This window comes from Cupriavidus sp. BIC8F (assembly GCF_032465815.1).
GTDB classification, from domain to species: Bacteria; Pseudomonadota; Gammaproteobacteria; order Burkholderiales; family Burkholderiaceae; genus Cupriavidus; species Cupriavidus necator.
Map to the genome: position 1 here is coordinate 452488 of NZ_CP136095.1, position 55328 is coordinate 507815.

Here is a 55328-nt window from a genome sequence, read left to right on the forward strand (position 1 = left end):
CCGCGGCGGCTGGCTGCGGCTTGCCGGCATCGGCCTGCGCCGCGGGCTGGCGGGATGCGGGCTGGTCGCGCGCGGCGGCTTCCCTGGCCGGCGGCGCGGGGGCCTTGTTGCTTTCGCGGGCGCGCGACAGCGCGTCGCCGAATCCGCTCGCGGTTGCGTCGGCGGTGGCGCGCCTGGCGCCCTCGACCGCATTGGCGGCGCTGCTGACAATCTGGCTGATATCGATCATGGGGTTGGCTACGGGTGTGGCCCGGGTCAGGCTTCGCTCAGGCGGCTGGCCGTGGTGCGGGCCAGGCGGGCGGCGTATTCGTCGTTGGCGCGCTGTTCGCGGCGCGCGGCAACCTGGTCTTCCTTTGCTTCGGCGCGCGCGATCAGCGTGTCGAACGAGTTCAGGCGGCGCTTCTGGTGCTGCCAGTGGTTGCGCCCTGCCAGCAGGTCGGCTTCGGCCTTGGCCAGCGCCGCGCCCTGCTGGCGGATGGCATGGTCGAGCGAATCGAGAAAGCGCGAGAAATCCTGCCAGCGGCTCGAGGTCATGCCTTCGGCGGCCACCACCTGCATGCGCGCGCGGTACTCATGGCGGTACTCGGTGAGCTGGTTGAGCTGCTGCTCAGCCTGCGTGCGCAGTCCCTGCAGCCTGCCCAGCTCGCGCGCGGCGGCGTCGGTATCGTTCTGGGCGAGGTCAGCCAGCGTATTAAGCGGTGAATGCTTGAGCATGTTCACTCCTGTCGAAGAGGCTGTGAAGCTGGGCGATGGCGTCGTCGTAGCTGGCGCGCTCGTGGATGTCTTGTTGCAGGAAGGCTTCCATGCGCGGGTGCAGGCGCATCGCCAGGTCCAGCTCCGGGTCGTTGCCCGGCACGTAAGCACCCACGCTGATCAGGTCGCGGTTGCGCTGGTAGCGCGACATCAGCTGCTTGAAGCGGCGCACCGAGCCGAACTGCGCGTTCGGGATCAGCGCGGTCATGGCGCGGCTGATCGATGCTTCCACGTCGATGGCCGGGTAGTGGCCGGATTCGGCCAGGCTGCGCGACAGCACGATATGGCCGTCCAGGATGGCGCGCGCGGAATCGGCGATGGGGTCCTGCTGGTCGTCGCCTTCGGTCAGCACCGTGTAGAACGCGGTGATCGAGCCGCCGCCTTCAGGGCCATTGCCGGTGCGCTCGACCAGCGTCGGCAGCTTGGCAAAGACCGAGGGCGGATAGCCCTTGGTGGCCGGCGGCTCGCCGATGGCCAGCGCGATCTCGCGCTGCGCCATGGCGTAGCGCGTCAGCGAGTCCATGATCAGCAGCACATGCTGGCCCTGGTCGCGGAAATACTCGGCCAGCCGCGTCGCATAGGCGGCGCCCTGCATGCGCAGCAGCGGCGAGGTATCGGCCGGCGCGGCCACCACCACCGAACGTGCGCGGCCCTCGGGGCCAAGGATGTTCTCGATGAACTCCTTCACTTCGCGGCCGCGTTCGCCGATCAGGCCGACCACGATCACGTCGGCGCTGGTATAGCGCGCCATCATGCCGAGCAGCACGCTCTTGCCCACGCCGGAGCCCGCAAACAGGCCCATGCGCTGGCCGCGCCCGACAGTCAGCATGCCGTTGATGGCGCGCACGCCTGTATCGAGCACAGTCTCGATGGGCGCGCGCATCAGCGGGTTGATCTGCTCGCCGGCCAGCGGCACTTCCATGGCGGCGGTGATCGGGCCCAGCCCGTCGAGCGGGCGGCCCGCGGCATCCAGCACGCGGCCCAGCAGGCCGGCGCCAACCGGCAGGCGCTTGGAGCCCGGCTCGCGCGGCGTGGTGATGCCGGCCGGCTGCGGCGATGGTTCCAGCGGATAGACGCGCGCGCCCGGCAGCAAGCCCACTACATCCGATTGCGGCATCAGGTAGAGCCGGTCGGCGCCAAAGCCCACCACTTCCGCTTCCGCGGTGCGCGGGGCATTGCTGTCGGTGGTGAACTGCCCGGCGGGCAGCTCGATCAGGCAGTCGCTGCCGACCGGCAGGCGCAGGCCCACGGCTTCCAGCACCAGGCCCGCGGCGCGCGTCAGGCGGCCGCAGCTGCGCTTGCTGTCGAGCCCGGCGATGCCGGCCGCGGCGCTGTCCAGCGCGCCGATCCAGCGTTGCGCATGGGCCTGCGCGGGTTCCGGCGCTGGCGTGGCCTGCTCGGCTGTGTCAGGCATGCGGCGGCTCCCATGGATCGTCGCGGCCCAGCGCCTTGACCACGCGGGTCCAGCGCGTAGGCAGCGTGGCATCGCGCTCGCCGCTGGCGGCACTGGCGATGCAGCCCCCGCGCGCCACCGACGGATCGGCGCGCACGGTCCAGCCGGCGGCCGCCAGTTCGCCATGCAGGTGGGTTTCCACCAGCGCCACGTCGTCGGGATGCAGCAGCAGGCTTGGCGATCCGCACAGCGCGGGTTCGCTGGTCAGCAGCTCGCGCACGGCCGGCAGCAGCACCGCGGGGTCGTTTGCCAGGGCGGTGCGCACCAGCTGGCGCGCCACGTCCAGCGCCAGCGACACCAGCGCGCGCGCAACCTGGTCGTCCACGCCGCCGAGCGCGCTGCGGAAGTTGGTGGCCAGCGCCTGCAGCTGCGTGGCCTCGTTGCGTGCGGCTTCCAGGCCGCGGGCGTAGCCTTCGCGGTGGCCGTCGCCGTAGCCCTGGGTCTGCCCCTGGGTGTAGCCCTGGGCATAGCCTTCCTTGCGCGCGCCTTCGCGCATGGCGTCGAGCGCCTCGAAATCGATCGGCGGCGGTGCGGGTTCGGAAGGCATGGCGGCCAGGGCTTCGGGCGGCTCCATATCCCGGGGATCGAGCGAGCCCATCTGCCAGCGCTGCCAGCCGGCTGCGCCGCCACGCGCGCGGCGCGGGGGCTCGAACGGCGCAAAGCCGCCAGGCTCGGCGGCCGCGCCGTTGCCGGCAAGGGAAGAGAGCGGGTCGCCGCGCGGCGCGCGGCGTGCGGCCTGGCCGCGCTCAGGGTTTGCCTCAGACATAGGCATCGTCGCCTCCGCCGATCTGCACTTCGCCCGCATCCGCCAGGCGTCTTACCACCTGCAGGATGGCCTTCTGCTCGGCCTCGACCTGCGACACGCGCACCGGGCCCAGCGCGTCCAGGTCCTCGCGCAGCATCTCGCCGGCGCGGGTGGACATATTGCGGATGAACTTGTCGCGCAGCTCCTGCGGCGCGCCCTTGAGCGCGACGATGAGCGACTCGGTGGCGATTTCCTTGAGCACGCGCTGGATGCCGCGGTCGTCGACCTCCAGCAAGTTCTCGAACAGGAACATCTCGTCGATGATCTTCTGCGCCAGGTCGCCGTCGTGCAGGCGCACACCGTCGATGACGGCCTCTTCGTGCGCCGTGCTCATCAGGTTGATGATCTCGGCCGCGGTGCGCACGCCGCCCATGCGGCTGCGCTTCAGGCTCTGGCCGGCCAGCAGCTTGGTCAGCACGTCGGTCAGTTCCTGCAGCGCGCCCGGCTGCACGCCGCCGAAGGTGGCGATACGCAGGATCACGTCGTTGCGCAGGCGGTCAGTGAACAGCGCCAGCACCTCGGACGACTTCTGGCGATCCAGGTGGATCAGGATGGTGGCGATGATCTGCGGGTGCTCGTCGCGGATCAGCTCGGCAATGGCCGTGGCGTCCATCCAGTTCAGCGAATCGATGCCGCCGCCCGGATCGCGCGATTCCAGGATGTCTTCGATCACCGACTGGGCGCGTTCCTCGCCCAGCGCCTTGTTCAGCACGCTGCGGATGAAGGCGTTGGAATCGACGTTCAGGGCCAGGTACTGCTCGGTCTCGGTGCGGAACTCGCCCAGCACCTCGGCCATTTCCTCGCGCGTGACCGAGCTGAGCGTGGCCATGGCCGAGCCCAGCTCCTGCACTTCGCGCTGCGACAGGTGCTTGAACACCTCGGCCGCGGCATCCTCGCCGATCGCCATCATCAGGACGGCGCTCTTTTGCAGGCCAGATTCGGACATGCCCTTAGCGGTTGTCATTGGCAATCCAGTTCTTGATCACGCTGGCGACCAGGCGCGGGTCGCGCTGTGCGGCGTCGCGCACCAGCGCGAGGTCGCTTTCATACTTGGCGGCAAGCCGCAGGATTTCCGGGTTTGCGGGCTCGTCCGGCGGCAGCAGCACTGCCTCGGTCTCGTCCCTGGCTTCCGGCGCCGGCAGCGGCGGCGTGGTGTAGCGGCGCAGGATCGGGCGCGCCACCTTGAACCACACGAACAGCGCCAGCACTGCCAGCAGCAGGTAGCCCGCAAGGGTCTTGCCCAGCTCGATCATGTCGGGCTGCTTCCACAGCGGCACCTCGGGCGCGGCCTTCTCGCGCTCGGCGGTGAACGGGCTGTTGACCACGTTGATGGAGTCGCCGCGGTCGGCCGAGAACCCCATCGCTTCCTTGGTCAGGTTCTGGATCTGCGCCAGCAGTGCCGGCGGCAGCGCTTCGGCCACGAGCTTGCCCTTGGCATCGGCCTGCTGGCGGTAGTTGACCACCACCGCCACCGACAGGCGGCGCACGCCGCCCGGTGCCTGCTGCACGTGGCGCACGCTGCGGTCCAGCTCGTAGTTGACGGTGGAGTCGCGGCGATTGCTGCTGGGGCCGCCGGAAGCCGTGGAATTGGCGCCCTGGGCCCCCTGGCCTGGCTGGGCAGCTTGCCCCGGCTGTCCGGGCTGCCCGGCAGCCGGAGCGCCGGCCTGTCCCGGCGCCTGGCCCGCACGCGGCGTCTGCGGCGTGGTCACGGGCGCGGCGGCGGCAGCCGGCGGCTGGTTCGACAGCGCGCCGGGCACGCCGCCCGGCGGCGTGGCACCCTGCTGGGTCGATTCGCTGGTCTGCTGGCTGCGGATGGCCGAGCGGGTCGGGTCCTGGTTCGGCTTGTAGCTCTCGTCGGTGTGCTCGACGATGGAAAAGTCCACGTCGGCCGTCACCTGCGCGCGCACGTTGTCCTTGCCGACGATCGGCGTCAGGATCGCTTCGATGCGCTTCAGGTAGTTCTGCTCCAGCGCCTGGACGTACTTGAGCTGGGTCGCGTCGAGCATGCGCTCGTTGCCGGTGTTCGACAGCAGGTTGCCGTGCTGGTCGACGATCGAGATCGACTTGGGCGTCAGCTCCGGCACGCTCGACGACACCAGGTGGCTGATCGCCGCGACCTGGCCTTCATCGATGGCCCGGCCCGGGTACAGCTGCAGCACGATCGACGCGGTCGGCTTCTGGCGCTCGCGCACGAACAGCGTCGGCTTGGGGATGGCCAGGTGCACGCGGGCGGACTGCACCGCGGCAATGGATTCGATCGAGCGCGCCAGCTCGCCTTCCAGCCCGCGCTGGTAGTTGACCTGCTCGGCAAACTGGCTGATGCCGAACTTCTGGTTGTCCATCAGCTCCATGCCGGCCGTGCCGCTTTTGGGCAGGCCCTGCGATGCCAGGCGCAGGCGGATTTCGTGGACCTTCTCGGACGGCACCATCACCGCACCGCCGCCTTCGGCGAACTTGTACGGCACGTTCATCTGCTGCAGCGACTGCAGCACCGCGCCGCCGTCGCGCTCGGACAGGTTGCTGTACAGCACCTTATAGTCCGGGCTGCGCGACCACAGCACGCCCACCGCGATGGCCGCGGCCAGGGCTGCGCCGGCCAGCATCAGCGGCAGCTTCGGGTTGGCCTTCAGGCGCTCGATCACTTCTGCCGGGCGCCCGGGCAGTGCCACGGCCGCGGTCATGCGCGTGCTCCGGATCCGGCGCCGCGATGCTCGCGACGGCACGGGCGATGCTGACCGCCTTGGTCGTCGGCGCGGCTCACGGCACGGCTCACATTACGCTGCAGAGAAAACACGCGTACTCCCGAATCGATGGTTGTCTGGTGATTTCCGGAGCCAGCACGGGACGACAGCCCGCGCTCTTCCGGCACGGTGGCAATGATCGGCCAGACTTGAGCCTGACAATCCGGTGAACAGACGCGGTTTTTTGTCCGATTTCGGCCCATGGGCGGGCGTTGGCGGCGGGTACTCTGCGGGGGCTGAAACTGGGTGCGAACCGCCTGAGGCCCGCCTGCCGGCAGGCCGCTATGTGATGCAAAGGGCGCGCCACAAGACGAACTTTGCCGGTGGACCGGCATACGACGAGCCAAATGACCACTATCTCTTCCATCGAGGGCATGCTGCAGCAACTGCGCGGGATGTCCCAGGTTGCCTCGGGCAACAGTGCCAGCCAGTCCGCCGCGCCGGTCGGCGGCGGCTTTGCCGGCGAGCTGCAACGCTCGCTGGGCCGCATCAACGCCGCGCAGGAGCGTGCCTACGGCCAGGCCGAGGCGTTCGAGCTGGGCAAGCCCGGCGTGGCGCTCAATGACGTGATGATCGACCTGCAGAAGGCCAATGTGTCGTTCCAGACCGGGGTGCAGGTGCGGAACCGGCTGGTGGCGGCATACCAGGAAATGATGAATATGGCGGTGTAAGCCCGCCGGCCTGCCCCGAAAGCAAAGAGCCCCTGGCGCGCGCAAGCGGCCAGGGGCTTTTGTCGTCCGGGTCAGGCGTGCGCTTCAGCGCCTGCGTCCATGCCCGCTTCAAGGTGGTAGATCCACGCCAGCAGTTCTGCCACGGCCACATAGAGCTGCGGCGGCACGTGGCTGTCCAGGTCGACCTGCATCAGCAGGTTCACCAGGGTGGGCGAATCGTGGATATAGACGCCCGCTTCGCGAGCGCGGGCGATGATGGCTTCGGCCACCACGCCATAGCCCTTGGCGACCACGCGCGGGGCCTTGTCGCTGTGCTGGTAGGACAGCGCGATCGCCGTGCCGCGGTCTTGCGCCGCTTCGCTCATCGCGCCTCTCCTTCCGTCAGGTTGTCCTGGGTCTGCACGCTCAGGCGCTGCAGCACGATGCCCTGGGTCTCCAGCTGGTTGCGCAGCAGCGGCCGTGCCGCGATGAAACGCGCCGCGACATCGGTCTCGGGCGTTGCCACGCGGGCCTCGAGCCCTGCCGGTCCCAGTGTCAGCACCGCTTCGACGATGCCGAGGCTCGGCAATTGCAGCCGCAGGCGGCTGGACCATGGCCGGGCGTTGTCGTCATGGGCCTGCGCCGCGCCATCCGCATCGGGGCGCAGCAACTCCCACTCCATCGGCACGCCGGGCCAGGCTTCGCCGGCAAAGCGGAACTGCTGCGTGGCGAGCAGTTCCAGCTGCTGGCGGACCACGCCCTCGGTCGCCGGATGGATGGCCGGGCCGGCTGCCGCGGCCTGCCGCCCGGCGTCAGCCGAGGCGGTGTCCGGAAGGCCCACGGCGGCGCGCGCCGCGTGGGGGGCGAGGCTGTCCGGCGCAGCAGTGCGCGCGCCAGCCTCCGCGGTGGTCTGGTAGGCCTGCGTAGCCAGCGCCGCGGCGGACTGGCGCTGGGTGCCGGGGTCTACAGCCGCTTCGCGGCTGTAGACCGCCGTGGTGGCGGTGCCTTGCCGCAGCGCCTGTTCCGCCGCCGCATGGCTGTGGGCCACGCGCGGATTGCCAGCCGAAGCCAGCGCTTCAGCCAGCACCTGCGAAGCCGGAATCAGCGGCGGCGCCGAGGGCCGCGCCGGCTCCGCCGCTGCCGCACCGCCCGCATAGGTCAGCAGCGCAGACGGCAGCGTCGTTGCTGCGGCTTGCGCAGTGCCACCTGGGGCAGCCGCTCGGGCCGGCACCGGTACTTGCGCCTGCGGCTCCTGGCGGATGCCGGACAACGCGCGCGCGCCGGCAACCCACTGCGCCAGGTGCGATTCGTAGAACAGGCCGCTCTGCCCGACCGTGTTGGCAAGGGCCGCCGCGGCGGCCTGCGCAGACGCTGGCGTGGGCGCGGCGGCCAGCAGCGGGCCGGCGCTGCGAACCGGCTGCGCGTCGGTACCGTCCATCACCGCCAGGATGGCGCGCGCCGCCGCGCTCAGCGATTCCTGCGTCGAAGTGCCCGGCAGCAACGCAGCCTGGCCTGCCAAGGCGTTGGGGCCGGTGGCCTGCTGGCTGTGGCGGATCGCCTGGCCGGTGGAGTTCTGAACATTCGACTCGGTGGCCTCGGGCACGGGCTGCAGCGCCGCCAGCTTGTCGATGGCAAGCGCCGTGCGCAGCGGTTGTGGGTCCGGGGCCTGACCGGGTGCCAGGCCTGGAGGCAGATGGATGCCGGTCATACGGGTCGCGTGAATGCAGATGGCGGGCTTTCCGGCCCGCCGCAGGGAGTAGCGCAGCGGTCAGGCCGCGTCAGGCGGTGGCGCCGTAGGCGGCGGATAGTTCGAACTGGTGGCGCGAGCTGGTCAGCATGTCGCCCAGCTTCTTCAGCTGCGGCATGGCCAGGTCACGGATGCGGGCGTCGTACGTGAGTATGCGGTCCAGCAACTGGTAGCGGCGCATGCGTTCCGCATCGGAGAACGGTGCCTCGTGGTCCATCTGGCGCAGGCGGTCCACCTGGGCCAGGTAGCCCTGCTGCAGCTCGGCGACGGTGTCCCAGTCAGCTGCCTGGGCGGCCTCGTGCATGCGTGCGGACAGCGCGAGGATTTCCTCGTAGCAGGCCACGATCGGGGAGAACTTGGGAAGGGAGGCCATGTCAGTTGTCCTGCAAGGCGGGTTGCTGATCCGCGGCCGCGGCCGTGTCGTCGATCTGCGCCCAGGCCGAAGCCAGGCTTTCGAGCAGCGTGTCGACCTCGGCCAGCAGGGCCGCGTCGCTGCGCAGGTTGGCCAGCATCAGCCGGCGCACCATGTACTCATACAGGGATTCGAGGTTGGCGGAGATCTCGCCGCCAGCCTCATGGTCGAGCACGGCGCGCAGGCCGTTGTCGATGATGTCGATGGCCTTGGAGATGGCGTTGCCGCGTTCGACAATGCTGCCACCTTCCAGGTGGAACTTCGCCCGCGCAATGGCCGCGCGCGCGCCGTCGTACAGCATGGCGATCAGCTTGTGCGGGCTGGCGCTCATGGCACCGGTCTGGACGCCGACCTGGGCGTAGGCATTGGCGGATGCGCGGGCGAACATGGTTGGGTTCCTCTGGCTCTGGAGTGCGGCTCGGCGATTACTTCTTGGTGCTGCCGGTCAGCGCGTTGAACTGCTGCGTCAGGTAGCTGCTGGTACGGTTCATCTGCGCGACCACCAGGTCCAGTTGTGTGAACTGGGCCTTGTAGCGGTCCATGGTGGCAGTCACGCGGTCCTGGACGCGGGTGTAGTCATCTTCCAGGTCCTTCAGGGTCTTGGTGATGCCGTCCTGGGCCACCTTCAGCACGCCATCGGTCTTGCTGAGACTTTCGATATAGGTGCTGGCGCGCTTGCCGATGCCGCCGTCGCCGGTGGTGCTGGAAAACAGGGACGTGACGCGCCCCAGATTGTCGTTCAACGCCTTGCTCAGCTTGGTGTCGTCCAGTTTCATGGTGCCGTCCTTGTCGAACGCGACGCCGACGTCGATCAGCGTAATCGTGCCGCCGTTGCCGTCATCCATGGCGCCACCCAGCATTGAACGCAGGCTGGACTGGATCGAGCGCAACGCGCCGTCGCCGGTCAGCGCCGCGGACGTACCGGCCTTGGTATCGAATGCCGTCAGCGACTTGGCGGAACTCTGAATATTGTTGTAGGCGGTGACAAAAGCCTGGACAGCGGCCTTGATTGCCTCGTTGTCGCGGGTGATCACCAGCGATGTGGTGCCCGGCTTGACAAGGTTCATGGTCACGCCCTGCGCTGCGTCCACCACTGAGTTGCTCTGGCTGACCACGTCGATGCCGTTGATTTTCAGCGTCGCATTGGCAGGCGGCACCTTCTGTTCCATCTTGTTGACGCCGGGCGCCGCGGCCGGGTCGAACGCCACCACGTTGTTCAGGGCAGCGTCGGCCGACGACACGCGCATGGTGGCTTGCGTCCCGGTCTTGTCCGACGTCAAGACCAGGCGGTAAGGGTTGGCGCTGCCATCATTGACGATGCTGGCGGTCACGCCAATGCCGGCCTTGTTGATGGCATCGCGCATCCCTTCGAGGGAAGAATCCGCGGGGATGGTGACCTTCTTGGTGCTAGTGGCGGCGCCGCCGGTGGCCAGCGCTTCGCCAAAGTCGAACACGAGCTCGCCGCCGCCGATCGCGGCCTTCTGGTCGGCAACGTTGCTGCTCACCAGCGACTGCGCGGTGGCCAGCGTGTTGACAGTAATGCTGTAGCTGCCAGGCACGGCGTTGGATGCGGTGGTGACAGACATCACGTCCGTCGTGCCGACGCTGGCCTTTACGGCGCCGAAGGTGGCAGCATCGGACAGCTTTTTCGCCGCCCCCTGGTAGGCATCCAGCACGCTCTGCACCTGACTATAGGCCGACAACTTGGTCTGGTAGCTCTTGGCCTGCGCATTGATGGCGTCAAGCGGTGCCTGTTCGGCCTTCTGCAGCTGGTCCAGCAGGCCGCTCAGGTCCAGGTTGGAACCGATGCCGACGGAGGAGATGGTTGCCATATTATTGTCTCGTCTTCAACTGATGATCAGGGCTCAGGCCGCCTGGTTGATGAACAACCCCTGCAGCTTGTCGATGGCGCGGGCGATGCGCAGCACCTCTTCGGTGGGCATCTGCCGGATCAGGTCGCCGGTTTCCTTGTCGATCACCTTGGTGATGACCCGGTGCGTGGCTTCGTCGATCTCGAAGCGCAGGCCGATGGTGGTGGTCTTGAGCGCGTCGACCAGCTCGCCGATGGCGGCGCTGGCCTCCACCCCCTGGGCAGCTTCAGTCTGGCCACTACCCACGGCACGATCCTGTCGCTGCGTCGCCCGGATGGCCACGGCGGTGGCGCTGCCAGACGGTACGGCGCCGGCCAGGCCTTCAGTTGGCATCCGCGCGGTAATTGGGGGCACGGTCGGGGGAGGCGCCATCAAATACTCCATCCGGGTTGGTAGGGTTCACTTCCTGTGAGAAGCGCTTTGCAGGCAGTCGTGCTGCCTGCGAAATGCTCCTCGGGCAAAAAGGCCGGGCCTTGCGGCCCAGCCTTTTCGTGCCTTTCGCCTACGCGATTAACGCAGCAGCGACAGCACGCCTTGGGTGGTCTGGTTGGCTTGCGCCAGGACCGACGTGCCAGCCTGTTGCAGGATGTTCGCGCGGGTCATGTTCGACACTTCCGTTGCGTAGTCGGCGTCCTGGATGCGCGAGCGCGACGAGGACAGGTTGGTCACGGTGGTGCCCAGGTTCGAGATGACGGAGTCAAAACGGTTCTGGACAGCACCCAGCGAGCTGCGCAGGTCGTCAACTTGCTTCAGCGCGGCGTCGATCTTCTTCAGCGCGTTGCCGGTGGGAACGCCCGTGAATTCGGCCGTGGGGGTGGCGCCGCTCAGGGAGATCGTGCCAACGGCCACGTTGAGGGTGCCGGCGGCACCGCCGTCGGCCAGGGTACCGGCAGCGACGTAGTTCTTGCCCTGGACGGTGACGTAGCCCGTGGCTACGCCTGCAGCATTGTTGGCAACGCGCACCACCTGGTCTTGCAGCGTGACGGGGCCGGCGATGCCATTGGCGGTGTCGTCGAATGCGACATCAGCTTCGTTGAGCTTCACGGCGCCGGTGGCACGATCAACCGAAGCTGCAAAGTAGTCGTCACCAGCCTTCACGACGAACTGGCCGGAGTTCGCGCCGGCAGCCGTCTTGACTTCGTGCAGTTCGAGGTCCGCTGCGGCGAAGGTCTTGCCGGTTGCGGCGTTGATCTTGGTGACGTCGCCTGCAGCGAAGCTCACGTTGAACGAACCGGTACCAGCGGCAGCGTTGATGGTGGTGATCTTCGGGCCGACGTCCAGCGAGTTCTTGGCCACCGAGAAGCCGCTCAGGCCCAGCGTGGTCCTGTCGATCTGCTTCAGATCGATGGAGATGGTTTCGCCGTCGTTGGCGCCAACCTGGACGGACAGCTTGTTGCTGCCGGCCAGAACCTTGACGCCGTTGAAGTCGGTCTGTTGCGACGTACGGTCGATTTCAGACAGGCGCTGGTTGATTTCATCCTGAATCGACTTCAGGTCGGACGACGAGTTCGAACCCGTGGCCGCCTGGACCGACAGTTCGCGAATACGTTGCAGGTTGTTGTTGACTTCGGTCAGCGCGCCTTCCGTCGTTTGTGCCAGCGAGATGCCGTCGTTGGCGTTGCGCTGGGCTTGCGTCAGGCCGCGGATGTTCGAGGTAAAGCGGTTGGCGATGGCCTGGCCGGCGGCGTCGTCCTTGGCGCTGTTGATGCGCAGGCCCGACGACAGGCGCTGGATCGCCGTGTTCAGCGACGACTGCGACGTGTTCATGTTGTTCTGAGTCATCAGAGACAACGAATTGGTGTTAATGACTTGCGCCATGGTACGACTCCTGTATGCAAAGTTTTGGGCATTCCGGCTAGTGCCGTAACGTTGGCGGCCTGCTTTGCAGGGCGTAGAGTGCCTCCGTTGCTTGGGTTATCGACCGGGCAATGGAAAGGTTTAGAGTGATCTCCGCGATAGTTTCGCGGGGTGCCGGCAGGGCGAGCGGAGGCGCCGCGCGGCAAGGGGCGCCGGAGCGGGAAGGCGTGCGGGGCGGGCGTTGGCCTAGCGGCGCTTGCGGGTGCGGGGGATGTAGATCGGCAGGAAGTCCGGCGCCGGGGCCGGATCCGGTGCCATCACCGGCGCGTCCGGCGCATTGGCCAGCGTGACCAGGCAGATGGCCCGCTTGTAGACCACCGTGGGCCGGATGTCGTCCGGCTGCCGGCCAAGCAGCACCACGTAGTCGTCCGACGCCAGCACGAGGCCCTGCAGTCGCGCGCCGTTGGACAGGTGGACGATCACAGGCGCCTGGCTGGTGCTGTATGCAGCAAATTGCTGGTGCTGCAGTTGCTTTCGGCTCGGTGACCTGGGCCGGGTTTCCTTCTTCTTCACAACGACTCCGGAAGAGCCCACTAGGGTTCTGGCGGCTGATAATGGTCCGTTGGCCGGCGGCTTGGGGGGCGGCGCGGCCAGGGCGGCAGGGGAAACATCCGCTCTCGGTAGCTGCGGCGTCGCCGGTTGGTGCTGCCAGAAGAGAAGGGGAATACTTCGGGGCTGAGAGTAACCAAGTTCTACAAGCGTTGACGAACCGCGCGCCAATTCGGATCTAGAGTCTTTGCTCTATAAGATGTGTTGCTCTCGAAGCTAGGATATTGTAACCGATTGTGCGCTGCCGCATGCTGCGGCCAGGGCGGCTGGCCCGGTGTGGACGGGGCCCGTGAGGAAATTGCCAGCCCATGCGAAAAATGCCCCGATGTAGCGTCAGGGCCCAAATTATCAAAAGTGCGCAAACGATCTCATATCGTCATGAGGGAATCCCCTGATAGAAACGGGATTTACACCTCATGTAAGCGCGTTTATATTCTTGGCAAGAGCCTTTCGGCTCGAGCAGTCCTGGAAAGCCTACGAGCACCCCGCGCGTAGGCTTCTTTTTTTGCCTGCGTCGTTTGAATCGCGCTCTGTGGCGCTGTGGCTGGTGCGGTTAGTAAATCCGACCGGCCGTTCGGAATGCCCAGGCAGATTTAACGCCACTTTCGCGCCGCGCAATCCTCCGAAATGGGAGGGTTTTTGCCGCTAATTCTCATTTCCATTCAAGAAGTGTCCGCTGGACGCCGATAGCCGGCGCGGCCCTCAGCCGGCCCCCGTGGCAATGCCGCGGGCCACGCGCCGCCGTGCGCGCGCTGCCAGGCCGGCGCCCAGCACCCAGCGAAGCGCCGGTGCCAGCACATGCATGCCCGCGAGTGCGGCCGGGCGCCGTATCGAAGGGCCGTCCAGATCGAGCTGGTGCCGTGCCCACGGCGGCAGCAGGGCGATGCCCGCGTCGGCCATGATGCGCACCGCCGGCTGCAGCAGCGGGTTGGCCACCGGCATCTTCCGCACCAGCCGTACCACTTCGCTGGTGCGCTCGCTGGCCAGCAGCGCAGGCCGCATGGCCTCAAGGTAGGCCGTGACTTCGGCGCGCGAGCGCGGCACGTCGGCCGCGCCCAGCATCTCGGCGATGCGCGCAACCTCGTCGTAGTAGCGATCCTGCTCGGCGCTGCTCAGTGGCCCGACATAGCGCAGGTAGCCAGCCAGGAAGCTCGAGACCTCGGCCACGTGCACCCAGGTCAGCAACGCCGGGTCGGAGGCTGCATAGTGCCGCCCGTCCGGGGCCACCCCGACCACGCCGGCATGGATGCGCCGTACGCGCCCGATCAGCGCCATGGCATCGGCACGGCTGCCGTAGGTGGTGCCGGCGATGAACTGCGCGGTGCGCCCCAGGCGCCCCTGCATGTCGGTGCGAAAGCTGGAGTGGTCCCAGACCCCGGCCAGCGCCAGCGGATGCAGCGTCTGCAGCAGCAGCGCGCTGACGCCGCCCGCGAGCATTGCCGGAAAGTCGGCATGCACGCGCCAGCAGACCGCGTCGGGCCCGAACAGGCCGGGATCGCCCGGCGGGTTGTCGTAGTCGAGGGTCAGGCCGGAATTGCTGCGGGTCAGCGCGCGCACATGCGCGCCGGCGCGCTCACGCAGCCTGGTGGAGAGATGGTTCAGCGGGCCGCGTCCTGGCTGCGCAGAGCGGCCGGCGGCGGGGTCGGTAAAGCTGGACAAGGCCGGTGGTGCCTGGATGGGGTAGTCAGGGCCAGCATACACGGGATGTGGGACGATGTGCGCGGGGTCATGCCGGTGCGCTTGCCGCAAAAAGGGCCGGAGCCCCCTTGCGGGGGGCCCGGCCTGTCAATCTCCGGCGTATGCCCCTGCGGCCGCACCGCATGTTGCTGCCGCACATACCCGGAAAGCTGCCTGTTGTCGTGGCTGTCGCTGCTTATGACTGGCGTTGTCCACCCTGTTGCCCGCCCTGGCCGCTTTGCTGGCCGCTGCGTTGGCCACTTTGCTGGCCCGGTTGCGAGCTGCCGCGATCCTGCTGCTGTTGTTGGTCCTGCTTGCGGTCCTGGTTACCCATCTGACCGCCGCCTTGTTGTTGTCCCGGCTGTTGCTGGCTGCCGCGTTGGCCAGACTGTTCCTGCTGCTTCTGATCCTGCGGCTTCTGGCCCGACTGCGATTGACCCGGCTGTTGCTGCTGTCCCATTGCTAGCTCCTTGGCGCGGCGACCTGCCGCGTTCCCTGTTTCGCAATCGCCATGCCAAGCATGGAAGGACCCGGGTGCCGCCAGCATCGGTCTGTAGCGGGCGATGAAGCACACCGTGCGGCGGGCGCTTTTACAACGGGCGGCCCGATTTACACACCCTGGGCCCCGTCGGGGACGCCTGGCGCGGCCTGGCCGGCAGGTATGGAGCTTGCTGAAAAATGGCTTACCAGTGGTTCCGCGTGCCAGGCAAGGCACGGCAACGGAGGCGCTGGTGACCCGAACAGGAGGCAGTCATGCGTTTTACCCGAATCCCCGCGCGCATGGTGCGGATGGCCTGTGTTGCTGCGGCGCTGGCGGCGGCCGGCAGCGCGCTGGCGCTCGACAAGAGCGGCCTGATCCTGGTTGCGGCGGACAATACCCCCGCCGCACCTGTCAATTCCGCGCCGGGCATGCCCGGCCGTGCCGACCCTGACCGGGGCGCCGCCCCGAACATGAGCGTCGACAAGACCAAGCGGGCCGTCGAGGACGGTGCCATCACCACCAGGATCAAGACCAAGCTGCTCACGACCAAGGACCTCAAGTCCACCGGCATCCATGTGAAGACCCAGCAGGGCACGGTTGACGTGAGCGGCACGGTGCCGAGCCAGCAGCAGCACGACATGGCGCTGGACGCGATCCGCAGCGTCGAGGGCGTGACGTCGGTCAATGACAAACTGAAGGTGTCGTCGCGCTGACGGGGCTGATGCTGAGGGTTTGCTCCCCTCTCCCGCTTGCGGGAGAGGGGGAACACAATCAGAATTTGGCTGACGTTATTTGCGAGCAGCAGCGCCGGCCTAAGCCGCGTGCTTCCTGCGCGTAGTGCCTGCACTCTTGCGCGCGGCCGGCGCAGACTCGCGCTTGGCCGGTGCGCGCTTGGTCTTGGCGGCAGTGCTGGCGCGCTTGGCAGGCGGGGTCGCAGCCCGCTTTGCAGCGGGCTGCTTACTGGCGGCGGCATGCCGCGCAGGGGCCTTGCGGCGCGCGGGTGCGGCGCCTTCCTTGTCTTCCTTGCCGCGCTGGCCCAGGCTCTGGCGCAGCAGCGCCACCATGTCGATGACCTTGGCGCCCTGGCGCGGCGCTTCTTCCTCTGCCGCAGGCGGGGTCAGCTGGTGGGTCTTGCCGGAATCGATCTTTTCTTCGATGCGCGCCATCAGGTCGTCACGATAGCTGTCCCGGTACTGTTCCGGCTCCCAGTCTTCGCTCATGTCGTCGACCAGCTTGGTGGCCATCTCGATCTCGCGCGCGTGCGCGCCGGTGGATTTGCCGGTGGCTGCCTTGGGCAGGCGCAGTTCGGAGATCGGCAGCACCTCGTCGGCAAAGCGCATGGTGTTGAGCACCAGCGCGTCGCCGTGCACCAGCATCGCGGCCAGGTGCTGGCGGGCGCGCAGCACCACCAGCGCCAGCGCGGCACGCCCGGTGCGGCGCATGGTTTCATGCAGCAGCGCGTAGCCGCGCTCGCCGCGCTTGTCGGGCTCGAGGTAGTAGGGCGTGTCGAAGTAGTACGGCGGGATGCTCTGCGCGTCGACAAAGCTGACGATATCCACCGTCTGCGTGGCCTCTACATTGGCTTGGCGGAAGTCTTCGTCGTTCAGCAGCACGTATTCGTCCTTGGCGTACTGGTAGCCCTTGACGATATGTTCCTTGTCGACCGGCTTGCCGGTGCTCTTGTTGATGCGCTGGTAGCCCACCGGCGCCATGTCGCGCACGTCCAGCAGGTCCAGGTCCAGCGTCTGGCTGCGCGACGCGGGCCGCAATACCACCGGGATATTGACCAGGCCAAAGGTTATGGCGCCTTTCCAGATGATGCGTGACACGTGACGGCTCCTTTGCCAGCCGCACGGCCACGTTGCGGCGGCGGTGGCGGCAGATCGCCCGGAGGCGGGTCTGCCACCGGTTCGGGCGGGCCCGGCGGCGGTTCCGGCGGCGGGGTTTCAGGCTTGCGCTGCGGGATGTCGGGGTCGGGCGTGGTATGCACGGAGCTTCCTTGTTCAAGGGTGGATGGGATCGGCGGCTGGCATTGGCATCGCGCTAGGGGTGGCCCGCGCTGAGTTCGTCCAGCAGCCGTGTCAGCGCGTCCAAGTCGGCGGGCTTGACCAGGTGCTGGTCGAAGCCCGCTTCCAGCGCGCGGCGGCGGTCCTCGGGCTGGCCGAAACCGGTCAGCGCCACCAGCGTGGCGCCGCGCATCTCGGGCAGCGCGCGCAGGCGGCGCGCGGTCTCGAAGCCGTCCATGGCGGGCATGCCCAAGTCCAGCAGCACTACCTCCGGACGGGCATCGGTGGCGCGCGCCAGCGCGCTGGGGCCGTCGGCGGCGGTCACCACCGTATGGCCGAGCGTCTGCAGTGTCATCATCATGGCTTCAAGCGCGTCAGCGTTGTCGTCGACTACCATGATCCGGCGCGGCACGCCGCGGTGCGGCGCGGCGCGGCCGGAGCCGGGGTGCCATTTCTGCCACGGCTCCAGCGGCAGCGTCACCGTGAAGGTGCTGCCCTGTCCGGCGCCGGGGCTGTCGGCGCGGATGGTGCCGCCATGCAGGCGCACCAGCTTTTGCACCAGCGTCAGGCCGATGCCGGGACCGTCATGCTGGAACGCGACGCTCGGCGGCTCTGGCTGGGTGCTGTCGTCGTGCGGGGCCAGCGGATCGAACAGCTGCCGCTGCAGCGCCTCTGACAGGCCGGCGCCGTTGTCGCGCACGCGCACGGTGACGCGGCCACCGGACGCGGCATCGGGCGCTGTGTCCGCCGCGCTGCCTTCAAGACTGGCATCGACGACGATCTGGCCACCGGCGGGCGTGTAGGCCGCGGCGTTCTGCAGCAGGTTGCTGAAGATCTGCGTCAGGCGCACCAGGTCGCCCCGTACCGGCAGGGGCTGCTCGGGCAGCGACAGGCGCAGCGTATGGACGCAGGCCTCCATCGTGGGGCGCACGGCTTCCACCGCGGTATTGAGCGCGGTGCGCAGTTCCACCAGGTCCTCGCGCAGCGTGATGCGGCCCTGGTTGAAGCGCGAGATGTCGAGCAGCTCATCCACCAGCCGCGTCAGGTGGTGCAGCTGCCGGCCGATGATGTCGCGCGCGCGGAACATGTCCTCGCGCGAGGGCGAGAGCTGCTGCAACAGGTCCGCGGCGCTGCGCAGCGGCGCCAGCGGATTGCGCAGTTCATGCGCCAGCATGGCCAGGAACTGGTCCTTGCGCCGTTCCTCGTCGTGCAGCGCGCGTTCGGCACGGTTTTGCAGCGTCACGTCCTGGCAGGTGCCGGCAATGCGCGACGGCGGCGCGCCGGCCTCGGCCGGCGGACCTTCCCCGCTGCGCACCGGGAACGCCTGCGCGCGGATATCGCGCAGCTCGCCGTCCGGGCGCGTCAGGCGGAACTCGATGTCCAGCCTGCCGTCGCCCAGCATGCTGGCAAAGGCAGCTTCCACGCGCGCCCGGTCGGCCGGGGCCACGCGCTCCAGGCAGCGGCGCGGCGCTTGCGTCAGCTGCTCGGGCGCCTGGCCGCACAAGGCGGCGAGCGAGTGGCTGGCGAACAGCAGGCGGGGCTCTGCCGGGTCGAGGATCCACACCACGTCGGCCAGCGATTCGGCCAGCTGGCGGAACATGTCTTCATGCGCATGCAGTGCCCGCGAAGTGCGGTGATAGGCGTCCTCAGCACCGCGCAGCCGCAGCAGCGCCTGGATCGTCGACAATACCTCTTCCGGCTCGGCAGGCTCGACCAGGTGGCCGTCGGCGCCGCAGCTCAGCGCCTCTACGCGCTGGCGCGATTGCGCCAGCCCTGGCGAGGTCAGCAGCACCAGCGTGTGCGCGGTCTGTGGATCGGCCTTGAGCAGCCGGCAGACTTCCAGCCCGCTGATATCGGGCAGGCGTGCTGACAGCAGCACCAGCACGGGCGCATGCTGTCGCACCAGCGACAGCGCCGAATGGCCGGCGGCGGCCTCGATCACGGAATACTCGCCGCGGTGGAGGATGCGGCTCTTGACGTAGCGCGGCCCCTCGCGATCATCGACATTCAGGATCAGCGGGGCCGGGTTGGCGGCATGCGGCGTCATGGCATCACGCTGACAGGCGCTTTCGCGCCCGCGCGGAGAGTTGCTCAAGGCCCGAGATGGTCCGCGGCACCGTGTAAAACCGCGCCGGCCGCGCCGCACCGCTTGCAAGCTTTGCTGCGCCGGCGCGGCTGCCGGTTGTAGTTATTACATGCATACAGAAGTCGTCCATCGCCGTTCCCCTTTTTGCATCAGTACGCCTGCGGTCTGTGCCAGGCTGTTGCGCTGGCAGTGGCAAGAGACGTGCCGGGCAGGCGTCGCCCGGCGCGCAGCGCGGCAAGTGAACTGCATGGCATGCGTTGCGCGCTTCAGCGGCGGGCCGCCTCGCCGCCATGTGCTTCGGCGCTGGGGGAGGTGCCGCCGTGCGGTCCGGCCGAGCCGGTCGCTTCGGCAGCTTTCTGCGGGATCTTGCCGGGCTCAGTGGCGCTGCCGCTGGTGGCGCCCTTGCCAAAGCGCGCGGCGATCCGGTCCTGGACCTGGCCCAATGCCTCGGCCTGCTGTTTGGCCGCTTCGGCTTCCTTGGTCTTCTTGGCTTCGGCGGCCTGCTGCTGCTCGGGCGTCGGCGCCGGCAGGCGTGCCTGCACCGGGCTGGCGGCGAAGGACAGCATCGCGCAGGAAACCAGCAGGTGACGCAAGGCGCGCCGGTTGCGTGGCGCGGCGGTGGCCGCTCGAATCTTCGCGGCGATCCTGAGTTGGCTCATCATCACGTCTCCATGTCGTCGCTGCACTGGCAGCAGTGCAACGCGGCGCACCCGGCGGGTGCGCCGGGCCGTGTGCCATGACCGGGATGCGGCAAGAAATGTGCCGCTTGGCGCTTGCTGCCCGGCAGGAACGGACGGGATGGCTATCCGGCGCGTGCCAGTCGCGCCGCCGCGCGCGTGATCGCCTGCCGGGTCCCGGCGTAGTCCTCCCATGGGTCGTCGGCCGCCAGGGCGTCGAGCCTTGGGCCCGCATTGGCTACGGTCCACTGCGCCGCGCCTTGCAGGGAATCGAGTTCTTCCCACCATACCGGCATCGATACGCCCAGCCCCGGGCGTGCCCGCGCCGAGAAGGCCGCCACCGTGGTGGCGCCTACGCCATTGCGCAGGTAATCGATGAAAATCTTGCCAACGCGGTTGCGTGGACCGCTCTTGGCCACGAAGCGCTGCGGAATGGTCGCCGCGACATGGCGCACCGCGTCATGCGCGAACGCCTTTACTTCGTCCCAGCCCGCGCGCGGCGTGATCGGCACCACCACGTGCAGCCCCTTGCCGCCGCTGGTCTTCAGGAAGCTGGCGAGTCTGAGTTCATCGAGCAGCGCCTTCATCAGCGCAGCGGCCTCCTGCATTTGTGCCCAGGGCACGCCTTCGCCCGGGTCCAGGTCGAAGATGATCCGGTTGGGGCGGTCAATGCTGCGTTTGCTGGCGTTCCAGGTGTGGAACTCCACCACGTTGAGCTGTGCCGCGGCCACCAGGGCTTCGGCCGATATGATTTCCAGCAGCGCAGGATGCCCGGGCCACAGGCCCGGATCGAGCACGTTGAGGCCGTCCACCCGCAGCGTGTCGCCATGGCGCTGGAAGAACTGCGCGCCGCCCACGCCCGACGGCGCGCGCACCATCGCGATCGGGCGCCCGCGCAGGTGCGGCAGCATCAGCGGCGCGGCGCGCTCGTAGTAGCGCACCAGGTCGCCCTTGGTCAGTCCGGAGGCTGTGTCGATGACGCGCCCGGCATGGCTGATCGCGACTTTGCCGCCGGCGGCGGTCGCGTGCTTTGCTGCTTTTGCCGCAGGCTTGCCCTTGGCCGCCGGCGATGCCGACCGCTCCACCGACACCGCGCGCGCGGGCTTGTCGGTGCGCAGGCCGTGGAAGACGGCATGGCGCACGCGGCCTTCGCGGGTCCAGCTGCCGAAGGAGACCTCGGCCACCAGCCTTGGCCGCACCCAGTGCCCTTTCACGCCTGCCGGCATGCTCTCAAAGGGCGCGGAATCGGTGCGCAACGCGTCCAGTTGCGTGCGCAGCGCAGCCAGGGTGCGCGTGTCGAGGCCGGTGCCGACATTGCCCGCGTAGCGCAGCCGCCCGCCGCTGTCGTGCACGCCAAGCAGCAACGAGCCGATGCCGGCGCGGCTGCCCTTCGGGTCGGTGAAGCCCGCCACCACGAACTCCTGGCGCAAGGTGCATTTCAGCTTGATCCACGTATTGCTGCGCGCGCTGACATAGCCGGCGTCGGCGCGCTTGCCGATCACGCCTTCAAGCTTCATGCGGCAGGCTGCCTCTAGCATGTCGGCAGGGCCGGCCTCGAAGTCCTCGCTGAACTGCAGGCGCGGCGAGGTGTTGTGCGCGAAGATCCGGCGCAGCAGGGCGCGGCGCTCCACCAGCGGCACCTTGCGCAGGTCATGGCCGGCGAAGTAGGGCAGGTCGAACACGAAATACTGGATGCCCTCGACGCGCGCGGTATCGAAAGCGTTCTGCAGCGCCTGGAAGTCGGTTGCGCCATGCTTGTCGAGCACCACGATCTCGCCATCGAGCCAGCCGTCGGGCAGGCCCAGGGTGCCGACGTCGCGCGCCAGCGCACGCAGCTTGCTGGTCCAGTCGTGGCCCTGGCGCGTGAACAGGCGCACATCCTTGCCGTCGATGCGGGCCAGCAGCCGGTAGCCGTCGAACTTGATCTCGTAGTGCCACGCCTGCGCGTCGGACGGAGGCTGTTCCACCAGCGTGGCCAACTGCGGCGCCAGCGCCAGCGGCAAGGCCGCGCGCGGCGCGGCGCGCGGCGGCTTCAGGGACTTCGCCGTGCTGCGCGTATCTGGCGCGGCTTCGTCAGGCGGCCGGGCGGTCTTTGCGCGCTTTGCCGCAGGCTTGCGCTGCGTGCCGCCCAGCACGCTGTCCGGCAAGGCCTCGACCACGTCGAACTCCGATGCCGGCACGGCGGTCTCGTCGCGCTCCTTGATCAGCAGCCAGGCGTCCTGCTCCTTCTGCTGGCGGCCGTGCATGCGCACCAGGGTCCAGTGGCCGTGGAGTTTTTCGCCGCGCAGCTCGAACTTCAGCTTGCCGGCGCGGTAGCCGGCCTCGGCATCGCCCACCGGCAACCAGGTGCCGCGGTCCCAGACGATGACCGTGCCGGCGCCGTAGTGGCCGGCCGGGATCACGCCCTCGAAGCCGGCGTAGTCCAGCGGGTGGTCCTCGACATGGATGGCCATGCGCTTGTCGGCAGGGTCCAGGCTCGGGCCCTTGGGCACGGCCCAGCTTTTCAGCGTGCCGCCGAGTTCGAGGCGAAAGTCATAATGCAGCCGACGCGCCGCGTGCTTCTGGATCACGAAGGACAGCTCGCCGGCGCGCTTGCGCGGTGTGGCGCGGGTGCGCGCGGCGCCGCCGGCGGGCTCCGGCGTGGCGCCGAAGTCGCGCATGCGGCGGTATTTATCGAGCGCGGCGGGGGCGGCCTTGGCGGCCGGCGCGCCGTGTGCCGCCGGGCGGGCCGTGCTGGCGCGCTTGAGGGTGTGCTTGCCGGTGCGTTTTGCCGCCGCGCGGCGCCTGCCTGGATCCTGTGGCGCTGTCGGTCGCGAGGTCTTGGCCATGGCTGTCGCCGGTTACGTGGGATGTATCCAGCTTAGGCAGCACATCCCGCCGCTAAAATCGGCGCCCGTCCTACAGTGCCCTGTGGCAGCCCCATGCGCGCGCCGCGGCATGTGGTTCTTACCGGGTGTTGTAAATCTGCGGCGGCCCGCCTGCCGTGGCGCCGCCACCCAGAGCCGCGCCGGACAGGAACGCTCCTTGCGACTCCCCAGCGGCATGCCCGGCACCGTGCCGGGCCTCCCCGAGGAGGAAGCGGCGATGAAACCAACCCTGAAGAACATTGGCTCGCAGGTCATCGTCCTGACTGGTGCCAGCAGCGGCGTGGGCCTGGTGACGGCGCGCAAGGCGGCGCAGCAGGGCGCACGGCTGGTGCTGGTGGCGCGCAGCGAGGGCTCGCTGCACCAGCTGGCCGAAGAGTTGCGCGAGCATGGCAATGAAGTCATCACCGTGGTGGCCGATGTCGGCAAGCATGAAGAGGTTGGCAAGGTGGCGCAGGCTGCCATCGAGCGCTTCGGTGGCTTCGATACCTGGATCAACAACGCCGGCGTGACCATCTTCGGGCGCCATTGCGATGTGCCGCTGGAAGACCAGCGGCGGCTGTTCGATACCAACTACTGGGGCACCGTGCATGGCTCGCTGGCGGCGGCCGCGCACCTGCGCGAGCACGGCGGCGCCATCATCAACATGGGCAGCGAGGCAGCGGACGGCCCGCTGCCGCTGCAGAGCGCCTACGCGGCCTCGCAGCACGCGATCAAGGGCTTCACCGATTCGCTGCGGCTGGAACTGGAGCAGGAGCAGGCGCCAGTCAGCGTGACGCTGATCAAGCCTGCGGGGCTGGAAACGCCGCTGGCAATGCACGCCAAGAACTTCCTCGATGTCGAGCCGCGCCTGCCGCCGCCGCTGTATGACCCGGCGCTGGCCGCCGACGCGATCCTGTTTGCCGCCGAGAACCCGCGCCGCGAGCTCTTCGTCGGTGCGGCCGCCAAGGCGTTCTCGGCCGCGGCGTACCATGCGCCGCGCACCTTCGACCGCTTCATGCGCCGCTTCATGGGCCGCGCGCAACAGACGCACCACCCTGCCGGTCCGCTCGAGGACAACGCGCTGTATGGCAGCGGCAGCGGTCTGCAGGAACGCAGCGGCAGCCACAACGCGCTGCACTCCTGCCCCTACACCACCACGGCGCGCCACCCGATGCTGGCCACTGCGCTGGTGGTAGGCGCCTCCGCCGCGGTTGCCGCGGTGTATCAGTTGCGGCACAAGCGCTAGGGTCTGTTTCCATTTGGGAACAGACCCTGGTGTCCGGTGCCGCGCACATTGGTGGCGCATGGGGCGCGAACGCCTATCATTGACTCGGATGCCCGCAGCTGCGGGCATTCGGCACTCCGCCGCGCGGCGGCGTCAGGCCGCCCGCGCACGGGGCCTGTTGTCTTCACCCCATCACACGGAAGGTGTGCTCATGTCCGAGCCGCGAGCGGGAAAAGGTGTCCGTGCGTCACCCGTCGGCGAGCCGGACGGCACCATGGCGGACGATGCCGGCCTCCCGCTGGCGGCACAGTACCGGCGCCTGCTCGACGCGGTGGAAGACTGCGCCGTGTTCGAGACCGATGCGAGCGGGTGCATTGCGATGTGGCCGGATGCCGCGCGGCGCGTGTTCGGCTACAGCGCCCGGGAAATCACCGGCCGTCACCTTTCCTGCCTGCATCGCCCTGACGATGTCGCTGCCGGCCTGGCGCAGCAATGGCTGCAGGCGGCCGCACTTGGCGGCAGCGCGCGCGACGAGGGCTGGCGCGTGCGGCGCGACGGCAGCCTGCTGCGGGCGTCCTGCCTCATGCGGGCCATTGGCGCGGCCGACGAGCCGGGCGCGGCGGCCGGGCATGGCGATGCCTTGTCCGTGGAGTCCGCAGCGGGCCAGGCCACCGGCTTTATCGTGTCGTGCCGCGACATCACCGTGCAGCAGGCCGCATCCGAGCATGCCGGGCTGGCCGATACCCGGTTGCGGCTGCTGGCCAAAAACCTGCCCGGCACCGCGGTGTGCGATCTAGACCTGGACGGCACCATCCGCAGCTGGAACGTCGGCGCGCAGGCCCTGGCCGGCTACGCCGAGGCCGAAGCCGTCGGCCAGCCGCTGGCACTGCTCTATTCCCGCCAGGATGCCGCCGCGGGACGCGACCGCGCGGCGCTGGAAGCCGCGCACGCCTGCGGCCAGTGGGCCGGCGACGAGCGCGTGGCGCGCAAGGACGGCTCGGTGGTGCGTTGCCATACGCGCATGGTGCTGGTGCGCGACGCCGCCGGCTGCCCGACCAGCCTGCTGTGGACCGCCCGCGACCTGAGCGATGCCCTGCGCAATCCGCTGGCGCCGGTGCGCAACGCGGTGGAAGTGATCGCGCTGACCCCGAATGCCGACACGCGCGTGCGCCGCTGCGCCGGAATCATCGACCGCCAGCTGCATCAGCTGGAGCGGCTGGTGAACGACCTGCTCGACGTAGGCCGCGTGACCGCCGGCAAGCTGAAGATGGAACTGACGGCCACCTCGTACAACGACGTGGTGACCACCAGCATCGAAGCGATCCGCCCGGTGCTGGAGGCAGCCGGCCAGCAGCTCGTGGTGGCACTGCCGGCAAGCTCGCCCTACGTGCGCGCCGATGCCGCGCGGCTGGGGCAGGTGCTGCTGAACCTGCTCAGCAACGCGGTCAAGTACACCCCGCGCGGCGGCACCGTCAGCGTGCATGTGAGCGTGGAGTCAGCGCGCGTGATCACCGCCGTGTCGGATACCGGCCGGGGCCTCGCGCCAGCGGCGCTGGACCGCATCTTCAACCTGTTCGCGCAGGAGGGCGACGCCGACAGCCGCAGCGGCCTGGGCATCGGGCTGGCACTGGCCAAGGCCGTGGTGGAGGCGCACGGCGGCGCGATCCAGGCCGACAGCGGTGGCGCGGGCAAGGGCAGCACCTTCACCGTGATCCTGCCGCGCGCCACCGCCCGCCGGCGCGAGGCCGGCACGCCGCCGCGGGGGCCGGTGCCGCGGCGCCGCGTGCTGGTGGTGGACGACAATGCCGATTCGGCCGACAGCATGGCCGAGCTGCTGGGCCTGCTCGGCCACGAGGCGCGCGCGGCCCATGGCGGCCAGCAGGCACTGGACATGGTTGCCGGATTCCGCCCGGATTGCGTGCTGCTCGACCTGGAGATGCCCGACATGTCGGGCTTTGACATCCTGCCGGCATTGCGCCAGGCGTGCGGCCCGCGCGCGGTGCAGTTCCTGGCGCTGACCGGGCGCTGCACTGCCGAAGACCAGCGGCGCAGCGAGCTGGCCGGCTTCCATGCGCACCTGACCAAGCCGCTGGCGATCGAGGCCCTGTCGCGCGCGCTGGCCGCGCCTGTGCCTCACAAGGAGCGGTAAGCGTCCAGCCGGTTGTACAGCGTCTTCAGGCTGATGCCGAGCGCGCGCGCGGCCTGGCGCTTGTCGCCGTCAAAGCGCGCCAGGGTGGCCATGATGATTTCGCGCTGCGTGTCGGCCAGCGTGGTGCCGACGCGCACGCTGACCACGCCGTCCACGGTGGTGGGCCGCGGCGGCTGCGTGGCCAGGTTGGGGTTGCCGATTTCCACGACCTTGTCGGCCAGGATAAAGGCGCGATAGATGGCGTTCTTCAGCTCGCGCACATTGCCCGGCCAGTCATAGCGCACCAGCCGCTCCAGCGAGGCGGCCGAGAAGGCCTTGTCGGTGCGCTCCATGGCGTTGTATTCGGCCAGGAAGTGGCGTGCCAGCGGCACGATATCGTCGGGCCGCTCGCGCAGCGGCGGGATATGCAGCGGGAACACGGCCAGGCGGTACAGCAGGTCTTCCCGCAACTGGCCGGCACGCGCTGCCTCGACCGGGTCGCGGTTGGTGGCTGCCAGGATGCGCACGTCCGTGGCGATGGGCGTGTCGCCGCCGACGCGGTGGAAGGTGCGGCCTTCCAGCACCCGCAATAACTTGATCTGCATCTCGAGTGGCATTTCAGTGACTTCATCGAGAAACAGCGTGCCCCCATGGGCCTGCTCGAAGTAGCCTGCCTTCTGCTCGATCGCGCCGGTAAAGCCGCCTTTCTCGTGGCCGAACAGTTCCGACTCGATCAGCGTGGGCTGGATCGCGCCGCAGTTGACCGCGATGAAGGGGCCCTTGCGGCGCGCGCTGCGCTCGTGCACCGCGCGTGCCACCACTTCCTTGCCGGAGCCGCTTTCGCCTACCGCAAGCATGGTGACGTCGGTGGGCGCCACGCGCTCGATCTGGGCCAGCAACCGTTGCATGGCGGGCGACGTGCTTTCCCACAGCAGCGAGACCTGCGAGGGTATGGCGCGGCGCGGCGCGGCCTCGCGTGCCGGCTCGGATGTGCTGGCGGCGTGGCTGGCGGGCTGGCCAGGAGCGGCGTTGCTGCGCCGCGGTGTGCTGGCGGTCACGGGCACGATGAAGGCCTCGGTCGGGGGCGGGCTTGTCGTGGGAAATTCCTATGCTAGCCTTTGGCGCAGGGGCTTGCCATAGATACACGACCCCGCGCGGAAACATCCGACAGCTGTGTCAGACGGACACCGGCAACGACCGTGCCTGCCCGCGCTTAGACTGGCATTACGCAGTGGACTTGTGCAACCGGCTGACAATGTCGCAGTCGAAACCCGTGCCGCCCCTGTGCCCGTCGCGCCACGCCTCGCATGGAGCGCGCCGGCGGGCGTCCCGAGCCCGGCAGCAATGGCCGCCGTGGCGCGCGAACGCAGGTGCCAGTGGATTTCGCCCAAGTTTCCAATAGGTCTCACTGACGGATCGTATGCCCCACATCCTGATTGTCGATGACGACGAAAACGCATGTGCCGCGCTAGCCGAGATCGTGGCCATGGAAGGCTTCAGCTCCGCCACCGCGGGCACCCTGCGCGAGGCGCGGCTGCAGATCGGCTGGCGCATGCCGGAGGCGATCGTGGCCGACCTGCGCCTGCCGGACGGCAACGGCATGGAGCTGTTCGACGAGGTTGGCGCCTCGGGCGTCGAAGTGATCCTCACGACCGGCTATGCCAGCGTGGAAAGCGCGGTCGAAGCGCTGCGCGCCGGTGCCACCGATTACCTGGTCAAGCCCATCAACGTGGCGCGGCTGCAGACCGTGCTCAGGCGCCTGGCCACCACCGGCGAGTTGCGCGCCGAGATCCATTCGCTGCGCGGCGAGTTGCGCCGCTACGGCCGGTTCGGCCGGCTGATGGGCAGTTCCGAAGTGATGCAGGTGGTCTACGACCAGCTCGCGCGCGTGGCGCCGACTGAAGCCACGGTATTGCTGATCGGCGAAAGCGGCACCGGCAAGGAACTGGCCGCGCAGACCGTGCATGAGCTCTCGTCGCGGCGGCGCCAGCCGTTCCTGGCGGTCAACTGCGGCGCGATCTCGCCCACGCTGATCGAAAGCGAGATGTTCGGCCACGAGCGCGGCAGCTTTACCGGCGCGGACCGCCAGCACAAGGGCTATTTCGAGCGCGCCGACGGCGGCACCCTGTTCCTGGACGAGATCACCGAGATGCCCGCCGAGCTGCAGGTCAAGCTGCTGCGCGTGCTGGAGACCGGCACCTTCATGCGCGTGGGCACCAACCGCGAATGCCATGCCGATGTGCGCGTGCTGGCCGCCACCAACCGCAACCCTGAAGATGCGGTGGCCGACGGCAAGCTGCGCGCGGACCTGTTCCACCGACTGAACGTGTTCCCGGTAGAACTGCCGCCGCTGCGCGCGCGCGGCGACGACGTGATCCAGATCGCCAGCCTGATGCTGGAGCAGCTCAATGCCGAGCAGGGCACCCGGCGCCGCTTCGCGCCCAATGTGCTGGACAGCCTGCGCCTGCACGCCTGGCCCGGCAATGTGCGCGAGCTGCGCAACTTCGTGCAGCGCGCCTTCATCATGTCCGACGACGACCTCATCACCGAGGTGCAGGTGCCGCTGCAGGTCGCGGCCACGCAGGCGCCGGGCGCGGCGGTGGTGTCGGTGCCGGTGGGCATGTCCCTGGCCGATGCCGACCGGCAGCTGATCTTCGCCACGCTGGAGCAATGCGCCGGCGTGAAGAAGCACGCGGCCGAGATCCTCGGCATCAGCCTGAAGACTTTGTACAACCGCCTGGAAGATTATGCCGCCCGCGGCGAATTGCCAGAGTGGCTGCGCGCCTCGCGCAACGACACCGGATCGTCGGCTACCGGCTGACGGCGTGAGCCGGGGCCTGCGATTGCGAGGATTGCGCCCGCGGCAAGGGCCCGCAGCGGCCTGTGCAGCACGTTTCTTGCTTCGTCCAATGCATCCGACCCGGCCAATCCGGCCGAGGACGTGACAATGCCAAGCCGCACATGACGCAGCAACCCCCGCAGTCCGCGATGCCGGACGCTCCGCTTTCTTCGCCAGCCGGTGCCGTGCGCAGCGTGCAAGAGGTGAGCGCGCTGATCGAGCAATCGGCGCATGACCTGCGTTCGTCGCTGAACGCCATCCAGAGCTGGGCCTACGTGCTGGACCGCGCCTTCGATTCCACGCCGGCGCCCGCGCAGCGCGCGCTGGACGGCATTCGCTCCGGCATGCAGCAGCAGCTGGCGCTGATCGAAGAGATGGAAGAAGCCGTACGGCTGCTGGCCGACGAGGGCGCACCGCGCTGGCAGCGCCTGGACCTGCTGGCGCTCACGGCCCAGGCCGTCGCCGACCGCCGTCCCGCGGCCGAAGCCCGTGGCGTGCTGCTGTCGCCGGTCGCCACTGACGGTGCGGCCGAATCGTCCGAATCGGCCTACCTGATCGATGGCGACGCCGCGCGCCTGGCCCCGCTGCTGCGGCACCTGCTGGTGCATTGCATCTGGCGCGCGCCGGCCGGCGGCTCGGTCGCCGTGCATGTCTTCAGCGAGCCGGATCACGTGAAGCTGCGCATCACCGAGAGCCCGCCGCTGGACCGGCAGCGCAGCGCCAGTCGGCTGGCCGCGCTGACCGATTTCTTCGGGCGCCGGGCGGCACCGGACGGTGCAACCCCGGCCCGGCAGAGCAGCGCGCTGCTGCTGACGCGCCGCATGGTGGAAATGCACGGGGCGGCGCTGAGCGCGGAAAATGATGGCGGTGACAGCGACCAGATCAGCGTCTGCATCGCCGTCAGGTTCCCGCGCCACATGCACGCCTGACGCGGGGCGCCGCGCATCCATGTAGTTTTTACCGACCTGTCGCGTGCGCTACGCGTAGCGCTTGCCGGCGGGCCTTTGCCGCACTCGCCATACCGGCTGCGTCACGGCAGCGCCCGCACCGCTCCCGGCCACTCTCCTGGCCGCTCCCGTTTCTGGCCCGCGCCTTGCATGGATGAATGACCCAACCAAGGAGGGTACAAACCATGCCCAAAACCAGCCGCAAATCCGACAAGGCCATGCAGGCTGCTCACAAGCCGTCCGGCGCGAAATCCGACAAGTCCCGGGCTGCCCGCGTGAGCGGGCCATCGGCAGGCAAGGCCGGCGCAGGCAGCAAGGCCGCCGCCGGCGACAAGCAACGGGGCAGGGAAGCCAAGACCTACCAGGCCGCCGTGGACGACTCGCTGGAGATGACGTTCCCGGCCAGCGACCCGATCTCGCCGAGCGCAGCCATGCACGCCGAGAAGAAGACGCAAACCGCGCGCGACGACGTCGACTGGAAGCTCAAGCGGGGCAGCGAAAAGCAGCCCGTGGGCGCCAAGCCGGCCGGCCAGCGCAAGGGGTCGGCCACCAAGCGCTGAAACGCATGTCCGCAACCCCTGAGTCCAGGTGCCGCGGCGGGGTCCTACCCAGTGCCCCTGCGCCGCGGTCCGCCAAACGGAGATAGCCATGACCCGAGCCCAACCTGAACCCCCTGAAGAACGGCCGCCGCACGGCGCATCCATCGTCGGCGGCATCGACCGCGATTCCCCGGGCCCTGGCCCATTCGTGATGGCAGCCGACACGCTTGAGGGCGACAAGGTGGTTGACCCCGCCGGCGACGATATCGGCACCATCGACCACATCATGATCGACGTGCTGGGCGGGCGTGTGGCCTACGCGGTTCTGGCCATGGGCGGCTTCCTTGGCATCGGGGAAAAGCTCTTTGCCTTGCCGTGGTCCGCACTCACGCTCGACACGCGGCGCAAGTGTTTTGTGCTTGGTGTTGAAAGGGACCGGCTCAAGGCCGCGCCGGGGTTTGACAAGGACCACTGGCCCAGCATGGCGGATTCGCAGTGGGCTACCAGCATTCACCAGTATTACGGGATTTCGCCTTATTGGGAGGCGGATCGGTATGACCCTTGGGATGATAGGAGGGGGTGAGGGGGAGTGGTCGGTTTATGGCTCTTGACTAGCGTGGGCTGTTTCGCCGGCGCAGCCGGCGACCTACTTTCTGTCCGAGCGACAGAAAGTAGGCAAAGAGCGCGTCGCCTGGGCGGCTGGCCATAAATTGCACGGTGTTGGTCATATGGCGGCGGTGGTTGCAGTTTGGGCGTGGTTGCCCGTTCGACCCAGCTACGCTCCCTGTCTGGTGCCTACGTCGACGGACTATTGGACGAACCCGACTTTAGGCTATTGGCAGCCTACTAACCAGGTAATTGGTGGGACGCCTTCGGCTGCGCTGCGCGCACTCAGTATCGCAGGTTATGTGCCCTGGCACGGAGTGCCTCGCTGCGCTCGCATGGCGCTGTCGCAAATGATGCCGGGCCAAAAGCGCAAATCAGGACGTGGCCGTTCTGCCACGTTAGGGCCGGCGCGAAGCGCAGCCGAAGGCGTCCCACCGACGCGGTGGTTAGCAGGCTGCCAACCGCCTAAAGTCGGGTTCGTCCAATAGTCCGTCGACGCAGGCACCGGACAGGGTGCGTAGCAGGGTCGAACCACCAACCCCATCGAACGGAAATCACCTCCGCCCGAACCACCCCCGCCGTGAAATGGATGGCCAGCCGCCCAGGCGACGCGTTTCTTGCCTACTTCTTGTCGCTCGGACAAGAAGTAGGTCGCCGGCTACGCCGGCGAAACAGCCCACGCCCGCCAAGATCGCGAAACGATCGCATAGCGGGCCAAGCCAAACAACCAACACCGCCAACCGCCATAAACCAACCAATCACAAACACCCAACACATTGTCGGAGCGCAACAATGAACCACTCCAGCCCAATCCCCCCAGGCGTTGGCCACCGACCCGGGTCCGGCAAGCACGGCGTCCTGCATGCCTTTGACCACTTCGCCGGCGCGGCCACGCGCCAGGCCGGATCGCCCGTCGCATTCGTGCTGGCCGTCGCCGTGATAGCCGCATGGGCCATCACCGGCCCACTGTTTGCCTATTCCGAGACCTGGCAACTGGTCATCAATACCGGCACCACCATCGTCACCTTCCTGATGGTGTTCCTGATCCAGCAGAGCCAGAACAAGGACGCGGTCGCGGTCCACCTGAAGCTCAATGAACTGCTCGCCTCGCACCGCGAAGCCAGCAACATGCTGGTGTCGATCGAGGACCTGGATGAGGAAGAGCTGCGCCAGCTGGTGACCTTCTATCGCCACCTGGCCGAGCTGGCTGACAAGGAAGACGGTATCAAGTCGAGCCATTCGCTGGACGAGGCGCGCGAGAACCACGCCGCCAAGCGGCAGGCGCGCGCAGCGCGCGGGCGCCGGCTGGCCGGCAGCGATGCCGGGAGCCGCGCACCCACCGTGGCGGCCCGCTCTTAGCCCGGCGCCATGCGGCCCCTCCCACCCCGTCGAGCGGGAGCCACCAGCAAAGCAGCCAGCGCCACGGCGACGGCATCCGGCGCGCCATAGCGTGGCTTGCGCCATGTCGCTGACAGCAGGCAAGGACGGCTGAGCCTGCTCAGCACCCCAATGGGCCGATATAGCCCGGCAGGCCGCGCGCGCCCGCGGCGTGCGCCAGTCGGAACGCTTGCGCCAGTGCGATGGCAAAGTGATGCGTGGTGTCGAACGGGCCCGCCACGTGGCGGCGGAAATAGTCGGCCCAGCGAAAATCCATATAGGCGGTCTTGACCTTGCGATAGCCGCCGGCCAGCTGCACGAAGGCCTCCAGGCTGCGATACGGGTCGTCGCGCATGTCGTGGATGCCGCCGGGCAATTCCGTCAGTGGACGGCGGCGCCCGTGCTCGTCATAAGGATGGACCATGTGCTCGGCCACCATGTGGCGCCAGAACGCCGGCACGTCCAGGTCGCTCAGGTCGGCGCGCACCAGGCCCGGCACATGGGTGAGCCCGAGATCGTGCCAGGCGCGCACCCAGTGATGGTGATCGACCACATACAGGGCCTGTTCCGGGCCGATCACCAGGCGTACGCGGTGCCGGTCCAGGAACGCGGCGCGGTGTTCCGGGGGCACGCGCCGGGTGACATGGACCTTCTGCGCGACGTGGTAGCCGCCTACCGTGATCTGGGTGGGACGCAGGGCATCCAGCGGCACCATCAGCTTGCTGCCCGGGCGCAGCTTGCGAGGCTGGCGGCGCATGGGCGCATCAACTCTTGTTCAGCGTGCGCTCGGGCGAGTTCCCCGGAGCCTCCGTGCCGGCCGCATCGTCGCCGCCGACCTCGGAGCCGGCCGCCCACGCGGCGCCTGGCTGGCGCTGCACGTGCAGGCGATTGTCCACCTCGGTGACGCCGAACACGGCATCGGCAATGTCCTCGATCACGTATTTCTCGCGGCGCTCGCGCACGGTGCCGTCCAGCGTCACCACGCCGTTGGCCACTTCCACGCTGACGTCGCCGACATCGACATACGGGTTCATCGCCAGGCGTTCGCACACGTCCTCGCGTACGCGCTCATCGGCGCGGTGGTAGCCCTTGGGGCCAACCGGGCGGCGCCCGGCGCGCTGGCCGCCTGGCGCTCCCGCTTGCGTTGCATGAGGTGCGTAGCGCCGGTAACCCGGATCATCCGGGTACACACGCTGGCCGCCGCTGTACGACTGGCCACCGCTGCCGGCGTCGCCAAAGTAGCCGCCGCCATAGCTGGGCTGGCCGGCGCGCTGCGCGCGGTCGCGTTCCATGCCTTCGCGCCAGTGCATGGCGCGGCCGCCGCGTTCACCCCAGTCTTCTCCGCCGTGCCAGGCACGGCCAGGCTGGCGCGGGTCGCCCGCTTCGCTGACTTCGCTGCGGCGTCCGCGCGGGCCGAAGCGGTCTTCATCGCGGTAGCCATAGCCCGATTCGCGTTCTTCGCTGCGGTAGCCGCTGTCCTGCGGGGCCGGCCGGTAGCCGCCGTAGCCGCTGCTGTACGGATGGCCGGTGCCGCCGGTGTCGGCCGCGCCATAGCCCTGTTCGCCCCAACTGCCGCGGCGCTGGCCGGCAGGCGTGTCCTGCTGGTACCACGGGCCGCCATGGCGCGCGGACTCGCTGTCGCGGCCCGCAGGAGCGGATTGGCTGCTGCTGTCGCCGCGCCAGTCCTCACCCCATTCCTGTCCCCAGTCCTCCGAGCCGCGGCCCTGGCCCTGGTCGCGCATCCGTTGCGCCGGGCCGCGCTCGCGGCGCTGCGTTTCGGTGCCGCTGCGGGGGCCGCTGCGGCTGCGCTCGTTGCGGAAGTTGAACATGGTTGCCTCCTGGCTGTGGGGCCCGGGCGTCCTCCGCCGCACTGCCTGGTGCGGCAGGCCGGTGCGGCAACTGCCGCAGGCACGCCGGTCCGGTGACGTTCATGCCTGCCATGGCCGCAATATCCGTGCCCCGGTGCGCGGGCGAGGCCATGCTGGCTGGCGCGCATGGCGCGCTGTAAGGATTGCCGGGCGATGTAAGGTTTGCGGGCGGCTTGCCAGCCACGGCGGCGGGCAGTGGCCACGACGTGCGGACTGCGGCGTGGCGTGGGCTCGCCGCTTGCGGCATGGAACTTGCGCGACACCTGAAAGGGCCGCAATGCGGCCGCGCAGACAGGAGCCAGCCATGTCCACACCGACCAGCATCCCGCCCCAGCACCAGTCGCGCCAGCCGGGCCTGGAGGCAGCCATGCGGCCACAGCCGGACAGGGGTGCCGAGGACTACGTCGGCAGCGGCCGGCTGCGCGGGCGCGTGGCGCTGATCACCGGCGGCGACAGCGGCATCGGGCGGGCCATTGCTGTGGCCTTTGCGCGTGAAGGCGCCGATGTCGCCATCGCCTATCTCGATGAGCATGCCGATGCGCGGGAGACCGTCGAGCTGGTAGAGGGGGCTGGCCGCAAATGCCTGGCAATCGCCGGTGACCTCGCCGACCACGCGCATGCCGAGGCCGTGGCGCGGCAGGCGTTGCAGCAGTACGGCAAGCTCGATATCCTGGTCAACAATGCCGCCGAGCAACACCCCAAGGCCTCGCTGGAAGAAGTCGACCCCAGCCAGGTGGAGGCCACCTTCCGCACCAATGTGTTTGCGATGTTCCACCTGACGCGCGCGGTGCTGCCACACCTGAAGGCGGGGGCGTCGATACTGAACACCACCTCGGTGACCGCGTATCGCGGCAGCAAGCACCTGCTGGACTACTCCGCCACCAAGGGTGCGATCGTGTCGTTCACGCGTTCCCTGGCGCTGCAGGTGGTCGAGCGCGGCATCCGTGTCAACGGCGTCGCACCGGGCCCGATCTGGACACCGCTGATCCCGTCGACCTTCACGGCGGAAGAAGTGGCCGAGTTTGGCAGGAAGACGCCGATGGGCCGCCCGGGACAACCGTTCGAGGTGGCGGCGGGCTTTGTGTTCCTGGCATCGGACGCGGCCAGCTACATTACCGGGCAGATCCTGCACATCAACGGCGGCGAGGTCGTCAACGGCTGAGGCGCCAGGGCAAGGCATGTAGTTCCGGGGCCGCCTTTGCAAATATTGCACGCCGGCGCGTGTGCCATGCAGGCCGTGCGCGCGGCGTGCCGCACAGTGGGCGCAGGCGTGGCTCTTGCAATGTGGATGACAGCAGTCATGACCATCGCCACCATCATGGGAGTCAGTCATCATGTCATCGATCGTAGCCGGACGTTTCGATTCGATTGCCAGGGCCGAAGACGTGGCACGGACCCTGTTCGCGCGCGGCTTCTCCGTGTGGGACGTATCCATCATGTCGGTGGGGCAGGACAGTGCGCCGGACAGCGGCGCGGTGGACCGCGTCATGCTGGCGGCGTGCGTCAACAACGGCCTCGGTTCCGTTGCCGTGGACGTGCTGCGTGAAGCGGGGGCGAGCGGACTGGAGCGCGCGCAAGGCAACTGGGAATGCGGCCAGTGGACGGATTTCAATCCCGCCCGCCACGGCGAGCCCATACGAGACGGCGAGGGTGAATACTGGCCGCGCCCGCTCGCACGCGAGGCGGTTGCCGAAGAGAGCACCGGCAACGAAGACCCGGGCAGCGAGCTTGAGCACTTCGTTGACCAGAAGCGTGCCGGGCACGACTGAGCGCCGCGCTGCCGACAGCGCTGGACACGGCGCGCCGCGCAACATGGCCGTTGCCGAACTGGCGCGCCTGCGCCCGACCCAGCTGACGCTGGGTTATGCGCACGTCAGCCACAAGATGGACGTAACGCAGCGCCACGCGAACCCGGACGACCACGCGGCGCTGCGGCGCTTCATGCGCCGCCATCGCATCAGGACCGTGGCCGGGCCGGGCGGCGGCCTCTATATCGTCGATCGCCATCACTGGGCGCGGGCGTGGCTGGATCTCGGCTACGAGCAGGCACCCGTGCGCGTGCTGCATGACTTCAGCCGCCTGAGCCCGTCGGCGTTCTGGAAGCGGATGCGCCGTCTCGGCCATGTCCATCCCTATGACGAGCACGGCAAGCTGCTGGGCCCGAAGGCGCTGCCGTCCACCGTGCGGGGCATACGCGACGATCCCTATCGCAGCCTGGCGGCCTTTGCGCGCGAGGCTGGGGCCTACCGCAAGCCTGGCAGCACTGCCGGCGAATTCTCATGGGCCGGCTTCCTGCGCGAGCGGGTGGAACAGGACCTGGGCAGCGTTGCGGGATTCGGGCTGGCGCTGGCGGAGTCGATCCGGCTGGCGCGCAGCGCCCGGGCAAGACGGCTGCCGGGCTATTGCGGCGGGCCGGTGAGGGGGAGAGTCGGGGAAAAGAAGGGCGGTGCCGGATAAGCAGGTGGCAGGCCCTGGCGGCCCGCCTGGGCTTGCTCTCTCTCCCGTGCGGGAGAGAGAGCAAGCTTGCCGATCAACTGTCTGACTTGTGCTTCGGCAGGCTCCTGGTCTTGGTCGAAGCCATCTTGTCGAGTTCCTTTTCGCTCATCGACTTATACATCGAGCGGGAAGGTCCCTTGAGCGATCCGGCCTTCTTTTCGCCGCGCTTTGCGGAGAGCGCCGCTCCCGCGGCCTGCTGTTGCGCCTTGGATTTGGCTGGCATCTGAGTCTCCTTGCGAAAGGGGGAAGGAACCGGGCGAATTGGTGGCACACGCCCGCGCTTTGTTATAGGGCGGGCGCCGGCGCGGCAGCGACAAGGGTCGACCCGCGCCGGCGCCGCTGCGTGCGCGTGCCGGCGTGCATCGCCCGCAGGCTGGCCGGGAAACACTAGATCCGGCCAAGCACCACGAGCAGCACCACGATCAGGACGATCAGGCCCAGGCCGCCGCTAGGCCAGTAACCCCAGCCGGAACTGTAGGGCCAGGCCGGCAGCGCGCCGAGCAGCAGCAGGACAAGAATGATCAGGAGGATGGTGCCGATTCCCATGGCGTGCTCCTTGTTCGTGGATCTGGCAAGCCGGGGGCTTCCGGACCGGGGTGGCCTCGGAGAGCCAACTGCTTACTGTTCAGCCTAGATCAGGGGGCGCCGGCATCCCCCCGGACTAGGGCTGAAATCGGTGTAGGAATCGGACGACGCTGGGGTGTGTGGGGCACATGCAGGGCCGTCGTGGCGGACGCTGCGCCGCGTTCAGCACGCTGCGTTCAGCCCGTGCTCGACGGCATAGACGGCCACCTGCACGCGGCTGGCCAGGTTCAGCTTCTTCAGGATGTTCTGCACGTGGATCTTCACCGTGCTTTCCGCCACGCCCAGGTCGCGCGCGATCTCCTTGTTGCTTTCGCCGCGCGCCAGGCCCTGCACGATCTCGCGCTCGCGCGCGGTCAGACGTGGCGCTTCGTCCTGGCGTGCCGCGGCCACCGGTGCGGGTGCGCGGAACTGGGCCACCAGCTTGGCGGTCATGCTGTCGGAGATGACCGGCTCGCCGGCCGCGGCACGGCGGATGCCGGCGATCAGCGCCTCAGTCTCGATATTCTTGATCAGGTAGCCGCGCGCGCCGCCGCGCAGCGCGGCGGCCAGTTCCTCGGCTTCTTCCGACACGGTCAGCACGATCACGGCGGTCTGCGGCAGGTCCTCCACCAGCAGCTGCAGGGCCTCCAGGCCGGACAGGCCGGGCATGTTCAGGTCCAGCAGGATCACGTCGGGGCGGTGCTGCTTGGCGCGCTTGATGCCTTCCACGCCGTCGGCGGCTTCGTCGACGATCTCGAAATCGGCCTGCCGCTGCAGCAGTGCGCGGATGCCGGAACGGAACAGGGTGTGATCGTCGATCAGCAGGATGCGGATGGTCATGGCTGGGTCTCGGTGGTCGTGGGGGCGGGGCGGGTGTCGGCGAGCTCGCGGGCGCCCGAAGCGCGGCCGGCAGGCAGCACCAGTTCGATGCGAACGCCGTGGCCGGGGCGGGCCTGCACGTGCAGCTGCGCCCCCAGCCGCGCCGCGCGCTCGCGCATGATGTTCAGGCCGATATGCGCTTCGGCGCGCGTGGCAAGTTCCTCGGGGTCGAAGCCCTCGCCGTCGTCCTGCACCACCAGCCGGAAATCGCGGCCGTGGCTGAGCGCCACCGCCACGTGCGCCGCCATGGCGTGTTTGCGCACATTGGAGAGCGCCTCCTGCAGGATGAACAGCACCTGCAGCTGCTGCTCCGGCGCCAACGGCCAGGCGCCGCCGCTCTCGTCAATGGAGAGCGTGGCCTCGGTGCGGCACTGGCGGCGAAAGCGGCCCACGGTCTCTTCCACGGCCGGGCGCAGCTCGCCGGTGCCGAGCCGCGAGCGGAAGTTGTTCAGCAGCTCGCGCACGTCCTGGTAGCTCTCTTCCACGCCGTGGCGCAGCATCGGCACGATCTCGCGGGTCTCGGCCAGGTCGTCGCGCTCGACCGCGGCGTCCAGCAGTTGCACCTGCAGGTTCAGGTAGTTCAGGCCCTGCGCAATGCTGTCGTGCAGGCCCTGCGCCACCAGGTTGCGCTCTTCCACCACCGCCAGCTGGCGCGCGGTCGCGGACAGGCGCAGGTGTTCCAGCGCGGTGCCAAGGTGCTGGCCCAGTGTTTCCAGCATCTGGCGGTCTGACGGGGGCAGCGCGCGCGGCGTGCGGAAGTGCAGCGCGAACACGCCGGTGGCGCCGCGCTGGCTTTCGATGCGGAAGGCCGCCAGCGACTGGAAGCCGTTGCGGCTGCAGGGCGTGGCATCCGCGGCGGCGCCCTGGCGCTGCGCCGCGCGCAGGTCGACGATGGCGACCACGGCCTCGCGCGTGGCGTCGCCGCAATGGCAGGCGTTGGCCGCCGCGCAGGATTCGGATTCCGCCAGCGCGGCCGGCAGGCCGGCGGCAGCCAGCAGGTGCATCCTGCCGTGGCGGCTGTCCAGCACGCGCACGCTGCCGCCATCGGCATCGAACTGGCGCATCACGCGCTCCAGGAAGCCGCGCGCCATGGCCTCGGCATCGGCGGCCTGGTTCAGGAAGGCCGCCATGTCGTAGAGCGTCTCGAGGTCGCGGTTCTGGCGCTCCAGCTCCGCGGTCTTCTGCGCCACGCGCGTCTCCAGGTCGTGGTACAGCCCCTGCAGTTCGCCGGCCATGCGGTTGAAGCCTTCGCTTAGGGTGCCGAACTCGTCGCGGCTTTCCACCGGCAGGCGCAGCGAGAACTCGCGCGCGGCCATGCGCCGCAGGCCATCCTGCAGCCGCAGCACCGGCAGGATGATCCACAGGTAGAGCAGGTAGATCACGGCCACGGTCCCCACGCAGGCCATTGCCGCCAGCGCGAGCTGCGACACGCGCAGCAAGTCGGTCTTGCGCGCGCTGTCATGCTCGATCATGCCGACCAGGCGATCGGCCTGCGCGACGAAGCCGGGCAGTGCGGCGATATAGCGTGCCGGCGCGGCGTCGATGCCCGGTCCGGCCACCGCCAGCGGGCGCAGCCGTTGTCGCCAGTCTTGCGTGACACGGGTCATCTGCGCATGGATGGCAGGTTCGTCCGGCAGGAACAGCGGGCGCGCCGCGTCGCCTTTCCTGAGCAGGGCCAGCGTGGCGTCCAGCGTCTGCACCTGTTCGGCCAGTGCATTGTCCTGGCGCGCCTGTGCCAGCGTCAGTTCGATCGCCACGCGGTTGGCGCGCATGCGCAAGCTGCCGGCGTCATTGATGGCGGCACCCGCGCCTTCCAGCTTCCATGACAGCCACAGCGTGCCGGCAATCATGCCCAGCACCACCAGCAGCACGGCCAGCGAGAGCGAGATGATGCGGGTGGAAAGGCGGTCGCGCAGCGCCGGCAGGCCGGCAGCGCCGGAGGCCGCCGTGGCGCTGGCGGCTGGAGGATCGGTTCGGAACATGGCGGTATCGGGGGCTACCAGTCGGGGAAGCCGGGTGGTGGCCCGGCGGCCAGCGCGTGCATCGCTGTGCGCTGGCAGTGGAAGCCATTTTCCCTGCGCAGCAGGCGGGGCTTCCTGCGCCAGATCAAGAAAACCCGGCTTCGGTGTGGTGTATGTGCGGTCGGCTGCGCATCGGCGGATCCCACCAGACCTGTCACGTCGTGATATATCGATCCGCCGCATGGGGCGGGGATATACCGTCGGACTTATCTGCGGTCAAATCCCCACGACCTGCCCTGGCCTAGCATCCGGTCAACATTGATGGGAGAAGCGCTTGAAGGCAGCCAGTTTCGACTACGAACGCGCCCCGCGCCTGGCAGTGGTGTTCGGCTGCCTGATGCCGGCGCCGTGGCTTGGCGCCGCGGCGGGCGTCTTGCTTGCCGCCGGTCCGCCCGACGGCTTGCCGGACCGCTTTGCGCCACTGGCGCTGGTGGCGGTGCATGTGCTGGCGCTGGGCATGCTGCTGCCGGTCATGGTGGGCGCGCTGTTCCAGACGATGCCGGTGGTGGCACGCGTGGCCGTGCCAGGTGCGGGTCTGCTTGCGCCGTTCATCGCCGCGGCCGGCGCCGGCGTGGCCACCGCCCTGGGCATTGGCCTGCTCGGCGGCGAGCCTGTGGCGATGCAGGCGGCGGCGGCCGTGGCCGTGATCCTGTTGCTGGCCGGGGCCATCCTGCTGGCCGCTGGCCGGCGCGTGGCCGCAGTGGATGCCACCACGCGCACCCTTGCCGGCATCGGCGCGCCGCTGATGGTCGCGGTGCTGTGCGGCATGGTGCTGGCCGGCACCTTCGGCGGCTGGTGGCACGTGCCGGTGACGCGCTGGCTTGGCCTGCATATGGCGTGGGCACTGGGCGGCTGGCTGGCCGCGCTGGTGACCGGCGTGGCCACCACCGTGCTGCCGATGTTCTGGCAGGCTCCGCGCTTGCCGCCGGCGATCGGGCGCTGGCTGCCCATGGCGCACTGGTTGCCGCTGGCGCTGTTCAGCGCCGCGGCAATGCTGTGGCCGGATCACCGGGCACTGGCGCACGGCGCGCTGCTCGCGTGGCTGGCGTTCGTGGCGGTGGTGGGCGGGTGCGGGCTGGCCGGCACCCTGCGCGCGCGGCGGCGCCATGATCCGCTGTGGCTGCTCTGGCTGGTGGCATGCGCCAGCATGGTGGGCGCGGCGCTGCTGGGGGCGGCAGCAGTGGTGCTGCCCGCCACCGGGCTGCCGCTGGCATGGTGGGCCGGCACCATGGTGCTGGTCGGCGTGGGCGTGCTGCCGGTCACGGCCATGCTCGGCAAGATCGTGCCGTTCCTGGCCTGGCTGCACCTGCGCCGGCTGCTGCCGCCGCGCGCGCGGGTGCCGGCCATGCAGGCCATTATCGTGCCGGGACGGCAACGGCAGCAGGCATGGCTGCTGCTGGCGGCCTACGCGCTGCTGCTGGCGGTGCCGCTGGCGCCGGCGCCGCTGACCCGCGCTGGCGGCCTGCTGCTGGCGGGCGCCAGTGCGTGGCTGGGGTGGCAGCTGCTGGGAGCGTTGCGCTGCATGCGGCAGATGCGCAAGCGCGGCGGGTTGCCGCCGCGCCATATGGCCGGATCTGCCAGGGGCAGCCAGCGCCAGGTGTGAGGCTGCAGCCGTCAGGCTGGTGCCGGGGCTTGCGTCAGCCCCGCAGGCTTTTCCCCGGTCAGCAGGTAGTGCATCAGCTCCGCCACCGGACGAATGGCTTCGCCGAAGGGCAGCGCACCCCGGCCGCGAAAGAACAGGCCGCGCTCCACGTCGCCGCGCACGGCCTGCGCCAGCTTCAGGTCGATGCAGAACTGGCCGATGCGGGCAATGCCGTCACGCAGCCCGCACGCTTGCAGGCAGTCGAAGCCCTCCAGGCATTCACGCGGCTTGGCGCGGCGCTGCAGCCGCGACTCGCTCGACAGGTAGCGCGACAGCCACGGCGTCAGCACCGCGCGCGCGGGCAGCCCGGCCACGCTGGTGAACTCGCGCAGGGTCTCGGGCCGCGCCGTGGCCAGCACCTGCTTGAAAGCCGGGTGGGCATCGCATTCCTCTGTCACGGCGAAGGCGGTGCCCAGCTGCACCGCGGCGGCGCCCTCGCCCAGCCAGTGGCGCACCTTGGCATGGCTGTCGATGCCGCCGGCCAGGATCAGCGGAATGCTGTCCCAGGCCAGTCCCAGCTGCGCAAACAGCTCGCGGCATTCGGCCAGCACGCGCGAAAACGAGAAGCGCGGCTCTGACAAGTCCTGGATGGTGGCCGCGCCCAGGTGGCCGCCGGCATGCGCCGGGTGCTCGATCACGATGGCATCGGGCAGCCGGCCCTTCTTCATCCAGCGGCGCAGCACCAGGCCGATGCCGCGTGCCTCGGACAGGATCGGGATCAGCGCCACCCTGGGGTGGCTGGCGGTCAGTTCGGGCAGGTCCAGCGGCAGGCCGGCGCCCATGACGATGGCATCGGCGCCGCTTTCGCAGGATTGCCGCACCAGCGCGGCGTGCGAGCCCACGGCCTTCATCACGTTGACGGCGATCAGCCCGCGGCCCTCGGACGCCGTGCGCGCGGCACGGATCTCGCGATCCAGCGCTTCGAGGTTGGCGGCTTCGATGGCGGGCTTGTCACGGCTGCCGCGGGTGCGTTCCATCAGGTCGGGGTGGTGGTGGCGCAGGTCGATGCTGGCGATGGTGCCGACGCCGTTCTCGCGCGCGACGGCGCCGGCCAGCCGGTGGGCCGAGATGCCGATGCCCATGCCGCCCTGCACGATGGGCAGCAGGCGGCGGCCGGCCAGCTTGAGCCAGGGTTGATTCATAAAGTCTCCGGAAGGGGATGGGCGCGGGGCCGGCGTGCGGCCAGCCGCGGGGATGACCGGGCAAGCGTGGCACAGCGGCACGGGCCGGCGTTTGCTGCAGGTCAAGCGCGCGGTGGTGGCCTGCCATCGGCCTACGCCAACCGGCATAGGCCAACGCGGGCGGTGTGCCGTTGGCGTGGGTTTGCGCGCGGTCAAGCCCCTGCTGCAAGCGCTTGGCTAGCATCGGCCGCTGTCTTCATCTTCGCGCCGCCGCCGGCGCCATCACCGATGACCCCTGCCTCCCCAGCCCCATCCGCCGCGGCGAGCGTGCCGCGCCGGCCCCAGCTTGTTGCGCCCGCCGGTTCGCTGGCGGCCCTGCGCATGGCGCTGCAGCACGGCGCCGACGCGGTCTACCTGGGCCTGCGCGATGCCACCAACGCGCGCAACTTCGGCGGCCTGAACTTTACCGAGGCCGACATCCGCACCGGCGTGGCCGAAGCCCACGCGCGCGGCGCCGAGGTGCTGTTCGCCATCAACACCTTCGCCCAGATGGGCGCGGTGGCCCAATGGCAGCGCGCGGTCGATGCGGCGGCGGACCTTGGCGCCGACGCGGTCATCATGGCTGACGCCGGCCTGATGGGCTATGCGAGCGAGCGCCATCCTGAGTTGCGGCTGCACCTGTCGGTGCAGGGCTCGGCCACGCACGCCGACGCCATCGAGCTGATGCGCGAGCGCTTCCATATCCGCCGCGTGGTGCTGCCGCGCGTGCTGTCGCTGGCGCAGATCGGCAAGCTGGCGCGCCAGACCAGCGTGGAGCTGGAGGTGTTCGGCTTCGGCAGCCTGTGCGTGATGGCCGAGGGGCGCTGCCTGCTGTCGTCCTACGCCACCGGCGACTCGCCCAACAACAAGGGCGTCTGCTCGCCCGCGCACGCGGTGCGCTGGACCGAGCAGGACGGCACCATGCAGGCGCGGCTGTCGGGCATCCTGATCGACAGCTATGCGCCGGGCGAGCCGGCCGGCTATCCCACGCTGTGCAAGGGCCGCTTCGCGGTGGAGGGCGAGCGCGGCTACGTGCTGGAAGAGCCGACCAGCCTCAATGCGCTGTCGCTGCTGCCGGCGTTGATCGACATGGGCATTGCCGCCATCAAGATCGAAGGCCGGCAGCGCAGCCCGCGCTATGTGGGCGATGTGGTCGGCGTGCTGCGCGCGGCCATCGACGCGGCCTGCGCCGATCCGGCGCGTTTCGTGCCGCGGCAAGAGTGGCAGAGCACGCTGGGGCGCCATGCCGAAGGCGACCAGGTCACGCAAGGCGCCTACGACCGGCCATGGCGGTGACACCCATGACATCGATCTGCATTGAACCGGCCATGATGGAGCTTCCCATGCCAGAGATTGCCGCGGCCGCGATGCCGCAAGCCGTAGCGATGCCCGACTTCGGCATCGCCCTGGGTCCGCTGCTGTACTACTGGCCGCGCGAGGCCGTGATGCAGTTCTATGCGTCGGTCGCCGATGCGCCGGTCGACCGCGTCTACCTCGGCGAGACCGTCTGCACGCGCCGCCATGAAGTCCGCCATGCGCAATGGCTGGAGATTGCGCAGATGCTGCGCGATGCCGGCAAGGAGGTGGTGCTGTCGACGCCGGTGCTGGTGGAGTCCGACACCGATATCGCCTGGATGCGGCGCGCCTGCGCGCAGGACGACTACCTGGTCGAGGCCAACGATCTGGGCGCGGTGCGCTGCATGGCAGGGCGGCCCTTTGTCGGCGGCCCCCACCTCAATGTCTACCACGCCGATACGCTGGCGTGGCTGGCCGGGCTGGGCGCGGCTGGCTGCGTCGCGCCGGTGGAAATGGACGGCGCCACGCTGGCCGCGCTGGCAGCGGCGCGCCCCACTGGCATGCGTTTGGAAGCCTTTGTCTGGGGCCGCCTGCCGCTGGCATTCTCGGCGCGCTGCTTTACCGCGCGCCACCATCGGCTGCGCAAGGACAGTTGCGAGTTCCGCTGCATGGATTATCCCGACGGCCTGGTGGCCGCCACCGGCGAAGGGCAGGCGTTCTTCACGCTCAACGGCGTGCAGACGCAGAGCGCCACCTGTCTGGACCTGTGCGCAGAGGCGTTGTCGATGGCGCGGATGGGGGTGGGGATGCTGCGCGTGAGCCCGCATTCATCCGGCACGCTGCAGGTGGTGCAACAACTCGCGGCGATTCGTGCAGGTGAGCAGGCACCCGCTGCCAGCGGCATCACGCCGGCCGGCGCCCAGCCCTGCAATGGCTACTGGCACGGCAGCGCGGGCATTGCCTGGGAGGCCCGGGCATGAGCGCGCTGCACAAGCTGATCGCGGGCGTGCACCGGCGCATGCCCGCCCGTGCCCGGGCGCTGCCGCTGGTGGCGGCGCTGGAACTGGCGCGCCGGGCGGGATGGCTGGAGCCGCCAGCCGCACTGGACGGACATGCCTTCCTGCTGACGGTGCAGGATCTTGGGCTGGCCGTGCCGTTCCGCTGCGAAGGCGGGCGCTTTCGTGCCGCGGCGCCGGATGCCGAGCCTGAGCTGACGCTGCGTGCCTGCGCGGTCGACTACCTGCGCCTGCTGGGCGGCGAGGCCGATACCGACACGCTGTTCTTCCAGCGCCGGCTGGTGATCAGCGGCGATACCGCGCTGGGCCTGGAGGTCAAATACTGGCTCGATGCGGCGCCGCGGCCCGCATGGGTCAGCCAGGCCGCGGCGCGGCTGGTGGCCTTGCACGGGGCCACCGTGGGGCGGGCCGGTGCGGCGTCGTAGCCGTGGCGCTCAGGCGTCGCCGTCCAGCATGAAGCGGTTGCGTCCCGCGCGCTTGGCCCGGTACATCGCACTGTCGGCGCGGTGCAGCAGCGGCTCCAGCCGCGGCGCTTCCGGCACGGCGCAGACCGCGCCCACGCTGATGGTGACCACCGGCTGCACCGGCGTGCCGTTGTGCGCGATGCCGAGATCGCGCACAACGGCCACCATGCGGCGCGCCACGTCACGGGTCTCGTCGCGCGTGGCGCCGGGCAGCACCGCCGCGAATTCCTCGCCGCCCAGCCGGGCGCAGAACTGCTCGCCGGACAGCGTGCGGGTCAGGGCGCCGGCAATCTGCCGCAGGCAGTCGTCGCCGGCCACGTGGCCATGCAGGTCGTTGTATTGCTTGAACTGGTCCACATCCAGGATCAGCAGGCCCAGCGCCTGGTTGCGCTCGCACGCCCGGGTCACGGCCGCGATCGACTCGCGCTGGAAGTAGCGCCGGTTGCGGATGCCGGTCAGGGCGTCGATGTCCAGGTCGGCCTGCACCTGCCACAACTGCTCTTCGGTCTGGCCGAGCCGCGCGGTCAGGGCCAGCTCACGCGACTGGAAGCGGCTGATGTCGCGCAGGAACAGCAGGCTGCCGATCTGCCTGCCGTCCAGTCGGGCGACCCGCTCCACCGTAAGCTCGAAGGGGGCGCCCGGCGGCACGAAAGGCGTGGCCGCGAGGCTGGCTGTGTCGGCAGGCGAGTGCTGCAGCGCTGCGTCCCAGCCGGAGGGCAGGGGATCGCCGCGGCGCAGGGCCGGCCAGAGCTGCGCCGCGGCCGGATTGAATTCGACGATGACACCATGGCTGTCGACGATCACGCAGCCTTCGCTGAGGGCATCGAACACCCGCAGGCGGGCGTAGTGGCCGATGTCGTCAAGGTGCGTGCGCAGGGCGCAGAACCAGACCAGCGTGGCCATCAGCGAGAATGTCGCCGGCGTCAGGTCCCCGCCCAGCTGCCCGGTCCAGCGGTTGAGGTAGGCGACATTGGCAACCAGGGGCAGGGCCAGGCCCGACGCCAGGATGGCGCGGCCCCGGCGCGACAAGGACCCGTTGGGCACTTCGGCCGTGACCAGGAAATACAGGCTCACCCCCAGCAGCAGGTACGACCAGACGGCCACCGCGGCATAGCCGATGCCATGGTCGAACACCGCGCCGGGCAATACGCCGGGAGGCATCAGCGTGATGCGCGGCCAGATCAGCCGGTGGCGCTCGTTGGTGAAGACCATCACCACGGTGACCACGGCCACCAGCACGGGCAGCCACAGCCTGGACCAGGGCACCACATAGCGCGGGCGGCTCAGGTGCACCATTGCCACCAGCCAGCCGATCGGCACGGCGACAATCCCGAGGTACTGGATCTTGGCCCACAGGATGCGCCCCTCCAGGTCCGTGGCGCTGATCTCGAGCAGGCGGCCGCCGCTCCAGGTCGCCGCGCCGAATGCCAGCACCAGGAACGCCTGGACGGTCGGATCGTCGCGCCGCGGCCAGGTGGCGATGGCCATGCCGATGCAGGCAACCACGGCGACGGTAAGCAGGAGAACCAGGGATGAGGGCATTGAGGGCGGAGCGCGTCCCGAGACCCGGGCGTTGGTTCCGGCGATCCGCGATCTCGTCAGCCAGCATGATACCGGGCTGCGCGGCTGGCTTGGCTGTGGGTGCGCCGATGCAACAGGTGGTGGGGCGCGGGGCGCCCCACCACCTGGCGTCGAGCGATCAGTTCGGGATGATCGCCGCGACGGCGCAAGGCGGGGGTGGCCGGGTCATGCCGGCCGCGGGGTTTCGCGGACCAGCCAGAAGGGGATGTCGGTGACGTTCCTTTGCATGCCTTGCCAGTCAGGCATCAGGCCCTGCGTCAGCAGGTGGCCCCAGCCATCGATCCATTTCTGCTGGGCCCGGGCGCACAGCTCCAGCATGGCCGACGCATAGTGCAGCGGGCCGCCGATCAGCGGCAGCTCGCAGGCAATCTCGCGCGCGTAGAAGGCCTCTGGCTCCGGCGCAAGGATCGAGCCCATGGCATCGAACTGCAATTCTTCATACACGGCGCGGGCGAACTCCAGGTTGAGCTCGGCCATGCGGCGCCAGTTGTCCGACAGGTCGGCCTGCATCGCCTCAAACTGGTGCGAGCCGGAGAAGAAGGTGGGAAACGGCCAGAAGCCGAGCGGCCAGAAGGCTTGCGTTGCGGTCATCATCGCGGGAATCTCCGGTGGTGGGCGTGCGCGCAGTGGGGCGGCAGTTGCTGCACACGGCGATGCCGCGATGCGGGCGGCACCCAGACTAGCTTATGCGGTAACGGCGCGCATCGCCATGCCGGCATCCTGGCAGCGGAGTGTGACAGTCACTTGCATCCCAACCGCTTGGCCAGCTTGTGCAGGTTGCTGGCATCGATGCCCAGCTGGCGTGCTGCCTGGGCCCAGTTGCCCCCCTGGTCCTGCAGCGCCTGTTCGATGCAGGCGCGCTGGGTTTGCTCCACCGCGTCGCGCAGGGTGATGCCTGCAGCAAGCGCCGGGGCGGCGAACGCGCTGGCCATGCTGGCGCCGGCATGGCGTGCCGCGGGCACATCCAGTCCGTCGAGATCGAGCAGTTCAGGCTCCAGCGTCACGATGTCGTTGCGGCCCGCGCCGCGGCTGACGGCACGCAGCGCGGCGCGGCTGATCACGTGTTCCAGTTCGCGCACGTTGCCGGGCCAGCGGTAGCTGCGCAGCGCATCCTGCGCACCGCCTGACAGCCGCAGGCTGCGCAGCCCCAGGCGCGCGCGGTTCAGCTCCAGGAAGCGCCCGGCCAGCAGCAGCACGTCGTTGCCGCGCTCGCGCAGCGGCGGGATCGGGATCGGGTAGACCGACAGGCGGTGGTACAGGTCGGCGCGGAACGAGCCGTCGCGCACGTGCTCGCGCAGGTTGCGGTTGGTGGCGGCAATCACGCGCACGTTGACGCGGCGCGGGCGGTCCGAGCCCAGCCGCTGGATCTCGCCGTTCTGCAGCGTGCGCAGCAGCTTGGCCTGGATCGCCAGCGGCAGTTCGCCGACTTCATCGAGGAAGAGGGTGCCGCCGTCGGCGGCCTCGAAGCGCCCCGGGCGCTCGCCGGTCGCGCCCGAGAACGCGCCGCGCGCGTGGCCGAACAGCTCGCTTTCAGCCAGCGACTCCGGCAGCGCGGCGCAGTTGACATGCACCAGCGGCTGCGCACGCCGGCGCGACTGGCGGTGCAGGCGGTGCGCGAACAGCTCCTTGCCCACGCCGGTCTCGCCCAGCAGCAGCACCGGCAGGTCGGTATCGGCCACCACTTCCAGCTCATGCAGCAGGTTGGCGATGGCCTCGCTCTGGCCGATGATCTCGCCGCCGATGTCGCCATGCTGGGCCGTGGCTTCGTCGGCATCGGGCGTGCCGCGCGCCAGCTGCAGCGCGCGGATCTCGCCTTCCAGCCGGGTGGTGCGGATGGCCGCTTCGACGATCACCGTCAGCCGCTGCAGCTCGGCCTGGGCCGCGGCATCGAAGGTGCCGATCGCCAGCGCGTCCAGCGTCAGCGCGCCCCAGGGCTGACCGTCCACGGCCAGGCTGGTGCCCATGCAGTCATGCACCGGCAGCGGCTCGCCGACGTGCTCGTCGATCAGGCCGTCGTACGGGTCGGGCAGCACGCTGTCGTGATGGAAGCAGGTCACCCCGCGGCGCGCCAGGATGGCGGCCAGGCGCGGGTGCAGGCCGACCGCAAAGCGCCGGCCCAGCGCATCGCGCACCAGGCCATCGACGGCCACGGGGCGCAGGTGGTCTTCCTCCAGCCGCAGCAGCGCCACCGCGCCACAGCGGAAGTGCGCGCGCAGCATGCTGACCAGCCGCTGCAGGCGCACCGCATGCGGCAGGTCGGTGACAAGGTCGGCCAGCAACTCTGGATACATTGCGCTCGGTAGCATGGTGAAAAACACCGTCAGGGTAATTAGTACCGCGAGAAGTATAAGGTATTAATCACCATCACTGTTTCAAGTCATTGATCCGGATAGGTTTTTTTCAGGCACGCTCCTCGCGTAAGTCATGCAGGCATAACTTCCACACGGAGCAACCATCATGACTTTGCAGGACCACTCGCTTGGCCAGCTGGCCCGCCTGATCCCCGGTGCCACCCGGATCTTCCACGACTACGGGCTGGACTTCTGCTGCGGAGGCAAGCAGACCCTGCGCGACGCCGCACGGCAAAAGGGGCTCGATGCGGCTGCCGTCGGCACCATCGACGCCCGGCTGCGCGCGCTGCAGGACGAAGCCGGGCCGTCGGCGCAGGACTGGAACACGGTGGCGCCGGCCGAGCTGATCGACCATATCCTCACGCGCTTCCATGCGCGCCATCGCGAGCAGTTGCCAGAGCTGATCCGCCTGGCGCGGCGCGTAGAGCAGGTGCACGGTGACCGGCCCGATTGCCCGCTTGGCCTGGCCGACCACCTGAGCGAGATGCTGGGCGAGCTGGAAATGCATATGCAGAAGGAAGAGCAGGTGCTGTTCCCGATGTTGTCGCGCGGCCTGCATGCTGCAGCGGGCCGGCCGATCATGGTGATGCGCGCCGAGCATGACGACCACGGCGTGGCGTTGCAGCGGCTGGCGGCGCTGACCAACGACATCACGTTGCCGCGCGCGGCCTGCAATACCTGGCGCGCGCTCTACCTAGGGCTGCGCGCCCTGCGCGAGGACCTGATGGAACACATCCACCTGGAAAACAACGTGCTGTTCGAAATCGCCACGGCGCCCGCCGCCGCCGCGCAAGCCACCGGCTGCGGTTGCTCGACGCACGCCTGAGCCCTCCCGCCACCATAACCAACGACTTCGCATCATGGGTTCCTACCGCAGACTCTGGTTCCTGCTGATCGCCGTGCTGGCGGTCACGTTCTCCCTGCTCGGCTACTACGGCGTCGAGGTGTACCGGCAGGCCCCGCCAATGCCGGCCAAGGTCGTCACGACCGAGGGCCGCACGCTCTTCACCGGTGAAGAGATCCTGGACGGCCAGACCGCCTGGCAATCCGTGGGCGGCATGCAGCTGGGCTCCATCTGGGGCCACGGCGCCTACCAGGCGCCGGACTGGACCGCCGACTGGCTGCACCGCGAACTGACCGCGTGGCTGGAGCTGGCCGCGCAGGACGCTTACGGCCGGCCCTATGCGCAACTCGACGCGCCGGCGCAGGCCGCGCTGCGCGAGCAGCTGCGCACCGAGTACCGCGGCAATGCCACCGATCCGGCCACCAAGGTGCTGACTGTGTCGAAGCGCCGCGCACAGGCCATTGCCAATACATCCGCCTACTACGACAAGCTCTTCTCCGATGCGCCCGCGCTGCACACCACGCGCGAGCACTACGCGATGAAGGAGAACACGCTGCCCAGCGCCGAGCGTCGCGAACAACTCACGCACTTCTTCTTCTGGACCGCGTGGGCCGCATCGACCGCGCGCCCGGGGCACGAGGCCACCTACACCAACAACTGGCCGCATGAGCCGCTGATCGGCAACCAGCCCACCAGCGAGAACGTGGTGTGGTCGGTGATCAGCGTGGTGGTGCTGCTGGCCGGGGTCGGCTTCCTGGTGTGGGCGTGGGCCTTCCTGCGCGGCAAGGAAGACGCGCCGCCGCAGGCGCCGGCACGCGACCCGCTGCTGTCCGTGGCGCTGACGCCGTCGCAGCGGGCGCTCGGCAAGTACCTGTTCCTGGTGGTGGCGCTGTTCGTGTTCCAGGTGTTCCTGGGCGGCTTCACCGCGCACTACACCGTCGAAGGCCAGCAGTTCTACGGCATCGACGTTTCGCAGTGGTTCCCGTACGCGCTGGTGCGCACCTGGCATATCCAGAGCGCGTTGTTCTGGATCGCCACCGGCTTCCTGGCCGCGGGGTTGTTCCTGGCGCCGCTGGTCAACGGCGGCAAGGATCCGAAGTACCAGCGCCTGGGCGTCGACGTCCTGTTCTGGGCACTCGTGGTCGTGGTGGTGGGATCGTTCACCGGCAACTACCTGGCGATCGCGCAGAAGCTGCCGGCCCACCTGAACTTCTGGCTGGGCCACCAGGGCTATGAGTATGTCGACCTGGGCCGCCTGTGGCAGATCGGCAAGTTCGCCGGCATCCTGATCTGGCTGGTGCTGATGATGCGCGGCATCCTGCCGGCGCTGCGCGCGCGCGGCACCGACCGCAACCTGCTGGCGCTGCTGACCTCGTCGGTGGTGGCGATCGGCCTGTTCTACGGCGCGGGGCTGGCCTACGGCGAACGCACCAGCCTGACGGTGATGGAGTACTGGCGCTGGTGGGTGGTGCACCTGTGGGTGGAAGGCTTCTTTGAAGTCTTCGCCACCACCGCGCTGGCCTTTATCTTCTCCACGCTGGGCCTGGTGTCGCGTCCGATGGCGACGGCCGCCAGCCTGGCCTCGGCATCGCTGTTCATGCTGGGCGGCATTCCCGGCACCTTCCACCACCTGTACTTTGCCGGCACCACCACGCCGGTGATGGCGGTGGGCGCCGCGTTCAGCGCGCTGGAAGTGGTGCCGCTGATCGTGCTGGGCCATGAGGCCTGGGAGAACTGGAGCCTGAAGCGGCGCGCGCCGTGGATGGCAGACCTGAAGTGGCCGCTGATGTGCTTTGTCGCGGTGGCGTTCTGGAACATGCTGGGCGCCGGGGTGTTCGGCTTCATGATCAACCCGCCGATCGCGCTGTACTACATCCAGGGGCAGAACACCACGCCGGTGCACGCCCATGCCGCGCTGTTCGGGGTCTACGGGTTCCTGGCGCTGGGCTTCACGCTGCTGGTGCTGCGCTACGTGCGTCCGGCCTACCGGCTCAGCCCAACGCTGATGAAGACTGCCTTCTGGGGGCTGAACCTCGGCCTGGTGCTGATGATCGGCACCAGCCTGCTGCCGATCGGCATCATCCAGTTCCTGGCCAGCGTCGAGCATGGCACCTGGTATGCGCGCAGCGAGGCCTTCATGCAGCAGCCCATCCTGCAGACCCTGCGCTGGGTGCGCACCTTCGGCGACGTGGTGTTTATCGTCGGCGCGGTGTCGTTTGCCTGGCAGGTGGTGCTGGGGCTGGCGAATCGTACGCCGGTGGCGGCGGATGCGGTGCCGGCGCGGATGAAGACGGCGGTGCGCTGAAAGATCGGGAGCGTGAGGCAGTGCTGGCCCGCCCGGGTTCCGGGCGGGCCTTTTTTATCCTGCCGATGCGTGGCTACTCAACTGTTCCCCGCCTGCTGCGCCTCGGCCACGATCTCCCGGATCGCCTGTTCGAAAGCCTCCACCGGCTGCCCGCCGGTAACCAGATAGCGGTTGTTGAAGATGATCGATGGCACCGACTGGATGCCCATGCGCTGGTACTCCTGGATTTCCGCGCGCACCGCATCGGCATAGTCATCGCTGTCCAGCACCTTGCGCGCCGCCGCGGCATCCAGGCCAACGGACTGCGCGGCTTCGACCAGCACTTCGTGATTGCTCGGGTCCTTGCCGTCGGCGTGGTAGGCGCGCAGCAGCGCCAGCTTCAGCGGCAGCTGCTTGCCTTCCAGGCCTGCCCAGTGCAGCAGCCGGTGGGCATCGAAGGTGTTGTAGACATGGGTGCGCTCGCCAAACGGAAAGCCCACGCCGGCGCCGCGCTCGCGGATCATGGCCTGGGTCTCCGCGATCTGTGCCGGGGTGCGCCCGTACTTCCTGCCGAGATAGTCGACGATCGCCTCGCCCTCCGGGCGCATCCCCGGGTTGAGTTCAAACGGATGCACGACGATTTCGGCATCCACCGCATCGCCAAGGCGCTGCAGCGCCAACTGCAGTGAAGACAGGCCGATGGCGCACCAGGGGCAGGCAATGTCGGAGACGAAGTCGATCTTGATGGGTTGGGGCATGGCTACTCCTGGCGTGGGCAGGGGCATGGCCCCGGCCCGGATCTGGAAATTGCCGACAGGGTAGCCTGACTGGCGAAACCTTGCAGGCGGGCACCGCGGCCGTGGCCGGGCGCCCGCCCCATGCCGTCAGTCCCAGCGGCGCCCGTGGCCGTCATTGTCGCCATGACGATATGCCCATTCGCGCTCGCGCCAGTCGCGGCGGTTGTCTCGATAGCCTTCGCGGTAGCCTTCCCGGTAGTAGCCCCGGTGGTAGTCCCTGCGATAGCCGCGGTCATAGTCATAGCGTACCGGCACCGGTGCCACCACGACGGGGCGCGGTGCCACCACTACCGGGCTGGGCGCATAGGCAACCGGAGCCGGCGCATACACCGGCGCAGGAGCATAGACCGGGGCCGGCTGGGCCACCACCACGCCCGGCACGCCGATGCCGATATCGATATTCACACCGGCGTAAGCCCCGGCGCTGGCCACCAGCATTGCACCACCTGCTACCGCCATTGCGATGATTCGTTTCATGGTTGCCTCCCAAGGGGCGTTGGACATGGGCTCACTGTAGGGGGCGGGCTTGTAATATGGGGCGCGCGAAGTGTTGCAAGTGTGACGTGGTGTAACCCTGCGGCAGGGCCGGGAGGTCTTGGCTACGCCTGTATCATGCAACCCCGTTGCCGAAGCTCTTTCCTTCCTTAGCTGCTCCATGCGCCGTACCGCCCTTGTTCTGCTGGCCCTGACCGCCTTCACCGCCATCCCCACCGCAGCCACTGCCGCCGCCGATATCCAGGCCGGCAAGGCATTGTTCACCACGCGCTGCGCCTCGTGCCACCACGTCGGCCGCAACGCGCGCGCAGGCTTTGGCCCGCAGCTGAACGGCATCTTCGGCCGTGCCGCGGGCGGCACCAGTGATTTCCAGTATTCGGAGGCGATGCGCGCTTCAAAGGTGGTGTGGTCGCATGACACGCTGCGTGCCTTCATCCATTCGCCCGGCAAGGTCGTGCCTGGCACGAAGATGCGCTTCTGGGGTCTCAGTGATGACAAGCAGATCAGCGATCTGCTGGCTTACCTGCAGACATTCCAGTAGGCGGAAAATGCGGCCCCGGCCCTTCCCCGGCCAGCGCGTCATGCGGATTGCGCAACGGACACGCCTTCAACGACAGACACCCACACCCGATACACCCATCTAGCTGGTCACGCAATTGCGTGAGCGTCCGGATCCGCTCATCCAGGTCATCGCGCCAGCTGGCCGACAGCCGGCGCCAGTCGGCCACAGTAGGCGCACGCCCGTCCGGCAGCTTCTGCATGGCATCGGCGATCACCGCCAGCGGCAGCCCCATGCGCTGCGCCACGCGGATCACGGCCAGCCGCCGCAGCACGGCGCGCGCATAGCGGCGCTGGTTGCCGCCGCTGCGGGTGCTGGCGATCAGGCCGCGCGATTCATAGAAATGCAGGGCGGATACGGCAATGCCCGTGCGCGCGGCGACTTCGCCGACGGAGAGCAGTTCTTCTGAAGGCGCGGCACGGCGCCGGCGCGGCGAGGGGGGCTTGTTCGCGGAGGCCATCGGCAGTGGAAGACACCAGTGGAACGGAGGAATGCCCATGCTACCATCAAGGCCGCGCTTGACCTCAAGCTAAGTTGAGGTTTGATACTTGCGACTCCACTGTTCGCCACGCCTCAATACAGAGCTGATGACCATGTTCCCGTTCTCGCCCTCATCCTTGCGTTCACCCTCGATGCTCGCGCTGCCTTCAATGCCCACCATGCCGGTCGCCCGCCCCAATTCCTCGCTGAGCCTCATCAATCCCGAGGGCCTGTACGACCCGCGGCCCAACGGCTATTC

General features: G+C 68.9%; 54 protein-coding genes (2 of these 54 only partly in view). 21 read left to right on the forward strand and 33 right to left on the reverse strand.

The genetic code is table 11. From position 1 onward, the window contains the following. The 6 genes in view from RS901_RS22270 to fliF are tightly spaced (at most 26 nt apart) and all read right to left on the reverse strand, a layout consistent with a single transcriptional unit that may run on beyond the window. Window positions 1-229: the 5' end (the start) of a flagellar hook-length control protein FliK gene (locus tag RS901_RS22270; RefSeq protein WP_316155953.1), read on the reverse strand. It extends 1199 nt beyond the left edge of the window; only the first 229 of its 1428 coding nucleotides appear in the window; its start codon is at window positions 227-229; its stop codon lies off the left edge, out of view. 26 nt (window positions 230-255) lie between these two features. Further along, window positions 256-714 carry a flagellar export protein FliJ gene (gene fliJ / locus RS901_RS22275; RefSeq protein ID WP_316155955.1) on the reverse strand — a complete coding sequence of 153 codons (459 nt, stop codon included), beginning with the start codon at window positions 712-714 and terminating at the stop codon, window positions 256-258. Beyond that, a complete protein-coding gene (gene fliI / locus RS901_RS22280; protein ID WP_316155957.1) occupies window positions 692-2167 on the reverse strand; it encodes a flagellar protein export ATPase FliI in 1476 nt (491 codons plus the stop codon). Before fliI ends, fliJ begins: the two co-directional genes overlap by 23 nt. Then, window positions 2160-2978 carry a flagellar assembly protein FliH gene (fliH, locus tag RS901_RS22285; protein WP_316155959.1) on the reverse strand — a complete coding sequence of 273 codons (819 nt, stop codon included), beginning with the start codon at window positions 2976-2978 and terminating at the stop codon, window positions 2160-2162. The genes fliI and fliH overlap by 8 nt, the downstream gene beginning before the upstream one ends. Then, window positions 2965-3975 carry a flagellar motor switch protein FliG gene (gene fliG, locus RS901_RS22290; RefSeq protein WP_114136287.1) on the reverse strand — a complete coding sequence of 337 codons (1011 nt, stop codon included), beginning with the start codon at window positions 3973-3975 and terminating at the stop codon, window positions 2965-2967. Before fliG ends, fliH begins: the two co-directional genes overlap by 14 nt. Continuing rightward, a complete protein-coding gene (gene fliF, locus RS901_RS22295; RefSeq protein ID WP_316155963.1) occupies window positions 3962-5692 on the reverse strand; it encodes a flagellar basal-body MS-ring/collar protein FliF in 1731 nt (576 codons plus the stop codon). Before fliF ends, fliG begins: the two co-directional genes overlap by 14 nt. Before the next feature lie 407 nt (window positions 5693-6099). Here fliF and fliE point away from each other — a divergent pair, with 407 nt between their 5' ends. Further along, entirely contained in the window at window positions 6100-6423 is a 324-nt protein-coding gene (gene fliE, locus RS901_RS22300) for a flagellar hook-basal body complex protein FliE (RefSeq protein WP_041688225.1), read from the forward strand. Between the two features lie 71 nt (window positions 6424-6494). Here fliE and RS901_RS22305 read toward each other — a convergent pair whose 3' ends face one another. From RS901_RS22305 to RS901_RS22345, 9 genes are all read right to left on the reverse strand, one after another. After that, window positions 6495-6788: an EscU/YscU/HrcU family type III secretion system export apparatus switch protein gene (locus RS901_RS22305; RefSeq protein WP_316155967.1), complete on the reverse strand. Its 294-nt coding sequence runs from the start codon at window positions 6786-6788 to the stop codon at window positions 6495-6497. Beyond that, entirely contained in the window at window positions 6785-8110 is a 1326-nt protein-coding gene (locus tag RS901_RS22310) for a flagellar hook-length control protein FliK (RefSeq protein ID WP_316155969.1), read from the reverse strand. Before RS901_RS22310 ends, RS901_RS22305 begins: the two co-directional genes overlap by 4 nt. Before the next feature lie 70 nt (window positions 8111-8180). Then, complete coding sequence (locus RS901_RS22315) at window positions 8181-8522, reverse strand: flagellar protein FliT (protein ID WP_316155971.1); 342 nt, start codon at window positions 8520-8522, stop codon at window positions 8181-8183. Window position 8523: 1 nt separating this feature from the next. After that, window positions 8524-8949 (reverse strand): flagellar export chaperone FliS, encoded by a 426-nt coding sequence (fliS, locus tag RS901_RS22320; RefSeq protein ID WP_316155974.1) that lies wholly within the window; start codon window positions 8947-8949, stop codon window positions 8524-8526. 37 nt (window positions 8950-8986) lie between these two features. Continuing rightward, entirely contained in the window at window positions 8987-10393 is a 1407-nt protein-coding gene (gene fliD, locus RS901_RS22325) for a flagellar filament capping protein FliD (protein WP_316155977.1), read from the reverse strand. Between the two features lie 33 nt (window positions 10394-10426). After that, window positions 10427-10804 (reverse strand): flagellar protein FlaG, encoded by a 378-nt coding sequence (locus tag RS901_RS22330; protein WP_316155979.1) that lies wholly within the window; start codon window positions 10802-10804, stop codon window positions 10427-10429. 138 nt (window positions 10805-10942) lie between these two features. Further along, window positions 10943-12250 carry a flagellin FliC gene (locus tag RS901_RS22335; RefSeq protein ID WP_010810679.1) on the reverse strand — a complete coding sequence of 436 codons (1308 nt, stop codon included), beginning with the start codon at window positions 12248-12250 and terminating at the stop codon, window positions 10943-10945. A gap of 225 nt (window positions 12251-12475) precedes the next feature. Continuing rightward, window positions 12476-12802: an RNA chaperone Hfq gene (locus tag RS901_RS22340; RefSeq protein WP_316155984.1), complete on the reverse strand. Its 327-nt coding sequence runs from the start codon at window positions 12800-12802 to the stop codon at window positions 12476-12478. 738 nt (window positions 12803-13540) lie between these two features. Beyond that, a complete protein-coding gene (locus RS901_RS22345; protein WP_316155986.1) occupies window positions 13541-14497 on the reverse strand; it encodes an oxygenase MpaB family protein in 957 nt (318 codons plus the stop codon). Between the two features lie 226 nt (window positions 14498-14723). On the opposite strand from RS901_RS22345, the gene RS901_RS22350 reads away from it, so the two are divergent. Beyond that, entirely contained in the window at window positions 14724-14981 is a 258-nt protein-coding gene (locus RS901_RS22350) for a hypothetical protein (protein WP_316155988.1), read from the forward strand. Between the two features lie 287 nt (window positions 14982-15268). Further along, the gene (locus tag RS901_RS22355; RefSeq protein WP_316155991.1) at window positions 15269-15709 is read left to right on the forward strand and encodes a BON domain-containing protein; all 441 of its coding nucleotides are present in this window, start codon (window positions 15269-15271) and stop codon (window positions 15707-15709) included. A 99-nt stretch (window positions 15710-15808) separates the two neighbouring features. Here RS901_RS22355 and RS901_RS22360 read toward each other — a convergent pair whose 3' ends face one another. The 4 genes from RS901_RS22360 to ligD form a co-directional block, all read right to left on the reverse strand. Next, window positions 15809-16825 (reverse strand): Ku protein, encoded by a 1017-nt coding sequence (locus RS901_RS22360; RefSeq protein WP_316155993.1) that lies wholly within the window; start codon window positions 16823-16825, stop codon window positions 15809-15811. A 214-nt stretch (window positions 16826-17039) separates the two neighbouring features. Next, window positions 17040-19049 (reverse strand): response regulator, encoded by a 2010-nt coding sequence (locus RS901_RS22365; protein ID WP_316155995.1) that lies wholly within the window; start codon window positions 19047-19049, stop codon window positions 17040-17042. A 305-nt stretch (window positions 19050-19354) separates the two neighbouring features. Next, window positions 19355-19750 (reverse strand): hypothetical protein, encoded by a 396-nt coding sequence (locus RS901_RS22370; RefSeq protein ID WP_316155997.1) that lies wholly within the window; start codon window positions 19748-19750, stop codon window positions 19355-19357. Window positions 19751-19890: 140 nt separating this feature from the next. Next, the gene (gene ligD / locus RS901_RS22375) at window positions 19891-22593 is read right to left on the reverse strand and encodes a DNA ligase D (RefSeq protein ID WP_316155999.1); all 2703 of its coding nucleotides are present in this window, start codon (window positions 22591-22593) and stop codon (window positions 19891-19893) included. A 256-nt stretch (window positions 22594-22849) separates the two neighbouring features. Here ligD and RS901_RS22380 point away from each other — a divergent pair, with 256 nt between their 5' ends. Further along, window positions 22850-23857 (forward strand): SDR family oxidoreductase, encoded by a 1008-nt coding sequence (locus tag RS901_RS22380; RefSeq protein ID WP_316157272.1) that lies wholly within the window; start codon window positions 22850-22852, stop codon window positions 23855-23857. A gap of 190 nt (window positions 23858-24047) precedes the next feature. After that, window positions 24048-25985: a PAS domain-containing hybrid sensor histidine kinase/response regulator gene (locus tag RS901_RS22385; RefSeq protein ID WP_316156001.1), complete on the forward strand. Its 1938-nt coding sequence runs from the start codon at window positions 24048-24050 to the stop codon at window positions 25983-25985. On the opposite strand, the gene RS901_RS22390 is transcribed toward RS901_RS22385, so the two are convergent. Continuing rightward, window positions 25970-27028, reverse strand: a complete 1059-nt coding sequence (locus RS901_RS22390) for a sigma-54 dependent transcriptional regulator (RefSeq protein ID WP_316156004.1) — start codon at window positions 27026-27028, stop codon at window positions 25970-25972. The two genes, RS901_RS22385 and RS901_RS22390, sit on opposite strands and share 16 nt — an antisense overlap. 356 nt (window positions 27029-27384) lie before the next feature. Between RS901_RS22390 and RS901_RS22395 the strand changes: the two genes are divergently transcribed. The 5 genes from RS901_RS22395 (at window position 27385) to RS901_RS22415 (ending at window position 32254) form a co-directional block, all read left to right on the forward strand. After that, window positions 27385-28785: a sigma-54 dependent transcriptional regulator gene (locus RS901_RS22395; protein WP_316156006.1), complete on the forward strand. Its 1401-nt coding sequence runs from the start codon at window positions 27385-27387 to the stop codon at window positions 28783-28785. A gap of 140 nt (window positions 28786-28925) precedes the next feature. Then, window positions 28926-29732 (forward strand): sensor histidine kinase, encoded by an 807-nt coding sequence (locus tag RS901_RS22400; RefSeq protein WP_316156008.1) that lies wholly within the window; start codon window positions 28926-28928, stop codon window positions 29730-29732. Window positions 29733-29935: 203 nt separating this feature from the next. Then, entirely contained in the window at window positions 29936-30310 is a 375-nt protein-coding gene (locus tag RS901_RS22405; protein WP_316156010.1) for a hypothetical protein, read from the forward strand. An 88-nt stretch (window positions 30311-30398) separates the two neighbouring features. After that, window positions 30399-30872: a PRC-barrel domain-containing protein gene (locus tag RS901_RS22410; RefSeq protein WP_316156012.1), complete on the forward strand. Its 474-nt coding sequence runs from the start codon at window positions 30399-30401 to the stop codon at window positions 30870-30872. Window positions 30873-31687: 815 nt separating this feature from the next. Next, window positions 31688-32254, forward strand: a complete 567-nt coding sequence (locus tag RS901_RS22415) for a low affinity iron permease family protein (RefSeq protein WP_316156013.1) — start codon at window positions 31688-31690, stop codon at window positions 32252-32254. 139 nt (window positions 32255-32393) lie between these two features. On the opposite strand, the gene RS901_RS22420 is transcribed toward RS901_RS22415, so the two are convergent. Both RS901_RS22420 and RS901_RS22425 read right to left on the reverse strand, forming a co-directional pair. Further along, window positions 32394-33029 (reverse strand): ParB-like protein, encoded by a 636-nt coding sequence (locus RS901_RS22420; protein WP_316156015.1) that lies wholly within the window; start codon window positions 33027-33029, stop codon window positions 32394-32396. 7 nt (window positions 33030-33036) lie between these two features. Next, window positions 33037-34101, reverse strand: a complete 1065-nt coding sequence (locus tag RS901_RS22425) for a BON domain-containing protein (RefSeq protein ID WP_316156016.1) — start codon at window positions 34099-34101, stop codon at window positions 33037-33039. A 343-nt stretch (window positions 34102-34444) separates the two neighbouring features. Between RS901_RS22425 and RS901_RS22430 the strand changes: the two genes are divergently transcribed. The 3 genes from RS901_RS22430 to RS901_RS22440 all read left to right on the forward strand — a co-directional run bounded on the left by RS901_RS22430 (window position 34445) and on the right by RS901_RS22440 (window position 36597). Further along, a complete protein-coding gene (locus RS901_RS22430; protein WP_316156018.1) occupies window positions 34445-35302 on the forward strand; it encodes an SDR family oxidoreductase in 858 nt (285 codons plus the stop codon). A 172-nt stretch (window positions 35303-35474) separates the two neighbouring features. Then, complete coding sequence (locus RS901_RS22435; protein ID WP_316156020.1) at window positions 35475-35909, forward strand: hypothetical protein; 435 nt, start codon at window positions 35475-35477, stop codon at window positions 35907-35909. Then, window positions 35881-36597, forward strand: a complete 717-nt coding sequence (locus RS901_RS22440; RefSeq protein ID WP_316156022.1) for a ParB-like protein — start codon at window positions 35881-35883, stop codon at window positions 36595-36597. Before RS901_RS22435 ends, RS901_RS22440 begins: the two co-directional genes overlap by 29 nt. A gap of 73 nt (window positions 36598-36670) precedes the next feature. Here the strand turns inward: RS901_RS22440 and RS901_RS22445 are convergent, their stop codons facing one another. From RS901_RS22445 to RS901_RS22460, 4 genes are all read right to left on the reverse strand, one after another. Next, entirely contained in the window at window positions 36671-36859 is a 189-nt protein-coding gene (locus tag RS901_RS22445) for a DUF3008 family protein (RefSeq protein ID WP_316156024.1), read from the reverse strand. 164 nt (window positions 36860-37023) lie between these two features. Next, window positions 37024-37182, reverse strand: coding sequence for a DUF3309 family protein (locus RS901_RS22450; RefSeq protein WP_013953922.1), 159 nt, complete (start codon window positions 37180-37182; stop codon window positions 37024-37026). Between the two features lie 201 nt (window positions 37183-37383). Next, window positions 37384-38040 carry a response regulator gene (locus tag RS901_RS22455; RefSeq protein WP_114134071.1) on the reverse strand — a complete coding sequence of 219 codons (657 nt, stop codon included), beginning with the start codon at window positions 38038-38040 and terminating at the stop codon, window positions 37384-37386. After that, window positions 38037-40061, reverse strand: coding sequence for a type IV pili methyl-accepting chemotaxis transducer N-terminal domain-containing protein (locus RS901_RS22460; protein WP_316156029.1), 2025 nt, complete (start codon window positions 40059-40061; stop codon window positions 38037-38039). Before RS901_RS22460 ends, RS901_RS22455 begins: the two co-directional genes overlap by 4 nt. A 313-nt stretch (window positions 40062-40374) precedes the next feature. Between RS901_RS22460 and RS901_RS22465 the strand changes: the two genes are divergently transcribed. Next, on the forward strand, window positions 40375-41703 hold the full coding sequence (locus RS901_RS22465; RefSeq protein WP_316156031.1) for a hypothetical protein: 1329 nt from the start codon (window positions 40375-40377) through the stop codon (window positions 41701-41703). Between the two features lie 11 nt (window positions 41704-41714). Here the strand turns inward: RS901_RS22465 and RS901_RS22470 are convergent, their stop codons facing one another. Continuing rightward, window positions 41715-42884 (reverse strand): nitronate monooxygenase family protein, encoded by a 1170-nt coding sequence (locus RS901_RS22470; RefSeq protein WP_316156033.1) that lies wholly within the window; start codon window positions 42882-42884, stop codon window positions 41715-41717. 267 nt (window positions 42885-43151) lie between these two features. On the opposite strand from RS901_RS22470, the gene ubiU reads away from it, so the two are divergent. From ubiU to ubiT, 3 genes are read left to right on the forward strand one after another with little or no spacing between them, the layout of a single operon-like run. Beyond that, a complete protein-coding gene (gene ubiU / locus RS901_RS22475) occupies window positions 43152-44198 on the forward strand; it encodes a ubiquinone anaerobic biosynthesis protein UbiU (protein ID WP_316156035.1) in 1047 nt (348 codons plus the stop codon). A gap of 47 nt (window positions 44199-44245) precedes the next feature. Beyond that, window positions 44246-45178, forward strand: coding sequence for a U32 family peptidase (locus tag RS901_RS22480; RefSeq protein ID WP_316156037.1), 933 nt, complete (start codon window positions 44246-44248; stop codon window positions 45176-45178). Then, complete coding sequence (gene ubiT / locus RS901_RS22485; protein ID WP_114134076.1) at window positions 45175-45639, forward strand: ubiquinone anaerobic biosynthesis accessory factor UbiT; 465 nt, start codon at window positions 45175-45177, stop codon at window positions 45637-45639. The genes RS901_RS22480 and ubiT overlap by 4 nt, the downstream gene beginning before the upstream one ends. 9 nt (window positions 45640-45648) lie before the next feature. Here ubiT and RS901_RS22490 read toward each other — a convergent pair whose 3' ends face one another. The 3 genes from RS901_RS22490 to norR all read right to left on the reverse strand — a co-directional run bounded on the left by RS901_RS22490 (window position 45649) and on the right by norR (window position 49565). Further along, window positions 45649-47220, reverse strand: coding sequence for a histidine kinase N-terminal 7TM domain-containing protein (locus RS901_RS22490; RefSeq protein WP_316156040.1), 1572 nt, complete (start codon window positions 47218-47220; stop codon window positions 45649-45651). Between the two features lie 204 nt (window positions 47221-47424). Beyond that, the gene (locus tag RS901_RS22495) at window positions 47425-47853 is read right to left on the reverse strand and encodes a polyhydroxyalkanoate granule-associated phasin (RefSeq protein ID WP_316156042.1); all 429 of its coding nucleotides are present in this window, start codon (window positions 47851-47853) and stop codon (window positions 47425-47427) included. A gap of 146 nt (window positions 47854-47999) precedes the next feature. Beyond that, window positions 48000-49565 (reverse strand): nitric oxide reductase transcriptional regulator NorR, encoded by a 1566-nt coding sequence (norR, locus tag RS901_RS22500; protein WP_316156044.1) that lies wholly within the window; start codon window positions 49563-49565, stop codon window positions 48000-48002. 151 nt (window positions 49566-49716) lie between these two features. Here norR and ytfE point away from each other — a divergent pair, with 151 nt between their 5' ends. Continuing rightward, window positions 49717-50436 carry an iron-sulfur cluster repair protein YtfE gene (gene ytfE, locus RS901_RS22505; RefSeq protein WP_316156046.1) on the forward strand — a complete coding sequence of 240 codons (720 nt, stop codon included), beginning with the start codon at window positions 49717-49719 and terminating at the stop codon, window positions 50434-50436. 34 nt (window positions 50437-50470) lie between these two features. Then, on the forward strand, window positions 50471-52759 hold the full coding sequence (locus RS901_RS22510) for a nitric-oxide reductase large subunit (protein WP_316156048.1): 2289 nt from the start codon (window positions 50471-50473) through the stop codon (window positions 52757-52759). A 77-nt stretch (window positions 52760-52836) separates the two neighbouring features. On the opposite strand, the gene RS901_RS22515 is transcribed toward RS901_RS22510, so the two are convergent. Together RS901_RS22515 and RS901_RS22520 are read right to left on the reverse strand one after the other, a co-directional pair. Continuing rightward, window positions 52837-53496: a DsbA family oxidoreductase gene (locus tag RS901_RS22515; RefSeq protein WP_316156050.1), complete on the reverse strand. Its 660-nt coding sequence runs from the start codon at window positions 53494-53496 to the stop codon at window positions 52837-52839. 126 nt (window positions 53497-53622) lie between these two features. Then, the gene (locus RS901_RS22520; RefSeq protein ID WP_316157273.1) at window positions 53623-53973 is read right to left on the reverse strand and encodes a hypothetical protein; all 351 of its coding nucleotides are present in this window, start codon (window positions 53971-53973) and stop codon (window positions 53623-53625) included. Between the two features lie 217 nt (window positions 53974-54190). On the opposite strand from RS901_RS22520, the gene RS901_RS22525 reads away from it, so the two are divergent. Further along, window positions 54191-54571, forward strand: a complete 381-nt coding sequence (locus tag RS901_RS22525) for a cytochrome c family protein (RefSeq protein WP_316156052.1) — start codon at window positions 54191-54193, stop codon at window positions 54569-54571. Here RS901_RS22525 and soxR read toward each other — a convergent pair. Continuing rightward, entirely contained in the window at window positions 54534-55049 is a 516-nt protein-coding gene (gene soxR / locus RS901_RS22530; protein WP_316156054.1) for a redox-sensitive transcriptional activator SoxR, read from the reverse strand. The two genes, RS901_RS22525 and soxR, sit on opposite strands and share 38 nt — an antisense overlap. Before the next feature lie 127 nt (window positions 55050-55176). On the opposite strand from soxR, the gene RS901_RS22535 reads away from it, so the two are divergent. Then, window positions 55177-55328, forward strand: partial view of a RidA family protein gene (locus tag RS901_RS22535; protein ID WP_316156056.1) — the start only. The gene runs 346 nt beyond the window's last position; the window shows 152 of its 498 coding nt (coding positions 1-152); it begins with the start codon at window positions 55177-55179; its stop codon lies off the right edge, out of view.

Bases quoted from the DNA above. Each gene is read 5' to 3' on its own strand.
- fliJ (WP_316155955.1), bottom strand. From the start codon at position 714: ATGCTCAAGCATTCACCGCTTAATACGCTGGCTGACCTCGCCCAGAAC.
- fliI (WP_316155957.1), bottom strand. From the start codon at position 2,167: ATGCCTGACACAGCCGAGCAGGCCACGCCAGCGCCGGAACCCGCGCAG.
- fliH (WP_316155959.1), bottom strand. From the start codon at position 2,978: ATGCCTATGTCTGAGGCAAACCCTGAGCGCGGCCAGGCCGCACGCCGC.
- fliG (WP_114136287.1), bottom strand. From the start codon at position 3,975: ATGACAACCGCTAAGGGCATGTCCGAATCTGGCCTGCAAAAGAGCGCC.
- fliF (WP_316155963.1), bottom strand. From the start codon at position 5,692: ATGACCGCGGCCGTGGCACTGCCCGGGCGCCCGGCAGAAGTGATCGAG.
- fliE (WP_041688225.1), top strand. From the start codon at position 6,100: ATGACCACTATCTCTTCCATCGAGGGCATGCTGCAGCAACTGCGCGGG.
- RS901_RS22305 (WP_316155967.1), bottom strand. From the start codon at position 6,788: ATGAGCGAAGCGGCGCAAGACCGCGGCACGGCGATCGCGCTGTCCTAC.
- RS901_RS22310 (WP_316155969.1), bottom strand. From the start codon at position 8,110: ATGACCGGCATCCATCTGCCTCCAGGCCTGGCACCCGGTCAGGCCCCG.
- RS901_RS22315 (WP_316155971.1), bottom strand. From the start codon at position 8,522: ATGGCCTCCCTTCCCAAGTTCTCCCCGATCGTGGCCTGCTACGAGGAA.
- fliS (WP_316155974.1), bottom strand. From the start codon at position 8,949: ATGTTCGCCCGCGCATCCGCCAATGCCTACGCCCAGGTCGGCGTCCAG.
- fliD (WP_316155977.1), bottom strand. From the start codon at position 10,393: ATGGCAACCATCTCCTCCGTCGGCATCGGTTCCAACCTGGACCTGAGC.
- RS901_RS22330 (WP_316155979.1), bottom strand. From the start codon at position 10,804: ATGGCGCCTCCCCCGACCGTGCCCCCAATTACCGCGCGGATGCCAACT.
- RS901_RS22335 (WP_010810679.1), bottom strand. From the start codon at position 12,250: ATGGCGCAAGTCATTAACACCAATTCGTTGTCTCTGATGACTCAGAAC.
- RS901_RS22355 (WP_316155991.1), top strand. From the start codon at position 15,269: ATGCGTTTTACCCGAATCCCCGCGCGCATGGTGCGGATGGCCTGTGTT.
- RS901_RS22365 (WP_316155995.1), bottom strand. From the start codon at position 19,049: ATGACGCCGCATGCCGCCAACCCGGCCCCGCTGATCCTGAATGTCGAT.
- RS901_RS22370 (WP_316155997.1), bottom strand. From the start codon at position 19,750: ATGATGAGCCAACTCAGGATCGCCGCGAAGATTCGAGCGGCCACCGCC.
- ligD (WP_316155999.1), bottom strand. From the start codon at position 22,593: ATGGCCAAGACCTCGCGACCGACAGCGCCACAGGATCCAGGCAGGCGC.
- RS901_RS22380 (WP_316157272.1), top strand. From the start codon at position 22,850: ATGAAACCAACCCTGAAGAACATTGGCTCGCAGGTCATCGTCCTGACT.
- RS901_RS22385 (WP_316156001.1), top strand. From the start codon at position 24,048: ATGTCCGAGCCGCGAGCGGGAAAAGGTGTCCGTGCGTCACCCGTCGGC.
- RS901_RS22395 (WP_316156006.1), top strand. From the start codon at position 27,385: ATGCCCCACATCCTGATTGTCGATGACGACGAAAACGCATGTGCCGCG.
- RS901_RS22400 (WP_316156008.1), top strand. From the start codon at position 28,926: ATGACGCAGCAACCCCCGCAGTCCGCGATGCCGGACGCTCCGCTTTCT.
- RS901_RS22405 (WP_316156010.1), top strand. From the start codon at position 29,936: ATGCCCAAAACCAGCCGCAAATCCGACAAGGCCATGCAGGCTGCTCAC.
- RS901_RS22410 (WP_316156012.1), top strand. From the start codon at position 30,399: ATGACCCGAGCCCAACCTGAACCCCCTGAAGAACGGCCGCCGCACGGC.
- RS901_RS22415 (WP_316156013.1), top strand. From the start codon at position 31,688: ATGAACCACTCCAGCCCAATCCCCCCAGGCGTTGGCCACCGACCCGGG.
- RS901_RS22420 (WP_316156015.1), bottom strand. From the start codon at position 33,029: ATGCGCCGCCAGCCTCGCAAGCTGCGCCCGGGCAGCAAGCTGATGGTG.
- RS901_RS22425 (WP_316156016.1), bottom strand. From the start codon at position 34,101: ATGTTCAACTTCCGCAACGAGCGCAGCCGCAGCGGCCCCCGCAGCGGC.
- RS901_RS22430 (WP_316156018.1), top strand. From the start codon at position 34,445: ATGTCCACACCGACCAGCATCCCGCCCCAGCACCAGTCGCGCCAGCCG.
- RS901_RS22435 (WP_316156020.1), top strand. From the start codon at position 35,475: ATGTCATCGATCGTAGCCGGACGTTTCGATTCGATTGCCAGGGCCGAA.
- RS901_RS22445 (WP_316156024.1), bottom strand. From the start codon at position 36,859: ATGCCAGCCAAATCCAAGGCGCAACAGCAGGCCGCGGGAGCGGCGCTC.
- RS901_RS22450 (WP_013953922.1), bottom strand. From the start codon at position 37,182: ATGGGAATCGGCACCATCCTCCTGATCATTCTTGTCCTGCTGCTGCTC.
- RS901_RS22455 (WP_114134071.1), bottom strand. From the start codon at position 38,040: ATGACCATCCGCATCCTGCTGATCGACGATCACACCCTGTTCCGTTCC.
- RS901_RS22460 (WP_316156029.1), bottom strand. From the start codon at position 40,061: ATGTTCCGAACCGATCCTCCAGCCGCCAGCGCCACGGCGGCCTCCGGC.
- RS901_RS22470 (WP_316156033.1), bottom strand. From the start codon at position 42,884: ATGAATCAACCCTGGCTCAAGCTGGCCGGCCGCCGCCTGCTGCCCATC.
- ubiU (WP_316156035.1), top strand. From the start codon at position 43,152: ATGACCCCTGCCTCCCCAGCCCCATCCGCCGCGGCGAGCGTGCCGCGC.
- RS901_RS22480 (WP_316156037.1), top strand. From the start codon at position 44,246: ATGCCAGAGATTGCCGCGGCCGCGATGCCGCAAGCCGTAGCGATGCCC.
- ubiT (WP_114134076.1), top strand. From the start codon at position 45,175: ATGAGCGCGCTGCACAAGCTGATCGCGGGCGTGCACCGGCGCATGCCC.
- RS901_RS22490 (WP_316156040.1), bottom strand. From the start codon at position 47,220: ATGCCCTCATCCCTGGTTCTCCTGCTTACCGTCGCCGTGGTTGCCTGC.
- RS901_RS22495 (WP_316156042.1), bottom strand. From the start codon at position 47,853: ATGATGACCGCAACGCAAGCCTTCTGGCCGCTCGGCTTCTGGCCGTTT.
- norR (WP_316156044.1), bottom strand. From the start codon at position 49,565: ATGCTACCGAGCGCAATGTATCCAGAGTTGCTGGCCGACCTTGTCACC.
- ytfE (WP_316156046.1), top strand. From the start codon at position 49,717: ATGACTTTGCAGGACCACTCGCTTGGCCAGCTGGCCCGCCTGATCCCC.
- RS901_RS22510 (WP_316156048.1), top strand. From the start codon at position 50,471: ATGGGTTCCTACCGCAGACTCTGGTTCCTGCTGATCGCCGTGCTGGCG.
- RS901_RS22515 (WP_316156050.1), bottom strand. From the start codon at position 53,496: ATGCCCCAACCCATCAAGATCGACTTCGTCTCCGACATTGCCTGCCCC.
- RS901_RS22520 (WP_316157273.1), bottom strand. From the start codon at position 53,973: ATGCTGGTGGCCAGCGCCGGGGCTTACGCCGGTGTGAATATCGATATC.
- RS901_RS22525 (WP_316156052.1), top strand. From the start codon at position 54,191: ATGCGCCGTACCGCCCTTGTTCTGCTGGCCCTGACCGCCTTCACCGCC.
- soxR (WP_316156054.1), bottom strand. From the start codon at position 55,049: ATGGCCTCCGCGAACAAGCCCCCCTCGCCGCGCCGGCGCCGTGCCGCG.